The organism is Pseudomonas sp. BSw22131, from assembly GCF_026810445.1.
Lineage (GTDB): Bacteria > Pseudomonadota > Gammaproteobacteria > Pseudomonadales > Pseudomonadaceae > Aquipseudomonas > Aquipseudomonas huanghezhanensis.
This window is the reverse complement of the sequence record NZ_CP113949.1, coordinates 4016051-4072357: the sequence shown is the minus strand read 5'-3', so window position 1 is coordinate 4072357 and position 56307 is coordinate 4016051. Positions and strand designations below refer to the sequence as shown.

Annotated in this window: 51 protein-coding genes and 4 pseudogenes (2 of these 55 only partly in view); 31 read left to right on the top strand and 24 right to left on the bottom strand. The window is 58.9% G+C overall.

The window, feature by feature from the left end; all coding sequences use genetic code 11:
- The 13 genes from serC to fabF all read left to right on the top strand — a co-directional run.
- Positions 1-600, top strand: the 3' portion of a protein-coding gene (serC, locus tag OYW20_RS18255; protein ID WP_268797331.1) for a 3-phosphoserine/phosphohydroxythreonine transaminase. Its footprint begins 486 nt before the window's first position; the window shows 600 of its 1086 coding nt (coding positions 487-1086); the start codon falls outside the window, past its left edge; its stop codon occupies positions 598-600.
- Positions 600-1694 carry a prephenate dehydratase gene (pheA, locus tag OYW20_RS18250; protein WP_268797330.1) on the top strand — a complete coding sequence of 365 codons (1095 nt, stop codon included), beginning with the start codon at positions 600-602 and terminating at the stop codon, positions 1692-1694. The genes serC and pheA overlap by 1 nt, the downstream gene beginning before the upstream one ends.
- A gap of 15 nt (positions 1695-1709) precedes the next feature.
- Positions 1710-2819 (top strand): histidinol-phosphate transaminase, encoded by a 1110-nt coding sequence (gene hisC / locus OYW20_RS18245; RefSeq protein WP_268797329.1) that lies wholly within the window; start codon positions 1710-1712, stop codon positions 2817-2819.
- A gap of 20 nt (positions 2820-2839) precedes the next feature.
- Entirely contained in the window at positions 2840-4420 is a 1581-nt protein-coding gene (locus OYW20_RS18240) for a prephenate dehydrogenase/arogenate dehydrogenase family protein (RefSeq protein ID WP_268801176.1), read from the top strand.
- A complete protein-coding gene (gene cmk / locus OYW20_RS18235) occupies positions 4417-5106 on the top strand; it encodes a (d)CMP kinase (protein WP_268797328.1) in 690 nt (229 codons plus the stop codon). The genes OYW20_RS18240 and cmk overlap by 4 nt, the downstream gene beginning before the upstream one ends.
- Positions 5107-5227: 121 nt before the next feature.
- The gene (gene rpsA / locus OYW20_RS18230) at positions 5228-6919 is read left to right on the top strand and encodes a 30S ribosomal protein S1 (protein ID WP_074752926.1); all 1692 of its coding nucleotides are present in this window, start codon (positions 5228-5230) and stop codon (positions 6917-6919) included.
- Between the two features lie 281 nt (positions 6920-7200).
- On the top strand, positions 7201-7500 hold the full coding sequence (gene ihfB / locus OYW20_RS18225; RefSeq protein ID WP_268797327.1) for an integration host factor subunit beta: 300 nt from the start codon (positions 7201-7203) through the stop codon (positions 7498-7500).
- A gap of 19 nt (positions 7501-7519) precedes the next feature.
- Positions 7520-7759, top strand: a complete 240-nt coding sequence (locus OYW20_RS18220; RefSeq protein ID WP_268797326.1) for a lipopolysaccharide assembly protein LapA domain-containing protein — start codon at positions 7520-7522, stop codon at positions 7757-7759.
- Between the two features lie 310 nt (positions 7760-8069).
- Entirely contained in the window at positions 8070-9035 is a 966-nt protein-coding gene (locus OYW20_RS18215) for a UDP-glucose 4-epimerase family protein (protein WP_268797325.1), read from the top strand.
- The gene (locus OYW20_RS18210; RefSeq protein ID WP_268797324.1) at positions 9032-10048 is read left to right on the top strand and encodes an MraY family glycosyltransferase; all 1017 of its coding nucleotides are present in this window, start codon (positions 9032-9034) and stop codon (positions 10046-10048) included. Before OYW20_RS18215 ends, OYW20_RS18210 begins: the two co-directional genes overlap by 4 nt.
- Positions 10049-10161: 113 nt before the next feature.
- Positions 10162-12156 (top strand): polysaccharide biosynthesis protein, encoded by a 1995-nt coding sequence (locus OYW20_RS18205; RefSeq protein ID WP_268797323.1) that lies wholly within the window; start codon positions 10162-10164, stop codon positions 12154-12156.
- Positions 12157-12340: 184 nt separating this feature from the next.
- Complete coding sequence (locus OYW20_RS18200) at positions 12341-12667, top strand: ComEA family DNA-binding protein (protein ID WP_268797322.1); 327 nt, start codon at positions 12341-12343, stop codon at positions 12665-12667.
- A 207-nt stretch (positions 12668-12874) separates the two neighbouring features.
- Positions 12875-14149: a beta-ketoacyl-ACP synthase II gene (gene fabF, locus OYW20_RS18195; RefSeq protein WP_268797321.1), complete on the top strand. Its 1275-nt coding sequence runs from the start codon at positions 12875-12877 to the stop codon at positions 14147-14149.
- Between the two features lie 41 nt (positions 14150-14190).
- On the opposite strand, the gene OYW20_RS18190 is transcribed toward fabF, so the two are convergent.
- Positions 14191-14754, bottom strand: a complete 564-nt coding sequence (locus tag OYW20_RS18190) for a TetR/AcrR family transcriptional regulator (protein ID WP_268797320.1) — start codon at positions 14752-14754, stop codon at positions 14191-14193.
- 193 nt (positions 14755-14947) lie between these two features.
- On the opposite strand from OYW20_RS18190, the pseudogene OYW20_RS18185 reads away from it, so the two are divergent.
- Together OYW20_RS18185 and OYW20_RS18180 are read left to right on the top strand one after the other, a co-directional pair.
- Positions 14948-15355: pseudogene (locus tag OYW20_RS18185) on the top strand (response regulator); the annotation flags it as partial.
- Positions 15348-16064 (top strand): annotated as a pseudogene (locus OYW20_RS18180) (sensor histidine kinase); the annotation flags it as partial. The pseudogenes OYW20_RS18185 and OYW20_RS18180, both read left to right, overlap by 8 nt.
- A 14-nt stretch (positions 16065-16078) precedes the next feature.
- On the opposite strand, the gene OYW20_RS18175 reads toward OYW20_RS18180, so the two are convergent.
- The gene (locus tag OYW20_RS18175) at positions 16079-19198 is read right to left on the bottom strand and encodes a multidrug efflux RND transporter permease subunit (protein ID WP_268797319.1); all 3120 of its coding nucleotides are present in this window, start codon (positions 19196-19198) and stop codon (positions 16079-16081) included.
- 8 nt (positions 19199-19206) lie between these two features.
- Entirely contained in the window at positions 19207-20355 is a 1149-nt protein-coding gene (locus tag OYW20_RS18170) for an efflux RND transporter periplasmic adaptor subunit (RefSeq protein WP_268797318.1), read from the bottom strand.
- Between the two features lie 363 nt (positions 20356-20718).
- On the opposite strand from OYW20_RS18170, the gene OYW20_RS18165 reads away from it, so the two are divergent.
- The 3 genes and pseudogenes from OYW20_RS18165 (at position 20719) to OYW20_RS18155 (ending at position 23884) form a co-directional block, all read left to right on the top strand.
- Complete coding sequence (locus OYW20_RS18165) at positions 20719-21996, top strand: serine/threonine transporter (RefSeq protein ID WP_268797317.1); 1278 nt, start codon at positions 20719-20721, stop codon at positions 21994-21996.
- A gap of 165 nt (positions 21997-22161) precedes the next feature.
- Positions 22162-23052: pseudogene (locus tag OYW20_RS18160) on the top strand (diguanylate cyclase domain-containing protein).
- 163 nt (positions 23053-23215) lie between these two features.
- Positions 23216-23884 carry an ATPase gene (locus OYW20_RS18155; RefSeq protein WP_268797316.1) on the top strand — a complete coding sequence of 223 codons (669 nt, stop codon included), beginning with the start codon at positions 23216-23218 and terminating at the stop codon, positions 23882-23884.
- A 52-nt stretch (positions 23885-23936) separates the two neighbouring features.
- Here OYW20_RS18155 and OYW20_RS18150 read toward each other — a convergent pair whose 3' ends face one another.
- Positions 23937-24731, bottom strand: coding sequence for an SDR family NAD(P)-dependent oxidoreductase (locus tag OYW20_RS18150; RefSeq protein ID WP_268797315.1), 795 nt, complete (start codon positions 24729-24731; stop codon positions 23937-23939).
- A gap of 220 nt (positions 24732-24951) precedes the next feature.
- Between OYW20_RS18150 and OYW20_RS18145 the strand changes: the two genes are divergently transcribed.
- Both OYW20_RS18145 and OYW20_RS18140 read left to right on the top strand, forming a co-directional pair.
- A complete protein-coding gene (locus tag OYW20_RS18145) occupies positions 24952-25758 on the top strand; it encodes a DeoR/GlpR family DNA-binding transcription regulator (protein WP_268801175.1) in 807 nt (268 codons plus the stop codon).
- 115 nt (positions 25759-25873) lie between these two features.
- On the top strand, positions 25874-26800 hold the full coding sequence (locus OYW20_RS18140; RefSeq protein WP_268797314.1) for a Gfo/Idh/MocA family protein: 927 nt from the start codon (positions 25874-25876) through the stop codon (positions 26798-26800).
- Between the two features lie 37 nt (positions 26801-26837).
- Here OYW20_RS18140 and OYW20_RS18135 read toward each other — a convergent pair.
- Positions 26838-27599 (bottom strand): annotated as a pseudogene (locus OYW20_RS18135) (GGDEF domain-containing protein).
- 232 nt (positions 27600-27831) lie between these two features.
- Between OYW20_RS18135 and OYW20_RS18130 the strand changes: the two are divergent.
- Both OYW20_RS18130 and OYW20_RS18125 read left to right on the top strand, forming a co-directional pair.
- Positions 27832-28236 carry a YidH family protein gene (locus OYW20_RS18130; protein ID WP_268797313.1) on the top strand — a complete coding sequence of 135 codons (405 nt, stop codon included), beginning with the start codon at positions 27832-27834 and terminating at the stop codon, positions 28234-28236.
- Positions 28233-28583, top strand: a complete 351-nt coding sequence (locus OYW20_RS18125) for a DUF202 domain-containing protein (protein ID WP_268797312.1) — start codon at positions 28233-28235, stop codon at positions 28581-28583. The genes OYW20_RS18130 and OYW20_RS18125 overlap by 4 nt, the downstream gene beginning before the upstream one ends.
- Positions 28584-29378: 795 nt before the next feature.
- On the opposite strand, the gene OYW20_RS18120 is transcribed toward OYW20_RS18125, so the two are convergent.
- The 9 genes from OYW20_RS18120 to OYW20_RS18080 form a co-directional block, all read right to left on the bottom strand.
- Positions 29379-30974 (bottom strand): gamma-glutamyltransferase family protein, encoded by a 1596-nt coding sequence (locus OYW20_RS18120; protein WP_268797311.1) that lies wholly within the window; start codon positions 30972-30974, stop codon positions 29379-29381.
- A gap of 33 nt (positions 30975-31007) precedes the next feature.
- Entirely contained in the window at positions 31008-31892 is an 885-nt protein-coding gene (locus tag OYW20_RS18115) for an ABC transporter permease (protein WP_268797310.1), read from the bottom strand.
- Complete coding sequence (locus OYW20_RS18110) at positions 31892-32836, bottom strand: ABC transporter permease (RefSeq protein ID WP_268797309.1); 945 nt, start codon at positions 32834-32836, stop codon at positions 31892-31894. The genes OYW20_RS18115 and OYW20_RS18110 overlap by 1 nt, the downstream gene beginning before the upstream one ends.
- A gap of 43 nt (positions 32837-32879) precedes the next feature.
- Complete coding sequence (locus OYW20_RS18105) at positions 32880-34379, bottom strand: ABC transporter substrate-binding protein (protein WP_268797308.1); 1500 nt, start codon at positions 34377-34379, stop codon at positions 32880-32882.
- Entirely contained in the window at positions 34376-35497 is a 1122-nt protein-coding gene (locus OYW20_RS18100; protein ID WP_268797307.1) for an ABC transporter ATP-binding protein, read from the bottom strand. The genes OYW20_RS18105 and OYW20_RS18100 overlap by 4 nt, the downstream gene beginning before the upstream one ends.
- Positions 35494-36495 (bottom strand): ABC transporter ATP-binding protein, encoded by a 1002-nt coding sequence (locus OYW20_RS18095; RefSeq protein ID WP_268797306.1) that lies wholly within the window; start codon positions 36493-36495, stop codon positions 35494-35496. The genes OYW20_RS18100 and OYW20_RS18095 overlap by 4 nt, the downstream gene beginning before the upstream one ends.
- Positions 36492-37229, bottom strand: a complete 738-nt coding sequence (locus OYW20_RS18090) for a FadR/GntR family transcriptional regulator (protein ID WP_268797305.1) — start codon at positions 37227-37229, stop codon at positions 36492-36494. The genes OYW20_RS18095 and OYW20_RS18090 overlap by 4 nt, the downstream gene beginning before the upstream one ends.
- 348 nt (positions 37230-37577) lie before the next feature.
- Positions 37578-38381 carry a 2,5-didehydrogluconate reductase DkgB gene (gene dkgB, locus OYW20_RS18085; RefSeq protein ID WP_268797304.1) on the bottom strand — a complete coding sequence of 268 codons (804 nt, stop codon included), beginning with the start codon at positions 38379-38381 and terminating at the stop codon, positions 37578-37580.
- 159 nt (positions 38382-38540) lie between these two features.
- Complete coding sequence (locus OYW20_RS18080) at positions 38541-39113, bottom strand: DUF1003 domain-containing protein (RefSeq protein WP_268797303.1); 573 nt, start codon at positions 39111-39113, stop codon at positions 38541-38543.
- A 192-nt stretch (positions 39114-39305) separates the two neighbouring features.
- On the opposite strand from OYW20_RS18080, the gene OYW20_RS18075 reads away from it, so the two are divergent.
- On the top strand, positions 39306-40835 hold the full coding sequence (locus OYW20_RS18075; RefSeq protein ID WP_268797302.1) for a cryptochrome/photolyase family protein: 1530 nt from the start codon (positions 39306-39308) through the stop codon (positions 40833-40835).
- A 124-nt stretch (positions 40836-40959) separates the two neighbouring features.
- On the opposite strand, the gene OYW20_RS18070 is transcribed toward OYW20_RS18075, so the two are convergent.
- The 3 genes from OYW20_RS18070 to OYW20_RS18060 form a co-directional block, all read right to left on the bottom strand.
- A complete protein-coding gene (locus tag OYW20_RS18070) occupies positions 40960-41166 on the bottom strand; it encodes a hypothetical protein (RefSeq protein WP_268797301.1) in 207 nt (68 codons plus the stop codon).
- 122 nt (positions 41167-41288) lie between these two features.
- Positions 41289-41771: a GreA/GreB family elongation factor gene (locus tag OYW20_RS18065; RefSeq protein ID WP_268797300.1), complete on the bottom strand. Its 483-nt coding sequence runs from the start codon at positions 41769-41771 to the stop codon at positions 41289-41291.
- A gap of 27 nt (positions 41772-41798) precedes the next feature.
- Positions 41799-42206, bottom strand: a complete 408-nt coding sequence (locus OYW20_RS18060; protein WP_268797299.1) for a hypothetical protein — start codon at positions 42204-42206, stop codon at positions 41799-41801.
- A gap of 128 nt (positions 42207-42334) precedes the next feature.
- On the opposite strand from OYW20_RS18060, the gene earP reads away from it, so the two are divergent.
- Positions 42335-43468, top strand: coding sequence for an elongation factor P maturation arginine rhamnosyltransferase EarP (gene earP, locus OYW20_RS18055; protein ID WP_268797298.1), 1134 nt, complete (start codon positions 42335-42337; stop codon positions 43466-43468).
- A gap of 87 nt (positions 43469-43555) precedes the next feature.
- Entirely contained in the window at positions 43556-44125 is a 570-nt protein-coding gene (locus OYW20_RS18050) for an elongation factor P (RefSeq protein WP_032626910.1), read from the top strand.
- 191 nt (positions 44126-44316) lie between these two features.
- Here OYW20_RS18050 and OYW20_RS18045 read toward each other — a convergent pair whose 3' ends face one another.
- Positions 44317-44736, bottom strand: a complete 420-nt coding sequence (locus OYW20_RS18045) for an organic hydroperoxide resistance protein (protein WP_268797297.1) — start codon at positions 44734-44736, stop codon at positions 44317-44319.
- 205 nt (positions 44737-44941) lie between these two features.
- On the bottom strand, positions 44942-45415 hold the full coding sequence (locus OYW20_RS18040) for a MarR family winged helix-turn-helix transcriptional regulator (RefSeq protein ID WP_268797296.1): 474 nt from the start codon (positions 45413-45415) through the stop codon (positions 44942-44944).
- Between the two features lie 211 nt (positions 45416-45626).
- Between OYW20_RS18040 and OYW20_RS18035 the strand changes: the two genes are divergently transcribed.
- On the top strand, positions 45627-46373 hold the full coding sequence (locus OYW20_RS18035; RefSeq protein WP_268797295.1) for a sulfite exporter TauE/SafE family protein: 747 nt from the start codon (positions 45627-45629) through the stop codon (positions 46371-46373).
- 3 nt (positions 46374-46376) lie between these two features.
- Here the strand turns inward: OYW20_RS18035 and OYW20_RS18030 are convergent, their stop codons facing one another.
- Complete coding sequence (locus OYW20_RS18030) at positions 46377-47231, bottom strand: LysR substrate-binding domain-containing protein (protein WP_268797294.1); 855 nt, start codon at positions 47229-47231, stop codon at positions 46377-46379.
- Between the two features lie 97 nt (positions 47232-47328).
- Between OYW20_RS18030 and OYW20_RS18025 the strand changes: the two genes are divergently transcribed.
- Positions 47329-47562: a DUF1127 domain-containing protein gene (locus OYW20_RS18025; protein ID WP_268797293.1), complete on the top strand. Its 234-nt coding sequence runs from the start codon at positions 47329-47331 to the stop codon at positions 47560-47562.
- A gap of 50 nt (positions 47563-47612) precedes the next feature.
- Positions 47613-48860: a winged helix-turn-helix domain-containing protein gene (locus tag OYW20_RS18020; protein ID WP_268797292.1), complete on the top strand. Its 1248-nt coding sequence runs from the start codon at positions 47613-47615 to the stop codon at positions 48858-48860.
- 14 nt (positions 48861-48874) lie between these two features.
- Here OYW20_RS18020 and OYW20_RS18015 read toward each other — a convergent pair whose 3' ends face one another.
- Complete coding sequence (locus tag OYW20_RS18015; RefSeq protein WP_268797291.1) at positions 48875-50221, bottom strand: class II 3-deoxy-7-phosphoheptulonate synthase; 1347 nt, start codon at positions 50219-50221, stop codon at positions 48875-48877.
- Positions 50222-50388: 167 nt separating this feature from the next.
- Here OYW20_RS18015 and OYW20_RS18010 point away from each other — a divergent pair, with 167 nt between their 5' ends.
- Both OYW20_RS18010 and OYW20_RS18005 read left to right on the top strand, forming a co-directional pair.
- Complete coding sequence (locus OYW20_RS18010) at positions 50389-51144, top strand: spermidine synthase (protein ID WP_268797290.1); 756 nt, start codon at positions 50389-50391, stop codon at positions 51142-51144.
- 440 nt (positions 51145-51584) lie between these two features.
- Positions 51585-53273, top strand: a complete 1689-nt coding sequence (locus tag OYW20_RS18005) for a DEAD/DEAH box helicase (RefSeq protein ID WP_268797289.1) — start codon at positions 51585-51587, stop codon at positions 53271-53273.
- 131 nt (positions 53274-53404) lie between these two features.
- On the opposite strand, the gene OYW20_RS18000 is transcribed toward OYW20_RS18005, so the two are convergent.
- Complete coding sequence (locus OYW20_RS18000; RefSeq protein WP_268797288.1) at positions 53405-54172, bottom strand: DODA-type extradiol aromatic ring-opening family dioxygenase; 768 nt, start codon at positions 54170-54172, stop codon at positions 53405-53407.
- Positions 54173-54276: 104 nt separating this feature from the next.
- On the opposite strand from OYW20_RS18000, the gene OYW20_RS17995 reads away from it, so the two are divergent.
- Positions 54277-54933 carry a thiopurine S-methyltransferase gene (locus tag OYW20_RS17995; protein ID WP_268797287.1) on the top strand — a complete coding sequence of 219 codons (657 nt, stop codon included), beginning with the start codon at positions 54277-54279 and terminating at the stop codon, positions 54931-54933.
- A gap of 63 nt (positions 54934-54996) precedes the next feature.
- On the opposite strand, the gene htpX is transcribed toward OYW20_RS17995, so the two are convergent.
- Entirely contained in the window at positions 54997-55884 is an 888-nt protein-coding gene (gene htpX, locus OYW20_RS17990) for a protease HtpX (RefSeq protein ID WP_268797286.1), read from the bottom strand.
- A gap of 232 nt (positions 55885-56116) precedes the next feature.
- On the bottom strand, positions 56117-56307 hold the 3' end of the coding sequence (locus tag OYW20_RS17985; protein WP_268797285.1) for a pyridoxal phosphate-dependent aminotransferase. It continues 1021 nt past the right edge of the window; 191 of the gene's 1212 nt are visible here — the last part of the coding sequence; its start codon lies off the right edge, out of view; its stop codon occupies positions 56117-56119.

The following is a 56307-nucleotide window of genomic DNA, read 5'->3' as shown; positions in this document are numbered from 1 at the left end:
CCGGAGACGGGCGATGTACCTTTGGTGGCTGACATGTCTTCGGACATCTTGTCGCGGCCGGTGGATGTTTCGCGTTTTGGCATGATCTTCGCTGGCGCGCAGAAAAACATCGGTCCAAGCGGCATCGTGGTTGCGATAATCCGCGAAGACCTGTTGGGTCGTGCGCGTTCGTTGTGCCCGACGATGCTTAACTACAAAGTCGCTGCCGACAACAGCTCCATGTACAACACGCCGCCGACGCTGGCCTGGTATTTGTCCGGGTTGGTGTTCGAGTGGCTGAAAGAGCAGGGCGGCGTCGAAGAAGTCGCCAGGCGCAACGAAATCAAGCAGCGCACGCTGTATGACTTTATCGATGCCAGCGGCCTTTACAGCAACCCGATCAATCTTTCCGACCGCTCGTGGATGAACGTGCCGTTCCGTCTGGCGGACGACCGTCTGGACAAACCGTTCCTGGCGGGCGCTGATGAGCGCGGCCTGCTCAACCTCAAGGGTCACCGCTCTGTGGGCGGCATGCGCGCCTCTATTTACAACGCCATCGATCTGGTTGCGGTCAACGCGCTGGTTGCGTACATGGCAGAGTTCGAGAAGGAGCACGGTTAATGTCTGAACAAGAACTCAAGGCACTGCGCCTGCGTATCGACAGCCTCGACGAGAAAGTCCTGGAACTGATCAGCGAACGTGCGCGCTGCGCGCAGGAAGTGGCAAGGGTAAAGATGTCGACCCTTGCCGAAGGCGAAGTGCCGGTGTTCTATCGTCCAGAGCGTGAAGCGCAGGTGCTCAAGCGCGTGATGGAACGCAACCGCGGTCCATTGAGCAACGAAGACATGGCGCGTCTGTTTCGCGAAATCATGTCGTCGTGCCTGGCGCTTGAGCAGCCGCTGAAAGTGGCTTACCTCGGCCCTGAAGGTACGTTTACCCAGGCCGCAGCGATGAAGCATTTCGGTCACGCTGTGATCAGTTTGCCGATGGCCGCCATCGACGAGGTCTTCCGTGAAGTGGCCGCTGGTGCGGTCAACTTCGGCGTCGTCCCTGTGGAAAACTCAACCGAAGGTGCAGTCAACCATACCCTCGACAGTTTTCTTGAACACGATATGGTCATCTGTGGCGAAGTCGAGTTGCGTATTCACCACCATTTGCTGGTGGGTGAAAATACAAAGACTGACAGCATCAGCCGAATCTATTCCCACGCTCAGTCACTGGCGCAATGCCGCAAGTGGCTCGACGCACATTATCCGAACGTGGAGCGCGTCGCTGTTGCCAGCAATGCCGAAGCTGCCAAACGCGTCAAGGGTGAGTGGAACTCTGCCGCCATTGCCGGCGACATGGCTGCAGGTCTGTACGGCCTGACCCGCATTGCCGAGAAGATCGAGGACCGGCCGGACAACTCCACGCGCTTCCTGATAATTGGCAGCCAGGAAGTCCCGCCGACTGGCGACGATAAAACCTCGATCATCGTTTCGATGAGCAACAAGCCGGGCGCTCTGCATGAGTTGCTTGTGCCTTTCCATGAGAACGGAATCGACCTGACCCGTATCGAGACCCGGCCTTCGCGCAGCGGTAAATGGACCTACGTGTTCTTTATCGATTTCGTCGGCCACCACCGCGACCCATTGATCAAGGCGGTGCTGGAGCGGATCAGTCAGGAAGCAGTAGCACTCAAAGTGCTGGGCTCCTACCCGAAAGCTGTTCTCTGACGAGGTAAGCAAGTGATGAGTGGCGACTTCCTCGCGCTGGCCCGGCCCGGCGTGCAAAAACTATCGCCTTACGTTCCCGGAAAACCGGTGGACGAACTGGCGCGCGAGTTGGGCCTTGATCCAGCGCATATCATCAAACTGGCCAGCAATGAAAACCCGCTCGGCGCCAGTCCCAGGGCGTTGGCGGCAATCAGCGCAGCGTTGGCCGGGCTGACACGGTATCCCGATGGCAACGGCTTTGATTTGAAAATGCGTCTTGCCGAGCGTTGTGGTGTCGAGGTCAATCAGGTCACGCTGGGCAACGGGTCAAACGATATCCTGGAGATTGTCGCACGTGCCTATCTGGCCCCCGGCTTGAATGCGGTGTTCAGCGAACACGCGTTTGCGATCTACCCGATTGTCACGCAGGCATTAGGTGCCGATGCCCGCGTTGCGCCCGCCAGGGAATGGGGGCACGACTTGCCTGCCATGCTTGCGGGCATCGACCAAAATACCCGCGTGGTCTTCATCGCTAATCCGAACAATCCGACGGGCACCTGGTTTGGTCCTCAGGCGTTGGAGGATTTTCTGACCGATGTGCCCAAAGACGTGTTGGTGGTGCTGGACGAGGCTTACATCGAGTACGCCGAAGGTGCGGACTTGCCTGACGGCCTTAATTTTCTGGCTGAGTATCCCAATCTTCTGGTTTCCCGAACGTTTTCCAAAGCCTATGGCCTCGCCTCACTGCGTGTGGGTTACGGGTTATCGTCGCCGGTCGTTGCGGACGTGCTCAATCGCGTGCGTCAGCCGTTCAACGTCAACAGCTTCGCGTTGGCAGCGGCAACGGCCGCGCTCGATGACGTCGATTATGTCTCCGAAAGCCGCCACCTGAATGAAGCCGGTATGCAGCAATTGCAAGACGGTCTGCAGTCGTTGGGTTTGAGCTGGGTGCCTTCCAAAGCCAATTTCCTGGCGGTAGATCTCGGCCGTGAAGCTGCGTCCGTTTACGACGGGTTGCTTCGCGAAGGCGTCATCGTTCGGCCGATCGGTGGTTACGGTATGCCGAACCACCTGCGCGTGAGCATCGGCCTGCCTTCTGAAAACAGCCTTTTCCTTCAAGCACTGAGCAAGGTTCTGGGCGCGTGATTGATGTTAATTCTGCGCAAATGCGACCGCCTTTGGTGGGTCGCCTGGTGGTCGTTGGCCTGGGTTTGATTGGCGGCTCTTTCGCCAAGGGCCTGCGCGAAAGTGGCCTGTGCCGTGAGGTGGTGGGCGTCGATCTTGATCCTGAGTCGCGCAAGCTTGCAGTCGAGTTGGGCGTGGTCGATCGCTGTGAAGACACCCTCGCCGCAGCATGTGTCGGCGCCGATGTGATTCAACTGGCAGTGCCTATCCTCGCGATGGAAAAACTGTTGGCAGTGCTTGCCACGCTGGATCTGGGCGATGCGGTGCTGACTGATGTCGGTAGCGCCAAAGGCAATGTGGTGCGTGCCGCGCGTGAAGCCTTTGGGGCGATGCCGCCACGTTTCGTGCCGGGGCATCCGATTGCCGGTTCCGAGCAAAGCGGGGTGGAGGCTTCCAACGCGCAGTTGTTTCGTCGCCACAAGGTAATTCTTACGCCGCTTGCCGACACTGATCCAGCCGCGCTGGCCGTGGTTGACCGCCTCTGGACTGTGTTGGGCGCTGACGTCGAGCACATGCAAGTCGAACGCCACGACGAGGTGCTGGCCGCAACCAGCCACCTGCCGCACTTGCTGGCCTTCGGACTGGTGGACTCGTTGGCCAAACGTAATGAAAACCTGGAAATTTTCCGCTATGCGGCGGGCGGTTTTCGTGATTTCACCCGTATTGCAGGCAGCGATCCAGTGATGTGGCACGATATCTTTCTCGCCAATCGCGAGGCGGTATTGCGCACCCTGGACACTTTTCGCACTGACCTGGATGCACTGCGCGACGCTGTTGATGCAGGCGACGGCCAACAACTGATGGGGGTCTTTACTCGCGCACGTACAGCTCGCGAACATTTCGGTGAAATCCTCGCGCGTCGTGCCGGCACCTGGAAATCAACGGCTGATACCTCTGTGCTGCTGACGCGTGCCGGTGGTGAGGTCAACGGCCGGATTCATGTCAGTGACGACATCGCCTGCGTGGTGGCTTACCTGGTGGGTGCCTGCATCAGCGTCGGCTCGGTGTTGCGCCTGGAGCAGGTGTTGCTGGATGCTGCGCTGGTTGGTGTGATCGACTTCCTGCGTCTGATGGGTGCTGACATCACGCTCGAAAATCAGCGAGAAGTCGGTGAGCAGCCGGTAGCTGACTTGCGCGTAAGGTATGCGCCGTTGAGTGGTATCGAGATTCCCGAGGCGCTCGTGCCCCGTGCGATGGATGAATTTCCGGTGCTGTTCGTTGCAGCGGCCAGTGCTCAGGGACGTACGGTATTGCATGGCGCCCAAGCAGCGCAGGTCAGGCAGTCCTTGCGCATTCAGGCGATCTGCGATGCGCTTGCGGTACTGGGTGTGAAAATCGAGTCTACAGTGGACGGCGTCATTATTGAGGGCGGCACGCTCGGTGGCGGTGAAGTCCACGCGCATGGTGATCACCGCGTCGCCATGGCATTAAGCATTGCATCGTTGCGAGCAACGGCACCTATCCGTATCAGCGACTGTGCCGGTCTCGCAACTTCATTCCCCCATTTCCTGGCGCTTTGTGCTCAGGTGGGTATTCGTGTAGCGCAAGAGGGGCAATCGTGAAAGCTCAAGCTCCGGTCATTACGATCGACGGACCAAGCGGTTCAGGGAAGGGCACAGTGGCCGGTATGCTGGCCAAGCGTCTGGGGTGGTGTCTGCTTGATTCCGGTGCGCTCTATCGTTTACTGGCATTCGCGGCGCGCAACCATGGAGTTGATCTGACTAACGAAGAGGCGCTGAAACTGTTGGCCGCTCATCTGGACGTGCAGTTCGAAGCGGCTACCGACGATCACGGGCAGCGCATCATTCTAGAGGGCGAGGATGTCACGCTCGCCATCCGCAATGAGCAGGTCGGAAGCGGTGCTTCGCAGGTGGCGTCGTTGCCTGCGGTGCGCGAAGCATTGCTTCAGCGTCAGCGGGCTTTCCAAGAGTTTCCAGGCCTTATCGCCGATGGGCGCGACATGGGCACAGTGGTATTTCCTGCCGCGCCGCTGAAGGTGTTTCTGACCGCCAGCGCCGAGGAGCGAGCCCGACGTCGTTACTTGCAGTTGAAGGCCAAAGGTGATGATGTTAGTCTGTCGAGTCTGCTAAGTGAGATATGTGCACGTGACGAACGTGACACCCAGCGAGCGGTAGCCCCGCTCAAGCCAGCGCATGACGCTATACAGCTGGATTCCACTGAATTATCTATCGAGCAGGTGTTGGAACGCATCTTGAGTGAAGTCGCACTTCGCGACATCGCCGGATGACCAGAAAGCCATGCGGGAGACCAGTCATAGTCCCGCAGGCTTTTCTTCATATGAACGAAACCCACGTCGACTGGGATGTGGCAGATGGGCGTATTCTTCGCCCTTATCAACAGGAATTAAAATGAGCGAAAGCTTTGCTGAACTTTTCGAAGAAAGCCTAAAGACCCTTAACCTGCAGGCCGGTTCGATCATCACCGCTATCATCGTTGATATCGATTACCAGGCTGGTTGGGTAACGGTTCATGCCGGTCTGAAATCTGAAGGCCTCATCCCGCTGGAGCAGTTCCACAACGACGCTGGCGAGCTGACCATCAAGATCGGCGACGAAGTTCATGTTGCTCTTGACGCGGTCGAAGACGGCTTTGGCGAGACCAAACTGTCCCGCGAAAAAGCCAAGCGTGCTGAGTGCTGGATCGTTCTGGAAGCAGCTTTCGCTGCTGAAGAAGTGGTCAAGGGCGTTATCAACGGTAAGGTTAAAGGCGGCTTCACTGTCGACGTTAACGGCATCCGTGCGTTCCTGCCTGGTTCTTTGGTTGACGTGCGCCCTGTGCGTGACACGACTCACCTGGAAGGCAAAGAGCTCGAGTTCAAGGTCATCAAACTCGACCAGAAGCGCAACAACGTTGTCGTTTCCCGCCGTAGCGTCCTGGAAGCCGAGAACAGCGCTGAGCGCGAAGCTCTGCTGGAATCCTTGCAGGAAGGCCAACAGGTCAAAGGTATCGTCAAAAACCTCACCGATTACGGCGCATTCGTCGATCTGGGTGGCGTCGATGGCTTGCTGCACATCACCGACATGGCCTGGAAGCGGATCAAGCATCCATCGGAAATCGTCAATGTTGGCGATGAGATCGACGTTAAGGTTCTGAAATACGATCGCGAGCGCAATCGTGTTTCCCTGGGTCTGAAGCAACTGGGCGAAGACCCATGGGTTGCTATCAAGGCACGTTACCCAGAAGGCACTCGCGTAACTGCGCGTGTTACCAACCTGACCGACTACGGCTGCTTCGCAGAGCTGGAAGAAGGCGTGGAAGGTCTGGTGCACGTTTCCGAAATGGACTGGACCAACAAAAACATCCACCCTTCGAAAGTCGTTCAGGTTGGCGACGAAGTGGAAGTTATGGTTCTGGACATCGACGAAGAGCGTCGTCGTATCTCCCTCGGCATCAAGCAGTGCAAATCTAACCCATGGGAAGATTTCTCTGGTCAGTTCAACAAGGGCGATAAGATCTCCGGCACCATCAAGTCGATCACCGATTTCGGTATCTTCATTGGTCTGGACGGCGGAATCGACGGCCTGGTTCACTTGTCCGATATCTCCTGGAACGAAGTGGGCGAAGAAGCCGTACGTCGCTTCAAGAAGGGCGACGAGCTTGACACCGTCATCCTGTCGGTTGATCCAGAGCGTGAGCGCATCTCGCTGGGTATCAAGCAACTGGAAAGCGATCCGTTCTCCGAGTACGTCACTGTCAATGACAAAGGCGCAATCGTCCGCGGTATCGTTAAAGAAGTTGACGCCAAAGGCGCCATCATCACCCTGGCCGACGACATCGAAGCGACCCTCAAGGCCTCTGAAATCAGCCGTGACCGCGTAGAAGACGCGCGTAACGTTCTGAAAGAAGGCGAAGAGATCGAAGCTAAGATCATCAGCGTTGACCGCAAGAGCCGCGTAATCAGCTTGTCGATCAAGTCGAAAGACGTTGAAGACGAGAAAGAAGCAATTCAGAGCCTGCGTAGCAAGCCTGAAACTGCTGAAAACACTGGTCCTACCACTCTTGGTGACCTGTTGCGCGCACAAATGGAAAAGCAGAACTAAGTTCAGCTTAACCATGCAAAAAGGGCGACTTAGGTCGCCCTTTTTTGTGCCTGTCATCTCATGGGATATCGCAGCAACGGTCTTATGAGCACTTACCGAACGGCCATCTCCGCAATTTCTCGACTGCCAGGGTTGGGGTCCGCCAGTACCTGATCAGGGTAATGGCGCCAGGCCCGATGTCATCACGCATTTAACTCTGGAAACAGGCTGTTCAAATTCATCCAGCCATGCTAAAACCTTCGGACCGCTTTTCCTAGCTGCTTGAAAAAGAAGGGAAAAATATGACGAAGTCGGAGTTGATCGAACGAATTGTCACCCATCAGGGGCTGCTCTCATCCAAGGATGTCGAGTTGGCTATCAAGACGATGCTTGAGCAAATGTCTCAGTGTCTCGCAACTGGCGACCGGATTGAAATTCGGGGGTTTGGCAGCTTCTCTTTGCATTACCGCGCGCCACGCGTTGGTCGCAATCCTAAGACTGGACAATCCGTCAGCCTCGACGGCAAATTCGTACCTCACTTCAAGCCGGGAAAAGAATTACGTGATCGCGTGAACGAAGAGGAGGAGGAAGGCCTCCAATAGCCAGTTAGAGGAGTTGCAAATGCGAAACCTGAAACGCCTCATTTTTTTCGTAATCGTCTTGCTGATTGCATTGGTAACGGTAGTGTTCACGCTGGAAAATCAGCAGTCTGTTTCCTTGGTTTTTTTCGGCTGGGCTGCACCGCAAATTTCTGTAGCGGTACCGATGATACTGTCGTTGCTGGTCGGGATGATGATTGGGCCAATGCTGGCCTTTATCGGTCGTCTGCGTAAGAAGCCAAAGTCTGCTCGGGCTGCCTGATCAGCTGACCGCGCGCTCTGTGGAACCCGGTGCATGCCGGGCCGTCATCTGTGTTCAGCGCAAGTGCACTGATTTGCTGCTTTATTCCGAAATATTTCTGAATCGTTGTGGGTTGATCTGCCAGGATTGTGCAGCTAGTCTGCGCCGCGTTTTGTGCATCGCCTTCCAAGACACGTTAATCGATTCGCTTGAGCCAGCTCTCGATCTGTCAGTGCAGTTGCGCAACGAAACTGGCTGAGTCGATCCATTCAAAGATGCTCCCCGTTGTTTTTCCTTCCAGCCTTCCATTTACGTTCTCTGTGGTCATGTCATGCCAACAAAAATACTGATTACAGGTGCCTCGGGTTTTTTGGGGCGTGCGCTGGTGGGTACTTTGAGCGGCTCCAACGATTATCAGTTAACGGCCGCTGTACGCGCCAGACAGGTTGACTGTGCACCATCAGTTCCAACATTCGTGGTGGGTAATATTGATGCCCGGACTGACTGGGGTAATGCGCTCGACGTCGATGTAGTCATACACACGGCCGCACGAGTGCATGTGATGCACGAACACGTTGATGATCCTATGGCGCTGTTTCGGGAAGTGAACACAGCCGGTACCCTGAATCTGGCCACGCAGGCTGCGAAGGCTGGCGTCAGACGATTCATTTTCATCAGCTCCATTAAGGTCAACGGAGAATCCACTCTACCGGGCAGGCCGTTTTTAGCGGATGAGCCTTGCGCGCCTTGTGACCCCTACGGCCTTTCAAAGTACGAAGCGGAGCAGGGGCTGATGGAAATGGCCGCTTCAAGTCAAATGGAGGTCGTCATTATCCGGCCTGTTCTGGTTTACGGTCCTGGTGTCAGAGCGAACTTTCAACAACTGATGCGTATCTTGCGCAGAGGTCTTCCGGTGCCTCTGGGTGCTGTAAACAACGCCCGCAGTCTCGTGAGTCTGGATAATCTGGTAGACCTGATTCGGGTATGCGCAGACCATCGTGCGGCGGCAAATCAAATATTCCTGGTAAGCGACGACCAAGACGTATCAACCAAGGAGCTTGCGCGTCGACTCGTTCTATTACTGCGCTCGAAAACCTGGTTGGTGCCGTTTCCTGATCACTTGATTTTCAGATTCGCCAAGCTGGTGGGTCGTAACTCTTCGGCGAGGCGGGTGCTGGGGTCACTGCAGGTCGATATCAGCAAAACAAAACAACTGTTGAATTGGTTGCCGCCGGTTTCGCTCGACGAAGGGCTCAAGCGCACAGTCGACCATTTTATGAAGATGGAAAAGAAATGAACTACGCCGGTTTGATGTTCATGGGGGTGTTCGTTTCGTTCTCGCTGACCTATTGCCTGAGACGTTACGCGTTGCACAAAAGCCTCATGGATATCCCCAACGCCAGAAGTTCGCATTCGGTCCCCACGCCCCGTGGTGGCGGTGTTGCCATCGTGATCAGCCATCTATTGGCCATGGTGCTGATGCTCTGGGCAGGTGTTCTGGATACTTCGATGTTCATGGCAATGACCGGTGCAGGGTTGCTGATCGCCGGTATCGGTTTCATCGACGATCATAACCACATTGCCGCACGCTGGCGCTTGCTAGGCCACTTCACTGCCGCTGCCTGGGGTTTGTTCTGGATCGGGGGGCTTGCGCCGTTGAGCCTGGCGGGCTTCACGCTTGAAGCTGGGTTGGTGGGCAGCATCATTGCTGCTTTTTACCTTGTCTGGATGCTTAACCTGTACAACTTCATGGACGGGATTGATGGCATTGCCAGCGTTCAGGCTTTGTGTGCTTGCGGTGGGGCGGCACTGCTGTATGCGATCACTGGCCATACCGAGCTGATGTGGATGCCGCTCACACTGGCTGCCGCGGTGGCAGGGTTTCTCTTTTGGAATTTCCCGCCAGCGCGGATATTCATGGGCGATGCCGGGAGTGGCTTTCTTGGCGTCACCCTCGGATTGTTGTCGCTGCAAGCTGCCTGGACATCCTCATCGCTCTTTTATGCGTGGCTTATTTTACTGGGCGTTTTCGTGGTTGACGCTACAGTCACATTGATTCGCCGGGGGGTACGGGGCGATAAGGTCCATGAAGCCCACCGTAGTCACGCATATCAATTCGCTTCGCGTCTTTACAACAGCCACTTGCGCGTAACGGCTGCGGTGGGGGCGATCAACCTTTTTTGGCTGATGCCTATCGCGTTCAGTGTTGTCGTGTTCGGCTTCAACGCAATTATTGGTATATTCGTTGCCTACGCCCCTCTGGTGTTTCTGGCCCTGAGATTTCGGGCAGGCGAGCTGGAGTTAAAGTGATCAGCACACGTCACTCGTCGCGATGAATAAAAGCAGCATATTCACCTCCCCCACGGAGTAGGGTTGTATGGGGGTCTAGTCGATAGGAGTTTGAGCAGGTGGTTGACGGAATCATGAATAAATTACGCGCTTTCCTGGTGGCATTGCCACGCAGGCAGAAACGGGTAATTCAGGTCGCGACCGATGTCGTGCTTGTCTGGTTCGCGTTGTGGATGGCTTTCGTGGTGCGTCTCGGGATCGACGATCTCATCAATCCGCTTGAAATTCATACATGGCTTTTCGCAAGCGCTCCTGTGATTGCCATTCCGCTGTTTATTCGCTTTGGCATGTACCGCGCGGTCATGCGCTATTTTGGCAATGACGCACTGGTCGCTATTATCAAGGCGGTCAGTCTTTCGGCGCTGATCCTTGGCGTCGTCGTTTATCTCTACAGCAACCACCAGCACGTCGTTCCCCGGTCGGTGATGTTCAATTACTGGTGGTTGAGCCTGGTGATGATCGGCGGGCTCCGGCTGGCGATGCGCCAATATTTTCTGGGCGACTGGTTTTCCGCCGCGCAGCACATGCCTTTTACCAGCCGCGATGACGGTCTTCCCAAAGTCGCGATCTATGGCGCTGGTGCTGCGGGTAATCAATTGGTCGCGGCACTGCGAATGGGCCGGGCCATGCGCCCGGTTGCGTTCATTGACGATGACGACTCCATCTCCAATCGCGTCATTTCCGGACTGCTCGTCTACAAGCCCAAGCACATCCAGCAGATGATTGAGGCTACCGGCGCTCAGGAAATCCTGTTGGCGATTCCTTCCTCTGCGCGGACCAGACGTCGTGAGATTCTGGGGCTTCTGGAGGGCTTCCCGCTGCATGTGCGCAGTGTGCCGAACTTCACTGACCTGGCTGCCGGTCGGGTCAAGGTCGACGACTTGCAAGAGGTGGATATTGCCGACCTGCTCGGACGCGATTCCGTGCCAGCCCAAGAGGATTTGCTGGAGCATTGCATCAAGGATCAGTGCGTTCTTGTGACTGGCGCGGGGGGCTCAATCGGCTCGGAGCTGTGCAGGCAGATTCTTCTGCTAAAGCCAACCACCCTTCTGTTGCTGGATCACGGTGAGTTCAATCTCTATACGATCCTGTCCGAACTTGAAGAGCGTATCGAGCGTGAGTCGCTGAGCGTGCGGCTCTTGCCGATTCTCGGTTCAGTACGTAATCACTCCAAATTGCTGGACGTGATGAAGACATGGCGGGTCAATACCGTGTATCACGCAGCCGCCTACAAGCATGTCCCGATGGTCGAACACAACATTGCCGAAGGTGTGATGAACAACGTCATTGGCACCTTGAACACCGCCCAGGCCGCTTTGCAGGCGGGCGTTGCCAACTTCGTTCTGATCTCTACGGACAAAGCGGTCAGGCCGACCAACGTGATGGGCAGCACCAAGCGTCTTGCGGAACTGACCCTGCAAGCGTTGAGCAGGGAAGCGGCGCCGGTGATGTTCGGCGACCGGTCCAACGTGCATCAAGTGAACAAGACGCGGTTTATCATGGTGCGCTTCGGCAATGTGCTGGGCTCATCCGGCTCGGTCATTCCGTTGTTTCACAAGCAGATCAAATCGGGTGGGCCGCTGACGGTGACCCACCCCAAGATCACCCGTTACTTCATGACCATTCCCGAGGCGGCACAGCTGGTTATTCAGGCGGGCTCCATGGGGCAGGGCGGTGATGTGTTCGTGCTGGATATGGGCGAGCCAGTCAGGATCATTGAGCTTGCTGAGAAAATGGTGCATCTGTCGGGGCTGAGCATTCGATCCGCGAAGAATCCACAAGGCGACATCGCTATCGAGTTCACCGGTCTGCGTCCTGGAGAGAAGCTTTACGAGGAACTGCTGATTGGTGACAACGTTGCCGCCACCAGTCACCCGATGATAATGAGCGCGCATGAAGATTACCTGACGTGGGACGTCTTCAGGTCACGTCTTTCCGCACTTCTGCAGGCGGTCGAAGACGATGATTACACGCTGGTCCGGCAGATACTCCGGGAAACGGTCAGCGGTTATTCGCCCGATGGCGACATAGTCGACTGGATTTACCAGCAGCGCCGTCACGAACCGTAACGATTAACGCGTGCCGGGCATATGCCCCGCTTCACTGCCTGATTACAGGCTTGGATCCAGGCATCAGGCACCGGGAAATATTCAGTGACCACCCACGCCGTTGACGCTCCGAGACGTTGAGCTAGGGTGTTAAAGCAGCTCAGGAATGCTGCTTAAACCCAATCGATGTCATGGAGCGTTATCAATGCGTACTTCCCCTCTTTGCGCCCTCGCGTTCGCTTTTCTCACCAGCTTTTCGGTTTTGGCAACCGCTGCGCCAGCGGCTATGGTTCCTGCCAATCCTGAGGTTGTCATGCAGCCGGCCGAGCAAGGCGCCAAGGTTAACCTCAACACCGCAGACGCACAGACCCTGCAAAAAGAACTGTCCGGAATCGGCGCAGGCAAAGCCATTGCCATCGTCGCTTACCGTGATGAGAACGGGTCGTTCACGTCGGTGGATGAGCTGATCGAAGTGAAAGGGATTGGCAAGGCAATCCTCGACAAGAACCGCGACAAACTCGCCATCGAGTAAAACTGCCTCTCTCAAGGAGACCGATCATTTGATCGGTCTTTTTTTTGCCTGTTGTACTGAGCTGCCCGTCTAATCCCTGAATGGGCCTTGAGTGCTGTTAATATCGCGAATGTCAGTCGTCATATGAATTGCAAATTATACGCGTAAGATAACTTTCCACGTTGGCGCGGCCTGTTGCGTCCGATTAGCAGAGAAAAAGGAAATGGCATGAGCGAGCGTCGAATTGTGGTCACCGGCATGGGCCTTGTAACGCCCCTGGGAAGCGGCGTCGAGCCTGTCTGGCGGCGTTTGCTCGAGGGGCGGTCCGGCATCGTCCGGTTACCCGATGAGGTGGTGGCTGACTTGCCGGGCAAAGTGGGTGGCCCTGTGCCTTTACTGGTTGACGATCCCGAAGCGGGCTTCGATGCTGACGCCGCTGCGCCGCCAAAAGAGCAGAAGAAGATGGACCGTTTCATCTTGTTCGCACTGGCTGCTGCCAAGGAGGCCGTGGCGCAGTCTGGCTGGGTGGCTGACACTGATGAGAAGCGCGAGCGCACTGCGACCATTATCGGTTCCGGGGTTGGCGGATTTGTATCCATCGCTGATGCCGTTCGCACCACCGATACTCGCGGCCCGCGTCGCCTTTCACCGTTCACCATTCCCTCATTTCTGGTCAATCTCGCCGCAGGTCATGTGTCAATTCAACATGGTTTCAAAGGCCCGCTCGGTGCCCCGGTGACGGCCTGCGCAGCAGGGGTTCAGGCGATTGGGGATGCCGCTCGGATGATTCGATGCGGCGAAGCAGACATAGCCATCTGTGGCGGCGCCGAGGCGTCGATTGATCGTGTGGCGTTGGGAGGGTTTGCGGCGGCGCGTGCACTGTCCAGCGATTTCAACGACACGCCTGAGCGTGCTTCGCGTCCGTTCGATCAGGATCGTGATGGCTTTGTGATGGGCGAGGGCGCCGGCATCATGGTGATCGAAACCCTTGAGCATGCGCTCGCAAGGGGCGCGGTGCCGATTGTCGAGCTGGTCGGCTACGGCACAAGCGCCGATGCATACCATCTGACGGCAGGACCGGAAGACGGTAGCGGCGCACGCCGTGCCATGCAAATAGCCATTCGCCAGGCAGGGATCAAGGCCGCCGATGTCCAGCACGTCAACGCCCACGCCACGTCGACCCCAGTGGGTGACAAAGGCGAGATGGCGGCGATCAAGGCCGTATTTGGCGATCAGAATGGTGTGGCCGTGACGTCGACCAAATCCGCCACGGGTCACCTGTTGGGCGCGGCGGGCGGCATTGAGGCGATCTTTACCGCGCTGGCCATCCGCGACCAGATCGCGCCCAAAACCCTGAACTTCGAAACCCCGGACGAAGCGGCTAAAGGCATCGACATCGTGCATGGCAAAGCGCGCCCGATGGCTATCGAGTACGCCTTGTCCAACGGTTTCGGGTTTGGTGGGGTCAATGCAAGCGTGTTATTCCGACGCTGGCACGCCTGAGCCAATGATTGCGTTTCCTCATCGTCGATGAGGAAAACGCGTCAGGCTTTTTCGATATGTTCGTTGAGCTGCGTCCGTGTCGTGTCGAGAATGCGGTTAGCCAGCTTCGGGTCCTGCACACTGCGAGACAGTACCAAGGCCCCGACCATCGCCGACATAATCATCAGGCCTTTGTCGCGGTTGTACTCGTCGGGCAGTCCGGACTCGAGCCTGGCCAGCATTCGCTGGATCAGCTCATCCGTGGTGTCGCTGGGCTGTCCACGCTGGCCGAGCTCTGCCGCCATGGTCGGCAGTGGGCAGCCTTCAGCAGGGGCGTCACGGTGTGCGCTGGACAGGTAGAGATTAATGAAGGCGGTCGCAGAAGGTTCGTCGCTCAATTTCTGCGTGCTTGACTCCATCACCTGGTCCACCGCGCAGCGCAGCGCCTTTTCTACCAGATCGTCTTTGGATTTGAAGTGGGCATAAAAACCCCCGTGAGTCAGGCCCAGCGCCTTCATCAAAGGCTGCAAGCCAGTCGCCCCAATGCCGTCTTTTCTGAAGCGAGCAGCCGCTTCGTGAAGGATGCGCTGATGAGTTTGGGCTTTGTGATCTTCGGCGTAACGCATTAAAGGAGCCTCCCGACATGGCTCTTGGGATGGTGATCGACATTCTCAGATGGATGAGAAACGGATGCAGTATCCACTTTTCGGGCTAAATCGCCATCGGTCAGTTGCTTGGCCGCCTTTTTAGCAGGGGGGCGATGGCATAATCGCGCCTTAATCCGTCCACGTTTGAATAGCTATTTTTGTGAGCCCGACCATGCACGTATTGCTCTGCGAAGACGACGATCTGATTGCTAGCGGTATTGTTGCAGGCCTGGAAGCGCAAGGCCTGACACTGGATCGGGTCGCCACTGCCTCCGCTGCACGCGTTATGTTGTCGGCGGCGCACTTCGATGTGATGGTGCTGGACCTCGGTCTCCCGGACGAAGACGGCCTCAAGCTGCTCAGGCAATTGCGTCACCAAGGCACCGATCTGCCGGTATTGATTCTTACCGCTCGCGATACCGTGTCTGACCGGGTCGATGGCTTGCAGGCAGGCGCGGATGACTATCTGCTCAAACCTTTCGACCTGCGTGAACTCAGCGCGCGGTTGCACACGCTGATCCGGCGAATGGCCGGGCGTAGCGTCAACGTCATCACCCACGGTTGCCTGACCTACGACCCCCCAGCTGTTTCAGCGTATTGCTCAGACCATTGACCGCGAGCGTCGGTTGACCGGCGATGCCGCCCATGAGCTGCGCAGTCCGTTGACGGCGATCAAGACCCACCTGCAAGTGGCCCAGATGACTGACGGCGCTGCCCGAGACAAGGCGCTTGCCCAAGCAGAAGCGGGCGCTGACCGCCTCCACCGAACACTTGAACAGTTACTGCTGCTGGCCAGGGTCGAGGGCAGCTTGTCGTTCGACGACGGTGTTCAGTGCGATGCCCACCAGGTTGCCCGGCTGGCCATTCAGGACGCTGCTCATGGCGACGAAGCGCGCATCGTATTGAGCGTTTCGCCGTCAGTGTCTTCGGCCTCCCTGGAAATGCCTGCGGTGTTGGCCATCGCCGCGTTGCGCAATCTGCTGGACAACGCCTTGCGGCACGCCCCGGCCGACACCCGCGTGGAGCTCACCCTCCAGACTCAGGGCGGCCAGGCGCATTTTTGCGTGCGTGACCACGGCCCCGGTATTCCTGAGACCGATCTGGACAAACTCACTCAGCGCTTCTGGCGCAACGGCAAAAGCCCCGGCGCCGGGCTGGGGCTGGCCATCGTGCAGGCGATTGTCCAGCGTTGCGGGTGTTCGCTGCGTTTTGACAGCCGACCTGATGGCTTGCGGGTCGAGTTGCAGATGCCGCTTCGGGGCAGTGCTACAACCCCGCTCGGTGTCTGATTGCCGGGCTGCCGCTAGGCGCGGATGTCGGGTGATGGCTCGGCAAGCCGCTTGGGTCGGCGTAAACGCATGACCAGTCCGTAAAGCAGCGGTACGAAAAACAGCGTGAGGATGGTCGCACTCAGCATACCGCCGAACACGCTGGTACCGATGGCCCGCTGGCTGGCAGAGCCAGGGCCGGTCGCCAGCATCAACGGCAGTACCCCAAAGATGAAGGCCAGCGATGTCATGACGATAGGGCGCAGGCGCATGCGCGCGGCTTCAAGTGCTGCGTGCAACACTGACGCACCCTGCCGGTGCAGGGTTTCGGCAACCTCAATGATCAGAATCGCGTTTTTTGCCGACAGCCCGATCACTGTGATCAGCCCGACCTTGAAGTAAAGATCGTCCGGCATGCCGCGCAATGTGGTTGCCAGCAACGCGCCGATGGCGCCTAGCGGGATCGCAAGAATCACCGCCATCGGGATCGACCAGCTTTCGTACAGGGCGGCCAGACAGAAGAAGATCACCAGAATCGACACGCCAAACAGCATCGGCATCTGATTGCTCGACACTCGCTCCTGATACGACTGCCCCGACCATTCCAGACCGAACCCGCCTGGTAGTTCATCGACCAGACGCGTCAAGGCGTCCATCGCCTGTCTTGTGCTGTAACCCTTGGCCGGTGCACCGCCGATTTGCAGAGCCGCAAACCCGTTGAAGTGCTCGATTTCCAGCGCGTCGACGGTCCAGCGCATGCTCACGAAAGCGCTCAGCGGCACCATCCCTCCGGCTTTGTTACGGACCTGCGCTTGAAGCAGGCTCTCTGGCTGCTGGCGGTCCTTGCCTTCGGCCTGAACGATAATCCGCCGCACCTGATTGTTGTAGATGAAGTCCCCGAGGTAATCCGAGCCGTACAAGGTGGCCATGGTCTGATTGATCTCGCTTAACGACACACCCATGCTCTGGGCCTTCAGGCGATCAATCGATACCCGCAATTGCGGCGCGTCGTCCTGCCCCGAAAACGACATATTGACCAAGGCAGGGTCTTTGGCGGCCAGTGCGAGCAGTTGATTTTTGGCGTCGATCAACGCGTCATGCCCCAGTCCGCTTCGGTCCTGGAGGCGCAGGTCAATGCCCTCGATGCGCCCCATCGACGGCAGGGGCGGCGTATTGATTGCCTTGACCTGGGCTTTTGGATGACGCGAGGTGCCGTGTTCGAAATGCTCGTTGACCCGCGCCAGAATGGCGTCCAGCTGCTGGTCGGGCTGTTTTCGCAGGCCCCAGTCGATCAGGGTTGGCCAGATCATGCCCGCGTTCTGGCCATCACCGAAATAACTGAAACCCTGCATGGCGAACAGGCTGGCGATGTTCGAATCGGTTTTGAGGAAGGCTTGCACTTCATCCAGCACCTCCCGGGTATCGGCTTGGGTCGATCCGGTGGGCAGCATGATTACGGTGGCGAAACCGCCCTTGTCTTCACTGGGTAGAAAAGCACCGGGCAGCCGCGCCATGAGCAGCGCCATCGCTGCAAACAACGCAAGGTACAACAGCAGAAACCGAACCGGCCGACGTAAGAAACCGGTCAGGGTGTGGGCGTAAAAGCGCGCGAGGGCAGGGCTCAGGCGTGCGAGACGACCCACCGAGCGTTTATGTCCGACCGGTTTGAGCAACGTGGCGCAGAGCGCCGGGGTGAAGCTCAGGGCGAGAAATGCCGAAAGCACCATCGGCACCGCAAGGGCCACGGGAAATTGCCGATAGATTTGTTCCACAGCACCCTGAAACAGGGCCATGGGAATGAACACAGCGGTGAGCACAAGCGTAATGGCAATAATCGCACCGCTGATCTGGCCCATCGCTTTGAGAGTCGCCTGACGAGGTGGCAGCCCTTCTTCGCGCATGATGCGCTCGACGTTCTCCACTACCACGATTGCATCGTCCACCAGAATGCCGATGGCCAGGACCATGCCGAACATCGTCAGCACGTTCAGCGAAAATCCCAGCATCCACATCACGCCACAGGTGCCTGCCAGCGCAATTGGCACCACCAGCCCGGGAATCAGCGTGGCGCGCCAACTGCCGAGAAATAGCCACATCACCAGAAACACCAGCACCATGGCTTCGATCAGTGTGTAACCGACCTTGATGATCGAAAGCTTGACGAACACCGAGGTATCGAACGCGGTCTGGTAGTGCATGCCAGGCGGGAACTGAGCAGCCAGCGCCTCCATGGTTTTTTTCACTGCCTCGGTGGTGCTCAATGCGTTGGCGCCGGACGCCAGCTTGATTGAGATTGCACCTGCATAGCGGCCATTGACGAACGCCGGGTAGGCGTAATTGTTGCCACCGAGTTCGACTCGGGCTACATCGGCCACGCGCAACGCCGAGCCGTCGTTGTTGACGCGCAGGGCGATCGCGCCAAAAGCGCCGGGCGTGTCGAGCTCTTCCTGTACGGTCAGCGGCGCGGTAATCGCGGTGCCCGCAGGCGAGGGCGATGCCCCGATGGCGCCCAGCGTGATCCTCTGGTTTTGCAGGCTGATCGCAGAGATCAGTTCGGTGGTGGTGATGCCGGTAGCTGTCAGCCTGTGAACATCAGGCCAGATACGCATGGCGTATTCCGGACTGTAGACCTCCACCTGACCCACTCCATGCACCCGCAACAGTGCCGGACGCACGATGCTGGTGGCGTAATCGCCCAGCTGGATGTCGTCAACGCTGGGGTTGTCGGCGGTGAGCGTGACGAACAACAACTGGTTTTCCCCGCTCTGCTCAACGCCAATGCCCTGGCGACGCACGCTTTCCGGCAGCCGCTCCTCCACCCGTCGAATGCGGTTTTGCACCTCCACTGCCGCCAGTTTGGTGTTGGTGCCGGTTTCAAAATACAGGCTCAGCTCCACCAGCCCTTCAGAGCTGGTGGAGTTGAAATAGAGCAGCCCGGGAATACCGTTGAGTTCGCGCTCGATGACTGAAGTGACGGTTCTCTCGGCAACCTCCGGCGAAGCGCCGGGATAACTGGCGGAGATCGTGACCCTGGGCGGCGCCACGTTTGGGTATTGCTCGACCGATAACCGGGAAGCGGCAAAACCGCCACTGAGCACAATAAAGATCGCGATCACCCAGGCCATGACCGGGCGATCTATGAAGAAGGTGGACATGAATTTCCTTATTGGCGCTCTGCCACACTGCTGTTGCTCGTCAAAGACTTCGCTTGCACTGCTTGTCCGTCACTCAGGGCACCGCCATCCAGAATTACCCGCTCGCCGCCCGTGAGTCCGGAGGTGACGCGCCATTGCTTGCCTTCCAGGGTGTCGGCGGTCACCGCGACCTGCCGGGCGTGGCCATTGACCTCGAGCATGACGAAGGCGCCGGTGCGCGTGCGGGTCAGGCCGTGCTGCGGGATCAGAACAGCCGTTTGGGCTTCTGGCCGCTGAAACTCCACCTGCACGTACATGCCGGGCAGCAACAGATGATCGGGGTTGCTGAACAGCGCGCGCATGGCGACGGTGTCGGTTTGCGGGTCAACGGCGGTGTCGGAAAACAGCAGCTTGCCCGGCGTGCCGTACAGTGATCCGTCGCCCAGGCGCACATTGACCGGCATCGGTTCGCTGTTTTTTTCCTGCGTGACGGTGGCTTTGCGCAGCGCCAGAAACTCGGTCGCCGGCTGGGAAAAATTCACGTAGATCGGGTCGATCTGTTCGACGGTGGTGAGTTTGGTGCCTTCATCCTGGCCCACCATTGCGCCTTCGGTGATCATCGCGCGTCGAGCGCGCCCGGTAATGGGCGAGGTCACGCTCGCGTAATCGAGCTGCAACCGGGCGCTGCGCACTTTGGCAGCGGCCAGTTGCTCGGCGGCGCGAAGTTGTTTTTCCAGAAACAGATCTTTGCGGTACTGCTGAACACTGATCGAATCGTAATCGCGCAACTGTCTGGAGCGCTGGGCGACGTCGCTCGCGGCATCCGCCGTGGCGCCGGCCTGGGCGAGTTCTGCTTCGGCGGCGGCAAGGCTCGCCTTGAGGGGAGCAGGGTCGATCAGGAACAGCAGCGCACCGGCTTTGACCTCCGAGCCCTCGGTGTACGTGCGTTTCTCGACGATGCCAGCCACTCGCGCACGAATTTCCGCAGTGCGGTATGCCTCCAGACGCCCGGTCAAGACAGTAGTCGGCGCCTTACTGGAGCGCACCGCAGTCACCACATCGACTCGTATCGGTTGTTCGATAATGGCTGCAGGTTGCGGTTTTTCGCACCCACTCAGCACACTGAACAGGGCGAATACGGCGACGATGGCAATGCGTAAAAACCGGGAAGAAGGCATTCGCAAACCTGAAGAAACAAGAAATGATCCCAATCGTACACATCCATGCGCGTGTAGTTAGGCTATTTATTTATCAGCGACGCTGCTGGTGAGCAAATGTTGGGCCAGTACTTAGGTAGCGGGCCAACAGTGACCGCGCGCCAGAAAAGAATCTGCTTGCTACACGCGTGAGCACGCTCCCTGCATCGCTGTCGGATTGGTCTGTAAATGCTCATCTTGTCAGACAAGCCTTTGATTCTTTTCCCTAATCCCGGACAATCGCGCCCCTTTCCCTGTAGAGAACCGGTCAGGGGCGCCGACTGCCATGTTTTTCGACGCGCTTTTGACCATGTAGCTATCACCGGCAACGGAGACATCGACCGGATGAATGATCAGGCCAATAGCGTCGAAGAACGCTTCGACACCGCACCCGCGAGCGTCGATTCATGGAACCGCAACGACACGACCTGGATGCTCGGTCTGTTTGGCACCGCCATCGGTGCGGGTACCCTGTTCCTGCCGATCAATGCAGGCATCGGCGGCTTCTGGCCTTTGGTGATCCTGGCGTTGCTGGCATTCCCGATGACGTTTTACGCGCACCGCGGCCTGACCCGATTTGTGCTGTCGGGGCGCGACGGTGCCGACATCACCGAAGTCGTCGAGCAGCATTTCGGCAAGGGTGCCGGGGCGCTGATCACGCTGCTGTATTTCTTTGCCGTGTTCCCCATCCTGCTGATCTACAGCGTGGCGCTGACCAATACGGTTACCAGTTTCCTTGAGCATCAGATGCACGTTCAGCCTCCGCCGCGTGCATTGCTGGCATTTTTGCTGATTCTGGGATTGCTCGCCGTGGTGCGCTGCGGCGAGCGGATCATCGTCAAGGCCATGAGCCTGATGGTTTATCCGTTTATCGTCGCGTTGTTGTTTCTGGCGGTGTTTCTGGTGCCGCACTGGACGGGCGGAATTCTCTCCACCGCGACCACATTGCCTGAGCCTTCGGCGTTGCTGCACACCTTGTGGCTGGCGATCCCGGTGATGGTCTTCTCTTTCAACCACTCACCGATCATCTCGGCCTTTGCCGTCGATCAGAAGCGCCACTACGCAGAACACGCTGAGCAGCGTAGTTCGCAAATCCTCGCCCGCGCGCATGGGTTGATGGTGGTGATGGTGCTGTTCTTTGTGTTCAGTTGCGTGCTGACGCTGTCGCCTGAGCAACTGGCCGAAGCGAAATCGCAAAACCTGTCGATCCTGTCGTATCTGGCCAATCATTTCAGCAACCCCACCATCGCGTTTGCCGCGCCGCTGATTGCCTTCGTGGCAATCACCAAGTCCTTTCTGGGCCATTACATCGGTGCGAGCGAAGGCCTCAAGGGGCTGGTTGTAAAAACAGGCCGTCGGCCTTCGCCGCGAGTGCTGGATCGTCTGACTGCAGGGTTCATGCTGGTGGTTTGCTGGCTGGTGGCGACGCTCAACCCGAGCATTCTCGGCATGATCGAAACCCTGGGCGGCCCGGTGATTGCAGCGCTGTTGTTCCTCATGCCGATGTACGCCATCCACAAAGTCCCAGCCATGCGTCAGTACGCTGGCAAGCTGTCGAATGTGTTTGTGGTGGTGGTCGGTCTGGTGGCGATCTCGGCGCTGGTGTACCCGCTGATGCAATAAACGCCTATCCGCCGAGCGGGTAAAACCGCGTCTGTCCAGCGGCATTTGTCGCTTGCGTCAGGGCCTGTGCGGCAACATGCTGCTTCGCACTTTCCATCCTTGAACAGGGTCGATCATGAGCGAAGCATGCCTGCCGCCTGGCACTGACAGCGATGTCATAAAACCTTGTTTGAGTCCACCAAAGCGATTCCGTGTCGGATCGACTGGCAGACCCTGACCTTCAGCTATATCGGCCCGCAAATAGAGACGTTGCTGGGCTGGACACCGCATAGCTGGATTGGTATCGACGACTGGGTTTCGCGCATGCACCCCGACGATCAGGCGTACGTCGTCGATTTCTGCGTATCGCAGCCCAAGGCGGGTGTTGATCACGAGGCTGACTATCGACCGTTGACCAAAGACGGCGACTACGTGTGGATTCGGGACGTGGTGCATGTGGTGCGCTAGAACGGTGAAGTCGAGTCGCTGGTGGGTTTCATGTTCGACATCAGCGAACGCAAGAAGACCGAAGAACACCTCAGCCGCCTGCAAAAACAGCTTGAGGAATATTCTTTTCAGGATGGTCTAACCGGCATCGCCAACCGGCGCATCTTCGACACCGTACTCGAGCGCGAGTGGGCACACGCGCAAGGCACGCAACTGCCGCTTTCGCTGATCATCATCGACATCGACTTTTTCAAGCAGTACAACGACCAATACGGTCACATCAAAGGCGACGAAGCCCTGCACATTGTCGCCAAGACCTTGTCGCAAGCGGCCAACAAACCACGCGATTTCATTGCGCGGATCAGTGTCGAAGAGTTTGTCTGGCTGCTCCCGGAAACACCTCTCGACAAGGCTCGGCTGGTGGCGGAGAAGTGCATGCAACGGGTGCGTCAACAGCAAATCGTGCACGAAAAATCCGACGTCTCACCGCTTCTGACCCTTAGCCTGGGTGTGGGCACCACGGTTCCTGCGGAGGATGCCGGCGCGCTGTCTTTCGTCGAAAAAGTCGACCGCCTGCTGTATCAAGTCAAACGCAACGGTCGCATGCGGGCTGAATACGGAGAGTTTTGAGCGTTGGCGGGAATGAATTTCAGAACAGCGGACACCCTGGAAACAAAGCGTTCGTCACTATTCGTTTAGTTGATAGTCACCATCAAAAATCGCGAGTTTTGTTTTCCCGGCAAAAGAGGAGGATGGCCCAATACCGAACAGCGTTTACCCAAGGAGATACGCGATGAGAATTTCTGTGCTGCTGGCTCTTGTCGCCGTATTCACTGCAGCTGTCGCCACCACATCGGTCTACGCCGCAGACGCTCAAGCCTGTCATCTCATGCCTGTTGCCGACAGCGCCATGGGCCTGCAAGCCAACCAGTCAGTGGGTGTGATCTACAGCGAAAATACCGTCAGCAACATCGAGTATCTGGAACGCTATCACTCGGTTGCCCTCAAGGGCGTGAAAAACGACGCACTGGACTCCCGAATCCGTCAGGCATTCGTCAACAGCTCCGATCCGAAACTGGCCGTTGACTGGCTCAAGGGTTCTCTGGAGAAGCAGTTTGCGTCGGTTACGGTGTATGACAGTCTGGACGCAGTGATGCAGGCTCATCCTGACGTGGTGGTGATGCTCGACACTTACAACCGCCTCGTCACCCAGCGCAATACCGCGGTTGAAGCGCGTTTTGTGGCGAAGTTCTACGACACCAACCTGCAGTACATCGGCAAGGCCGAAGGCTACGGCGGCAAAGAGCTGTCGTCGGTGTGGGTACACGACAAAGCCGCGCCAGAAATCGCTGCACAGATCGACCAGCAGCGCGTACTGCAAGTGAATGCCCTGAAGCAGTTCGATGCATCGCTCAAGGCTCTGGTGACGTCGGGTGAAGTGGCGCAGATCGCCAAAAACTGAGGCGTGAACACGTGAGGCGCCTGACTACGGCGCCTCCGGGTTGAAGATTGTTTCACGCGATGGTGTCGACCACGCCGCCGTCCACCCGCAACGCTGCGCCTGTGGTGGCAGAGGCTTGCCGGGACGACACATACACCACCATGTTTGCAACCTCCTCAATACTCGCTGCACGCTGAATGATCGAGCTTGGCCGGTGCGCCATGACGAAATCGGCAGCGGCGTCTTCCAGCGATTTACCACTCTTCTTCACTTCTTCCTTGAGCATCTCAGCCACACCTTCCGAAAGCGTCGGGCCGGGCAGCACGGCATTGACCGTGACACCCGTGCCTGCCATCCGCTTGGCCAGACCGCGGGAAACAGAGAGGTTGGAGGTCTTGGTGAAGCCGTAGTGGATCATGTCGGCCGGGATGTTGAGCGCCGACTCCGACGAAATAAACACAATCCGCCCCCAGCCGCGCTTGGCCATGTCCTGCGCATAAGCGCGGGACAGGCGAATGCCGGACATCACGTTGACGTCGAAGAACTGCTGCCAGACCTCGTCCGGCGTGTCGAAAAAATCCTGTGGTCCGTAGATACCGACGTTGTTGATCAGGATATCGACCTGGGGGACTGCCGCTACCAACGCCTTGCATCCCGGGGCGCTGCCCACGTCGGTAGCAACGCCGCGTACTTTTGCGCCTGACACTTCTTTTTTAATCTTTGAAACCGCCGCATCGACAGCGTCCTGCTTGCGACCATTGACGATCACATCTGCGCCTGCTTCGGCCAGGCCTTTGGCGATGGCATAGCCAATGCCGAGGGTGGAGCCGGTGACCAATGCTGTTTTGCCGGTCAGATCAATGTTCATGTCGGAATGCTCCTTGATGGTGAGTGATCATGATGGGGAACGAGTGGGGTAGACCGCGCTGAAGCCAGGTTGTTGACATCAAGTCGTGCGATTCGCTGCAACAGCGTCCCAACCGCGCTCACCTGGACTTCGACATTCCGGATTTGACGATTCGACTCTTCATCGGCATATTGATGCTCGTTTGTGATCGTCAATGCTCGATTATGTAGGTTTCAATGCCATGACACCCTCCCACGAAGCGTTCCCTGGCGAACGCCAACAGTTGATCAGCGACCGCCTGGCCTTGCACGGCCGGGTGATCGCTGCAGATCTTGCCAGCGAGTTCGGCGTGTCCGAGCACTCCATCAGGCGTGACCTTGGCGCGCTGGCGACGGCAGGGCTGTGCAAGCGCGTGTATGGCGGCGCGATTGTTTTGCCCGCTGCCGAAGGGCCAATGGCCGTGCGTGTCAGGCAAGACACGGCGCGCAAGAACAGCCTGGGCCAAGCGGCAGCTTCGTTACTCAGTGCCGGCCAGCATCTGTTCATCGACGCCGGGTCCACCAATATGGCTATAGCGTGTGCGATCAATCCTGAACTGCAACTGACCATCACCACCAACTCACCGTTGATTGCCGTGGAGCTGATGAAACTGCCCTGTGCTGAAGTGATTGTTCTCGGCGGTCAGGTCAGCCCATTGGCTGGCGGTGTCATTGGCTTGTGCGCTGTGCAGCAATTGCAGCGTTTCAATTTTGATCTGTGTTTTCTCGGTGCGTGCGCCATTGACCCGGACCACGGCGTCACCGCCTTTGGCCTGGAGGACGCTGCATTCAAGCGAGCGGTGGTTGAGGCCAGCGGACAGGTGGTGGTGGCGGTGACCAACGAAAAACTGTCGAGCGTTGCGCACTATCAAGTGGCGTCGTGCGAGGAGGTTACAGCGCTGGTGGTTGAATCCGCTGCGCCACGTGAGCGGCTGGACCCTTTTCGCAGCAGGATCGCCAATGTCATAGGCGCTGCACCGGAGCCCAAACGTGAGCGCGAAGGCGCGTGAGCCCACATGCTGACGCAGGAAGTCGCGGCGCGCATCGCGCACAACGGCGTTGTCTGCCGCGCAAATTACGTCTAGTTTGCTGCCCCACGACAAGTACAAAAAACAGGAGTCATTGATGCAGCCAATTCGTCTCGGTCTGGTGGGTTACGGCAAAATCGCCCAAGACCAACACGTCCCCGCAATCCTCGCCAATCCCGCTTTTCAGTTGGTGTCTGTCGCCACTCAAGGGCAGCCTTGCGCCGGGGTGGAAAACTTTCGATCCCTGAGCGAGTTGCTCGAAAACGGCCCGGCGGTCGATGCAATCGCGTTTTGCACGCCGCCGCAAGGGCGCTTCGGCCTGGTCCGTGAAGCTTTGGCTGCGGGCAAGCATGTGTTGGTGGAAAAGCCGCCCTGTGCCACGTTGGGTGAAGCGATGGCGCTGGTTGATCAGGCGCATGAGCAAGGCGTCAGCGGTCTGTTTGCCTGGCACTCGCGCTACGCCCCCGGCATTGAAGCCGCCCGCGAATGGCTCTCCGGTCGCACCCTTGAGCGCGTGCAGATCGACTGGAAAGAAGACGTGCGCAAGTGGCACCCCGGCCAGGCGTGGATCTGGCAGCCCGGTGGCCTGGGCGTTTTCGATCCGGGCATCAATGCGCTGTCGATTGCGACCCATCTTTTGCCGCTCACGCTGTTTGTCGAGTCCGCTGCGTTACGCGTGCCGAGTAACTGTCAGTCGCCCATTGCAGCCTCCATCAAACTGTCTGACGCACGTCAGTTGAACATCCGTGCCGAGTTCGATTTTGACCATGGCCATGACGAGCTCTGGAGCATCGAGGTGCGCTGCACCGACGGCACGTTGCGTCTGGACAACGGTGGCGCGTTGCTGAGCATCGACGGTATACCGCAAAAGGTGTCGGAGGAGGGCGAGTACGCGGCGGTGTACCGGCATTTCCACCAACTGATCAGCGACAAGGCCAGCGACCTCGACCTGCAGCCATTGAGGCTGGTCGCCGACAGCTTTTTTGTCGGCAGTCGTGAGTCGGTCGAGCCGTTTTACGATTGAACATCGATGGCCTGATGTAATGAGGCGTGCGGCATCGTCAGGTCGATTGAAGTGGCTGCATCACCGTCTTGTTGCGGCCCTGATGTTTGGCGCTGTACACGGCGGTGTCAGCCTGTTCGACGACGGTCTCCATGCTCAGGCACTCGCCGGGCAGACAGGTGTACACGCCAAGGCTGATGGTGACGATGCCCATCGGGTTGCCCGCGTGTTCGATGTTCCTGGCGAGCACCGCTAGACGGATTTTCTCCGCCAGCGCAAAAGCGCCCGCTGAGTCGTTGCAGGGCACAAACGCCGCCATCTCCTCTCCGCCATAGCGCACGGCAAGGTCGCCCTTGCGGTTCAGGCAATTGCGCAAACAGTCCGCCACGGCAACGATGCAGTTGTCGCCCGCTACATGACCTTACTCATCGTTGAAGCTTTTGAACCAGTCGATGTCGATCATGATCAGGTTCAACGGGTGCAGGTTCGCATGGCCCTGGGGGAACTCAAGCGTGAGGATCTCCTGGAAATGCCGACGGTTCGCCAGTCCGGTCAGGCTGTCGGCCAGCGCGAGTTTTTCCAGTGAATGACTGGCAATGCGCAGTTGTGATTCGGCTTTGAGTCCAAAGCGTATTTGCTGGAACAACAGCAGCCCGAACAGCAGATTGGCAATCAGGGCGCTGGCGATAACCAGCAGCGAGCGCCAGGCGCTCTGGCGCCACTCAGCCAGGGCCTCGTACTCGGACAGCCCGGCCAGCACCACCAGTGGGTAGGTATCCAGCCGTTTGTAGCCATAGATGCGCTTGACTTGATCGAGCATCGAAATGAAGGTTGCCGTGCACTTCATAGTGCTCGGTAAGGTATTTGTTGAATAACTCGCCCTGTGCAATGGAGGTGCCGGTGGTAGTTGGCGTCGCGGGGCGGCCTGGCAACCGGTTACGCGACACTCATATAGCATCCGCCGACGGCTCTTTTTTAACACGGTAACCGGCGCGGGCCTTTCAGGGGCGTGGGCGGTATGATTTGCGCACTCTACCCGACCACGGTGCGACATGAATCCCCCGGACTCCTCCAAACCAGCAGCCCCTGAGCGCGACCGCGTCAGTGCTTCGTTGTTAGGCCCCGGCTGCGAACCCGACCCGCGATTTACCCTGGCCAATGAACGAACGTTTCTGGCGTGGATTCGCACCGCGTTGGCGTTTCTGGCAGGCGGTGTTGCGGTTGAGGCCTTCACGGGTGAAGTGTTCAGCCATGATTTACGCAGGGCGGTGGCTTTGACGCTGCTGGTGCTTGCGATGCTGGTGAGCGCCAGTGCCTGCGTTCGCTGGTTGAAGGTCGAGCGCGCCATGCGCCAGCGCAAACCGCTGCCATTACCGGTGCTGGTACCGATTCTGTCGTTGGGCGGGGCCTTGGTGGCAGCTGGGTTGATTGTGTTTCTGGCGGTCGGCGCGTCGTGATTCGTCGCGCAGGGGATCGCCACCTGGCCGTCATCGGCCACGACGATCCGGGCTTGCAGCCGGAGCGCACGCTGCTGGCATGGCGACGCACGCTGATGACATTGATCATCTGTTGCACGCTGTTTTTGCGCTGGATTCCGCACTTTGGTTTATGGGCGCTGATGCCGGTCATCGTCGCACTGGTGGCAAGCCTGCTGGTGCAGATCGGCCTGAACGCCCGCTACCGCAAAAGCTCGAAAGGCATGCGCCAGGAACGTATTCCCGCGCCATTGCGTGAAGTCGTGGTGCTCGGTATGACCGTGATCGTGCTGAGCCTGATCGGCGCGTATGCGTTGCTTTTCCCGTAATCACTCCGCCTGCCTGTACGCCACACGACCTTTGTAGAACCCGGCTTTGGGTTAAGCGATAGTTGGCGATGAATCAACCCCGACGCCTCGCGAATGAATTCGCTCCTACAGGTTTTGCGCCATGCCGAGCTTTTGAGTGATACGCAAAGGGTGTAAAGATTTGGTGTCATACCGAGCTTTTGAATACGACACAAAATGCGACTTTGGTAGGCCGAACGCAGGCGTTGTGGAGGGGACAGCGCGGCATGGATGCCGCGCTAGCCGCCCCCGGCCATGGATGGCCGATGGCGGCGTGTCCCCGTAGCAATGCCGGAGTGAGGGAACCCGACGAAGTCGGGCCGGACATCGGAGCAGGGCCTTTTTGGTTACTTTTTGGGCTCTTGCAAAAAGTGACTCGCTGTAAGAGCGAAACCAATACCGGCAGCCCCCCGAGATAACGGATATACACCCATTAACCAGCGAGTCAGAAAGGCCAAGCCGCACTGGCTAGCGCAACAAAAAAAGTGCCAGCCACACCGGCCTCTCGCGAATGAATTCGCTCCTACAGATTGTGCGGCCAGCATATGTTGAGTCGTAAGCATTGTGCCGCGCAGATGTTAAGTCGTACGCATGGTGCCAGCAGATATCGAGTCTTACAGATTTTTGCCCAGCAGCTATTGAGCCACACCCGTGTGAGCCCGGTAGGGATCGAGTGACACACTCCTTGTTCGAGTGAGCCTTGCGAGGAGGCCGAATCATCTTCGGCCCCTTGTTCGCTCTGCTATTCAGGGTAGTGAGCCAGCCTCGACGCGACGCTCAATACGCCGCGACCAGCCCATCCTTTCTCGGGTCCGTCCCGCCGACATAGCCATGCTCGGTGCGCTGGATGATCTGCGCGCCGCCGAAGGCGAACACGCCGCTGGGCTCTTCCACCTCAATGTCGTGGCCTTTGGCGCGCAGCTCTGCGACCACCAGTCGATCAAACGATCGCTCGACGGCCACTTTCAACCCGGCTTCCAGCCTCCAGCGCGGCGCGTCGGCTGCGGCTTGCGGGTTTTGCTTGTAGCGCAGGATGCGCATCATCATCTGCAAATGCCCTTGTGCCTGCATCGGGCCACCCATCAAGCCGAAAGACATCAGCGGCGTGCCGTCCGCGTTCATCACAAAACCCGGAATAATCGTGTGAAACGGCCGCTTGCCCGGCGCGACGGTGTTGACGTGATTTGGGTCCAGGGTGAAGCCCGCGCCTCGATTCTGCAGGCTTATTCCCGTGCCCGGCACCACAACGCCAGACCCGAAACCCATGTAGTTGGACTGAATGAACGAGACCATCATGCCGCTCTCGTCCGCCGCCGACAGGTACACCGTGCCGCCTGCCTTGGGCGAGCCGTGGCCAGGATTGGCCGCCATCTCAGTGGCCAGCGAGGCGCGCTCCATCAGATACGCCGGGTCCAGCAAGTGCGCCGATTGCAGGCGCATATGCTCGTGATCGGCGACGTGTTCATCGAGGTCGGCCAAGGCGAGTTTCATCGCCTCCAGCACCGGGTGAACCGTCTCGACGCTGTCCACCGGATGCTCGCCCACCCCCAGTGCTTCAAGCATCGTCAGGCCCGAAAGGGTGGCGATGCCCTGGCCGTTGGGTGGCAACTCGTGAACCACGGCGCCCGCATACGGCACGGACAACGTGTCGATCCAGTCAACGCTGTGGCTCGCCAGATCGTCCAGGCTCATGACGCTGCCGTTGACGTGAGCGTGCGCGATGATCGCTTGCGCCAGTTCACCCTTGTAGAACGACTCGCCTTTGGTCGCCGCGATGGATTCCAGGGTATTGGCGTGGTCCTTCAGACGAATCTTTTCACCGGCTTTCGGCGCCTTGCCGCCCGGGAGGAAACACTCGGCAAAACCGGGTTGATCCTTCAGCAGGTCAGCGCCACGGCGCCACAACTCGGCGATGATCGGTGTGACCTGATAGCCGTCGCGCGCATAACCAATAGCAGGCTCGGCCAGGGTCTCGAATGGCAACTTGCCGTAGCGCTCGGACAGCGCAACCCAGGCCGATACAGCGCCCGGCACCGTCACGGCGCCCCAGCCGCGCTGGGGCATTTCTTTCTGACCGGCAAAGTGTTCCGGCGTCCAGCCTTTAGGCGAGCGGCCCGAGGCGTTGAGGCCCTGCAACTTCTTGCCGTCCCATACGATGGCAAATGCGTCGCTGCCAATGCCGCAACCGGTCGGTTCTACCACGGTCAGCACCATGGCCGCAGCAATGGCTGCATCCACCGCGTTACCGCCTTTGCGCAGCATGTCCAGACCGGCCTGAGCGGCCAGCGGCTGTGAGCAGGCGACCATGTTGTTACCCATCACCGGCGAGCGGGCGGACGCATAAGGTTGGCTGTAATCCAGATCGTCAAACATCAATAGGCTCTCTTTGGCAGTAAACGAAGGGGGTCAGCTTTTTGGATCGAGGGCATCGCGCAAGCCGTCGCCCAAGAGGTTGAAACACAAGACCGTGATATAGATCGCCACTCCGGGGGCAATCGACATCCAGGGCGCCTGTTCCATGAAGTTTTTTGCGGTGTTGAGCATCGAGCCCCAGGACGGCGAGGGCGGTTGCTGCCCCAGCCCGAGGAAAGACAGGCTGGCTTCGGCGAGGATGGCCGAGGCGATGGTCAGCGTGGCTTGTACCACCAGCGGCGACATCACGTTGGGCAGCACGTAACGCAGGATAATCCAGCGGTCCGGCAGGCCAATGGCGCGGGCGCCTTCCAGATAATCCTCGTGACGGATTGCCAGGACCTGGCCCTGTGTCAGTCGGGAAAAGATCGGCATGGCCGACAGGCCGATGGCGATCATCGCGTTGGTCAGGCTGGGGCCGAGAAATGCGCCCAAGGCAATCGCCAGTACCAGAAACGGACACGACAACAACGCTTCCATGATGCGCGAAATGACCGCGTCCAGCTTGCCGCCGAAATACCCTGCGATCAGCCCCAGCGGTACGCCGATGACCATCGCAATCGCCACCGAGACGCCGCCTGCCAGCAATGAACTGCGCGCGCCCCACAGCAGACGGGAAAACAGATCGCGGCCCAGTTCGTCAGTGCCCAGCCAGTACATCATCGACGGCGCTTTGCGTACCGCCAGGAAGTTGGCCTTGAGCGGATCGTATGGCGCAATCCACGGCGCCAGCAGCGCGGCGAGGATGAACACCAGCAACACCACCGAACCGATCACAGCGCCTTTGTTGGCGAGAAATTTACGCACGAACGGCGAACGGGTGCGGGGCTTCAGGGCAATGTCTGTGGCGCGCGAAGCGAGCGGTGCTATGGAAGTCATCAGGCCGTCCTCAAGCGCGGGTTGATCATGCGGTACAACACATCCGCCAGAAGGTTGAGCAACAGAAAGCCGATGGCGACGCACAGCACCACGCCTTGCACCACGGCGTAATCGCGGTTGAACACCGCATCGACAATCATCTTGCCGAAGCCCGGGATGCTGAACACTTGCTCGGTCAGGACTGCACCCCCCAGCAATTCGCCAAACAGCAACGTGGTCAGGGTGACGATGGGCATCAGTGCGTTACGCAATGCGTGTTTGAGGATCACCGTTCGCGGGAACAATCCCTTGGCGCGAGCGGTACGCACATAGTCTGCGCGCAGCACTTCGAGCATCGCGCTACGGGTGTGGCGCATCAGTACGCCGGACAGTCCGGCGCCCAGCACAAACGCCGGCAGGATCAGGGTTTTGAGGTTCTGCCCGACGTCTTCACTCAGCGGCACGAAGCCTGAGGCGGGGAGCCATTGCAGCTTCACGGCGAAGATCATGATCAACAGAATCCCCAGCCAGAAGTGCGGAATCGAAATGCCCGACAGCGCAAAGATGTTAGCCCCGTAATCCACCGCAGTGCCTTTGCGCACCGCAGAAATAACGCCCGTTGGAATGCCGATCAACAGCGCAATGATCAACGCCAGGACCGCCAGCTCAATGGTCACCGGCAGCTTGGACGCCAGCAGCGTGGTGACTGGCTGCTCGGTGCGCAGCGAGGTACCGAAGTCACCTTGCAGCACGTTGCCGACCCAATGGATGTACTGCAGCGGCACCGGATCGTTGAGCCGGTATTTGTCGCGCAGATACTCCATCACCGCTGGATCGCGCTCTTCACCGGCCATGGCCAGCACCGGGTCGCCGGGCAACAGTTTTTGCAGGGTGAAGACAAACAGCGACACCAGAATCAGCGTCGGAATGGCGCTGAGCAAGCGTCTGAAAATGAACATCAGCATGCGCAATCCTCGAAGCCGAACCGGTTACCCGCAGGGCGGGAGATCATTTGAACGCCACATCCTTCAGGCGGATCAGCCCATCGGGACTCGGTACAAAACCGGTGATATTGCTGCGCATGGCAATGATGCGCGGGTCGAAGTACAGGTAAGTGCCCGGCACATCGACGGCGATCAGACGCAGGGCTTCGAAGTACAGCGCCTGACGTTGCGTCTCATCATTGATGGTGCGCGCCTTGTTCAGCAGCTCGTCCAGTTTCGGGTCGCAGAAATGGCCGTCGTTCTGGCCAGCCTTGCACGTCACGAACTGATGAATATTGCCGTCCGGGTCAGGACGGCCCGACCAGGCGCTCATGCCGATCTGGAAGTTGCCCGACTGTTGTTCGCTCAGCAGCGTGGCGTATTCGGTGGCGACCAGATTGACCTTGAAGCCGGCTTCCTCGGCCATCGCCTGGACGATCTGCCCGACCTGCTGGGCGATGGGGTTATTAGCGACTTTCAGCTCGACTTCGTAGGGCATTTTCACCCCGGCTTCGGTCAACAGCTTCTTGCTCCGTTCAACGTCGCGCGCAGGGATTGGCAGGCTCTTGTCGTAATACGGGCTGCTGGTGGGGAAGGGCTGGGCGCTCGGCGCGAACAGGCCTTCGAACACCACCTGATTGATCGCGTCGCGGTCGATGGCCAGCTCGAACGCCTGGCGTACGCGCTTGTCCTGACCGATCGGCGTCTTGGCGCGCTCGCCATTATTGGTGTTGTACATCATCTGCATGTAGCCCAGCCCCGGCGTGTTGAAGACCTGCAATTTGCTGTCAGCCTTGGCGGTCTTCACGTCGGTGGGTGCGACGCGTTCGATGATGTCCAGGTCGCCCGAACGCAGGTTCGCCAGACGCACCGAGGTGTCCGGAATCGGCAGGAAAATCACTTTATCGAAGTGGTACGCCTGCTTGTTCCAGTAGTTGTCGAAACGCTCCAGCACGATGCGATCCTGCTGAACGCGCTGCACGAATTTGTAAGGCCCTGAGCAAATCGGCTTCGAGCCCACTTCGGTTGCAGACGCCTTGGGTGCGAGCATCATGCCGGCGCGGTCCGACAGCTGAGAAATCAGCGTCGCGTCAGGCTGCTTCACCTTGATCGCGACGGTCTTGGCATCGATCACATCAACGCTTTCCACCGAAGACAACTCACTTTTGCGCAACGAGTCGGGCAGGGTGCGGGCGCGGTCCAGGTTGAACTTCACGGCAGCGGCGTCGAACACCTCGCCGTCGTGAAAGGTCACGCCGTCACGCAGTGTCATGGTCAGCGTCTTGCCGTCCTCGCTCCAGTTCCAGGCGGTGGCCAGCTGCGGCACGTATTTGAGCTGTGGGTTGATGTCCACCAGCTTGTCGCAGAGCGCGGTGTAGACCAGACGGCCGGAGTAGGTGCGCGAGCGGTGCGGGTCGAGCACGTCCGGATCGTCCTGGATGCCGATGCGCAGTGTGGATTCGGCAAAAGCAGCATTCGCAGCGAGCAGTAACAGCGTTCCCGTCATCAGTTGGGCGAACTTCATGGCTGACTCTCCAGAGATAGGGCTTGATGGCTTTTGAATAGATTCAGGCGTTGGGTGTAGGCGACCGAGGGCGTTGGTACTACCAGCGAGCCCGCCCCGGCGTTGGCGATTTCGCGCCAGTAGTGGCAGGCCACCTGACGCTCGGCTTCGACGGTTTCGAAGACCGGTTTCACGTCACGACACAAGGGTTTGACGTGCGGGCAGCGGGTGTGAAAACGGCAGCCCGACGGTGGCTTGCTCGGGCTTGGCATGTCGCCGCCCAGCACGGGGCGCGGGTGGCGCAGGTCGGGATGGCTCACCGGCACTGCCGCCATCAGCGCTTGGGTATAGGGATGAAACGGCGTCTCGAACAGCGCGTTGACCGGCGCCAGCTCGACGATTTCGCCCAGGTACATCACCGCTACCCGGTCGCTCATGTGACGAATCACCGCCAGGCCGTGGGCAACAATGACCAGCGTCAGCCCGAACTGATGCTTGAGGTCTTCCAGCAGGTTGACCACTTGCGCCTGCACCGAAACGTCCAGCGCTGACACGGGCTCATCCCCCAGGATCAGGCGTGGCTCCGACGCCAGTGCGCGTGCGATACCGATGCGCTGGCGCTGACCGCCGGAAAATTCATGGGGATAACGGCTGCTGTGCTCCGGCGCCAGCCCGACCGTGCGCAGCAGTTCGGCGACTTTGTCCTGACGGGCGTTGCGGCTGTCGTCGCGGTGCAGCCAGATGGGCTCGCCGACGATGGCTTCGACGCTCATGCGCGGGTTCAGCGAGGCGAACGGGTCTTGAAAGATGATCTGCAGATCACGACGCACTTGGCGCAGCTTCTCCGGCGTGAGATTGGCCAGATTGCGGCCTTCATAAATCACGTCACCGGCGGTGGGCTTGAGCAGGTTCAGCAGCACCCGGCCGAGGGTTGATTTGCCCGAACCGGATTCTCCCACCAGCGCCAGGGTTTCGCCTTTGCGCACCGCCAGTGACACTTCGTTGACAGCCTGTACTGGCGGCTTCTTTCGTTGAAACAGGCCCGCTTCACTGCTGAAGTGTTTGCTGACCGCGATGCTTTCCAGGATGGGCGTTTGCGTGTTCGGTGTTGCAGCGGTGTTGCGTTCGGGCAGGTTCATGCGCTGACTCCCAGATGCTGCTCCAGAGGGACGCGAATGCACGCGGCAAAATGTCCGGCCGACACCTCGATCAGCGTCGGTCGGGCGGCGCGGCAGGCGGCGATGACGAACGGACAGCGTCCGGCAAAGCGGCAACCCTCGGGCATTTCTGCCGGAGTCGGCACGCGGCCGTTGATGGTTGCCAGACGGCCCTCGCGCGGGCCAATGGACGGCATCGAACCCATCAGGCCGATGGTGTAGGGGTGTTGTGGGTCGTCGAACAGGGTTTTCACCGAACCGCTTTCAACCACTTGGCCGGCGTACATCACCATCACCTCGTCGGCCACTTCGGCGACCACGCCAAGGTCGTGGGTGATGAGGATCATCGACGTGCCGGTCTCGGCTTGCAGGTTGCCGATCAGCGACAGGATCTGCGCCTGAATCGTCACGTCCAGCGCCGTGGTCGGTTCGTCAGCAATGATCAACGCGGGGTCGTTGGCCAGTGCCATGGCGATCATCGCGCGCTGACGCATGCCACCGGAGAGTTCATGCGGGCAGGCATCAAGGCGTTGGGCGGCATCCGGCACGCGGACCTTTTCAAGCATCTGCAAGGCGCGCTGGCGAGCCTCTTTGCTGGAGGCGCCCTGATGACGCATCACGCTTTCAGCGATCTGCTCACCGATGGTGAACACCGGATTGAGCGAGGTCATGGGCTCCTGGAAAATCATCGCCATGCGGTTGCCGCGCACATTCAGCAGGCGTTCATCGGACATGCCCAGCAAGGTTTCATCCAGCAGGCTGGAGCCGCTGGCCTCAACCGTGGCGGTGTCCGGCAGCAAGCCCATCAGGGCCATGGAGGTCACGCTTTTGCCACAGCCGGACTCGCCGACGATGGCCAGGGTTTTGCCCGGCTGTACCGAAAACGACACGCCGTCGACCACGTTGGCCGGGGCGCCCTTGAAGCGCACGGTCAGGTTGCTGACGCTCAGGACCGGGCGTTGGGAAAGTTGCGGGTTCATAGGCTCGCCTCAAGGTCCTGATGAATGACGTTGTCCAGCGCCTGTTGCAGCGCCCGCAAATGCCCGCGCATGGCGGCTGCGGCCTTGATCGGATCGCGGCTTTCGATGGCGTTGACGATGTCGTCGTGGTCGTGGCTGTAAGTGCTCAGGCGGTCGGTGTTGCGTGCGCGCTGGCGCAGGTCGCGCCAGGCCGGATCAAGGCGGATGGCGTCGAGCATTTCAAAGATGTCCAGCATCAGACGGTTGCCTGCCGCTTCGGCGATGCCGCGATGCAGCGCGCTGTCCCATAGCTCGATACCCTCGGCGTCGATTTCAGTGGCGTGTTGCTGGCGAGTGGTGCGCTCGGCAAGACGCCTTAGGATTGCCATCTGCTCGCCGTTGGCCCTGACCGCTGCCAATGACGCCAGCGCAGGCTCCAGATGCAGCCGTGCTTCCATGACTTCACTGAAATTGGTTCGGCTCGATAACTTGGCGAAACTCATGGACGCGCTGGGCGGCGTAGGGCCGACGAAGGTGCCTTTGCCCTGACGACGCCAGATCTGCCCTTCGGCTTCCAGCACCGACAGCGCCCGACGAATCGCTCGCCGGCTCACGCCGAAATCCACTGCCAGTTCACGCTCGGTGGGCAGCGCTCGCTGGGGGAAAGCCGCTTGTTGGGCGACCATTTGGCGCAAAGCATCCAGGGCCAGTTTTGAGGTGTTGTCGCAAGTCGCGTCAGTCTCGAGCCTTTCCATCGTGGTTTCTCGTGACAGCTGAAAGGAATGTGCGAACGCAGCCGTTACGCCGCATTGCCGCACGAGGATGGGTGCAATAGCGATGCCAATTGGAATTGGTTCGGGTGGTTTAATCGAGTGTTGTGAAGCGGGGGCGGCGGTAGCGACGCGGGCATGGGCCAATCCCTGAATGGTTCAGCGGCTGGTTCACTGGGATCGGAGGATTGGTTCGAGAGGAAGTGAACCAATTTAAGCAGAGAGGGATATCGGTGAGCATTTAAGGCACGTGCGCATCGTTACTGTGCGCAGCAGTGCTCGAAAGGGAGGTGGCGCGGCGAGCGCTTCCACCTCCCGTTTCGGGTTAACCGATCAGTCCCACTGTGGCGCGAGGCTGCCGGGGCTGGTCAGGCGATGGCCACGCTCCAGCGCTGCGATCTGCGCCATCTCGGCGTCGCTGAGGGTAAGGTCCACGGCCTTGAGGTTGGCTTGCAGATTCTCACGCTTGGTCGAAGAGGGGATGACCGCATAACCGAGCTGCATCGCCCACGCCAGGGTCACTTGGGCGGCACTGACATTGTGCGTCTGCGCGATTTTTTGCAGCACCGGGTCTTTCAGCACTTCGCCATACGCCAGCGTCATGTACGAGGTGATCTGAATGCCGTGCTGCTGCGCGAATTCGGCCACTGTGCGGTTTTGCAGGTACGGGTGCAGCTCGATCTGATTGGTAGCGATGTTCTCGGCACCCACCACCGCAATGGCTTCTTTCATCAAGGCAACGGTGAAGTTCGACACCCCGATCTGGCGCGTCAGTCCTTGCTTCTTGGCTTCCAGCAGGGCGGTCATGAACTCCGCCACCGGCACCTTGCCTTCGGGCGACGGCCAATGGATCAGCGTCAGGTCAACGTGGTCGGTTTGCAGTTTGGCCAGGCTTTCCTTGAGGCTAGGGATGAGCTTGTCAGCGGAAAAGTTGTCGGTCCAGATTTTGGTGGTGATAAACAGCTCATCGCGCGGTATACCGCTTGCCGCGATGGCTTTGCCGACTTCTGCTTCGTTGCCGTATATCTGTGCGGTGTCGATAACGCGATAGCCGACTTCCAGGCCGTTGGTCACCGAGTCGATCACCACTTGGTCTTTCAAGCGGAACGTGCCGAGGCCGAATGCAGGGACAGTCATTGAATGCTCCATCAGGGGAATGTCTGAAATCAGAGGCCCAGTATCCCGTTTCGTTCGGTCGGGAAACACCGCGTGCCCGGCAAGAGACAGTTGACCTCAGCGCATGAATCAAAAAAATCCAGAGCGGGTTCATCAACAATGCGTGGGATCTATTGGCACTCAAAGCTGCGGGGCAGGACGGTTTTCCTTTTTCACAAAATGCTGATGCATGTCCGCTGTCAGGGTTTCAATGCGCTCGCTCAGTTCTTTGGTCAGTTGCGTCAGCCGGGTGTTCTGCTCAAGCAGTTCGAGCATCTGCGCGGTGTTCTGGGCGGCGTGGGCGAGGCGTTCGTCGTTGGCCACCGCCAGCGCCTCGCGGTGTTGCGCGTCGGCATCGGCGTTGGCCTTGTCGCGGGCTGCCTGACGGGTCTGGGCAAGTAATATCAGCGGCGCTGCATAAGCCGATTGCAGGCTGAAGGCCAGGTTCAGCAGAATGAACGGGTACACGTCGAACGCCACCAGCCCGGTCACGTTAGCCACCACCCACAGCACCACAATCAACGTCTGCGCCCCCAGAAATGTCGGCGTGCCGAAGAACCGCGCAAACGCCTCGGCCTTGAGCGCAAATGCGTCATTGCCGAAGGTCGGCGCCAGGTGCGCATGGCCCTTGTGAAAGCGCAGATGATCCACCAGCGGTTTGCGTTTTGGGGTGTTGCTCGCGGGAGCTGAAGAGTCAGGCGCTGCGTTAGGCATGATGAGTTCCTGCGGACAAAGACATGCGCCACTATAGGCTCGGCCTCCGTGGCTTTGTATGGCCTTGTTGCGCGACCCACTGAACCTGCGCTGAACGGCCTGGGTTTGCGCCCGCTCTAAGTTTTTCCAGCGCGTATGGCCAAGCGTTCGACCCCGTCGTAACCGCGCTTTTTTGAGAGACCGGATCAACCCATGACAACCCTGCGTCTGATACTCGGCGATCAACTCAACCCGTGTCACAGCTGGTTTCAAGAGCAGCGCACGGACGTGATTTACGTGATGATGGAAATCCGTCAGGAGACCGACTACGTGCTGCATCACGCGCAGAAAATCCTCGCGATCTTTGCCGGGATGCGCGATCTGGCGCGGGTGCTTAAAACGCAAGGCCACCGGGTGCGCTACCTGCGGATCGATGACGTCCATAACCGCCAGTCTTTGCCCGCCAACCTCGACGCGCTCATCGAGCATTACGAGGCCGCGTGTTTCGAGTATCAGGCGCCGGATGAGTATCGCCTGGATCAGCAACTGGCCACTTGGTGTGCGCAGCTTTCCATTGAGTCGCGCATGGTCGACAGCGAGCACTTCTACACCGCTCGCGACGCCGCTGCCCGGCAATTCAGCGGACGCAAGCAGTGGTTGATGGAGCATTTCTACCGGCATATGCGCACCACCCACGATGTGTTGATGGACGCGCATAAAAAGCCCTCGGGCGGGCAGTGGAACTTCGATCACGACAACCGCAAGCGCTGGCCCGGCACCCCGTTCGAGCCTGAAGACATGCGCCCGCGTCACGACCACTCGGCGCTGTGGCAAAGCATCGTCGAGGCCGGCGTCGGCAGTTTCGGCAAGCCCGATGCAGAGCAGCTCGCCTGGCCTTTGAACCGGCACGAGGCATTACAGCAACTTGAAGACTTCATCGAACTGGCCTTGCCGCACTTCGGGGATTTTCAGGACGCGATGAGCGCTCATGCCTGGCGGATGTTTCACTCGCAACTGTCGTTTGCGATGAACACCAAAATGCTCAGCCCGCGTGAGGTCGTGGACCGCGCGCAGGCAGCGTATCGCTCAAGCGCGGCGCCCTTGCCTGCCGTCGAGGGCTTCATCCGGCAGATTCTGGGCTGGCGCGAATACGTGCGCGGGGTCTACTGGGCGCAAATGCCGGGCTATGACTTGCTCAATGCGTTTGGTCACGATCTGCCGCTGCCATCGTGGTTCTGGGATGGCCAGACTCAGATGCGCTGCATGGCTCACGCGATTGGCAGTTCACTGGACAACGCCCACGCGCATCACATCCAGCGACTGATGGTGATCGGCAACTTCGCGCTGCTCGCAGGGCTGGACCCGGCTCAGGTGCATCAGTGGTATCTGGGTGTGTATATCGACGCATTTGAATGGGTGGAATTGCCGAACACGTTGGGCATGAGCCAGTTTGCCGACGGTGGCATGCTGGCAACCAAGCCTTACGTATCGAGCGCAGCCTATATCGACCGGATGAGCGATTACTGCAAAGGCTGCTACTACGACAAGAAGCTACGCATTGGCGAGCGGGCGTGCCCTTATAACGCGTTGTATTGGGATTTTTTTCTGCGCAACAAGCAGCAACTGGAAGCCAACCACCGGCTGGGGATGGTTTACCGCACGCTGGGCAGGATGGAGGAGGCGGACGTTGTCGCGTTACAGGAGCAGTCCGCCACGTGGCGTGGAAACCTGGATGCGCTGTGATACCCGCGCTTGCGCCGTGACACTTCTTCGGTAGGGGCCAACTTATTGGCGAGGCGGCCAGCGAGGTGTTTCAGATACGCCGCTTCGCGAACAAGTTGGCTCCCACAGAGTGCGGTCGACCTATTCAATCCACCGGATCAGGGTGCAGCGGTTTGGTCTGCTGCATGATGGTTGCGTAGTCGAACACATACTGGCGCCCTGCATGGCTGGTCAGGCGCAGTCTGTCGATCAAAAGTCGCTCTTTCTTGTTCAGGTATCTCAACCCTTGGTGGTCACTGGACTTGAGGTGATCACGTTCATGGGCGTCAGGGAAAGCGATGACGTTCGTCATGAAATATCTCCTTTTAATGGGTCCTGTCTCCCGGCTCCATCTTCCGGGTTCACCGATTGTGTGCGACTGCTCACCTTACCCATAAAAAGTCTGACGCTTCAACCCTGCAAATGATCAACGGATCACAGGATTTGCACGATCTCGAAAGATTGCCGGGCGCCATTGACGTTGATCTCGACCGCGTCGCCGTCGAGCTTGCCCAACAGGCTTTGGCCAAGCGGCGCCTTCGCGGTGATGACAGTGACCAAGGCGTCGCAGTGATGCAGTTTTAACCCGGCGGCATCAGGCCCCAGAAACAGCTGCTGGCGCTGGCCGCTGGCGGATTCCAGAGTGATCAGGTCACCCGGTTGAATGCCGCGCTGGTCATCGTGCGGCTCAAGCGTGAACGCCTGATAACGCACCAGCGACTGGCGAATCTCTTCCACTCGTCGCGCTTGACCCGCCGCCAGATACGAGGCTTCGAGTCCCAGCGTGTCGTATTTGTTTTCAGCGATATTTTCTTCATGGGTTGCCGTTTCGTAGGCCGTTTGCGCGGCCCGCGTGGCGACATCGAGGTCGACCTTCAGCGTCTCGATGATCTGTAGCAAAACCTGCTGCTTGCTCATGGGGCTCGATTCATTCATTCGTCTGTATCAACCGCAGAATTGATAAACACTGGCGCGGCTCTTTTCGCTGGGCGCGGTCTGGTTCTGCTGCATCCAGAACTGACACTTGGGGCCATTGAAGGACCGCTGCCGCTCGGCCTGTTCGCCGTCCTGGGCCTGGCGCTGCTCGCTGTCGCGCAGGATCTGCCGGTACTGATCAAACATCGGGTTATCGCTCGGGGCTGCTGCTTTGGGCGGGGCCGGCGACGGCGCTATGAGCTGGGCGGCTGCGTTGCTCAGCGCCTGAGTCTGTTCAGCCGGGAGCATCTTGAACACCAGCCATCCGGTCAGCGCAATCGCGATGAATCCCAGCCAGATGCCCAGCGCAATGCACAGCAGCAGTTTCAGCGGATTGAGGGTGATGGGTATTTCGCGGCGGCGTGCTGAGGAGGGCATGACAGACTCCAGAGTTGGCATGAGAGGGATGCGCATGGACAGGCGCCGATTGTCGCACGTTCGGGGCTGGTGATCGTGCGCGGTTATGAAGGACAATCCGCACTTTTCGACATCCACGAGGAGCTGGGATGAGAGCCTCTTGGGATATTTTCTGCGCGGTTGTGGATAACTTTGGCGACGTGGGCGTGACCTTTCGTCTGGCCCGGCAACTGGTGGCAGAGCACGGGTTCGACGTGCGTCTCTGGATTGATGACTTATCGGCGTTCGCGCGATTGCGACCTGGCGCAGATTCAAAAGCTGCACGGCAAGTTTGCGACGGCGTCACGGTGTGTCACTGGCCCGCCGAGTGGCCGCCGGTCACACCTGCGGACGTGGTCATCGAAGCCTTCGCCTGTCGCTTGCCTGCGGTCTATCTGGACGCGATGCTCGCCTGCGAAAAAAGGCCGTTGTGGTTCAATCTGGAATACCTGAGCGCCGAAGACTGGGTGCCCGGCTGCCACGGCTTGCCGTCGATACAATCGTCGGGGCTGCGCAAGTACTTCTTCTTTCCGGGGTTCACTGACAAGACGGGCGGGCTGCTGCGCGAGGCGGGATTGATCGCGCAGCGTCAGGCGTTTCAGGCAGACGCGCAGTTACAGCGGTCCTTCCTGTCGCAATTGGGTATCGCCCCCGAATCCGGCGCACGGCTGGTGTCGCTGTTTGCCTACGAGCATTCCGGGCTGGGCAGTTGGCTTGATTGCCTGGCCTTCGATGATCGCAACACCCATTTGCTGGTGCCTGAAGGTCGGATCATCGGTGACGTGCAGCGTTGGCTTGGCATTGATGAGCTCAAGGCCGGTGATCTGAATCAACGCAATGCGCTGACGGTTCAGGTGTTGCCGTTCGTGCGGCAGGAGGACTACGACCGTCTGCTCTGGTGCTGTGAATTCAACGTGGTGCGTGGCGAAGACTCCTTCATCCGAGCGCAATGGGCTGGTCGGCCGCTGATCTGGCACATCTATGAACAGGACGATGACGCGCATTGGGCCAAGCTGGATGCGTTTCTGGAGTTGTACCAGGTGGGTCTGTCGCGGGAAGCGGCCCAGGTGCTCGGTGAGTTCTGCCACCGCTGGAATGCGGGGCAGGACATGCGCGAAAGCTGGCTTGGCCTTATGAAAAACTGGCCTGAATTGAGCGCCCACGCCGAGCGCTGGTGTCTGGATCAGGCTTTGCATAACGATCTGACGACTGCGCTAGTAAGCTTTTATCGAAATTCGCTATGATACGCGGCCTTGTATTAAGCCCTGTACGAAAAGTGGCTTTTCGTACAGGGCTTAGAAAGTACTTCCATCCAAATTCGGATATTCGTAATGAAAACTGGTAAAGAACTCAAACCCGGTACCGTGATCAGGCTCGAGAACGACCCTTGGCTGGTTCAGAAAGCTGAATTCACCAAGTCGGGCCGTAACAGCGCGATCATGAAGACCAAGCTGAAGAACCTGCTGACCGGCTACAAGACTGAAATCGTCTACAGCGCCGATGACAAGCTGGACGACGTGATCCTCGACCGTAAAGAAGCGACCCTGTCCTTCATCAGCGGCGACACTTACACGTTCATGGACACCACTGACTACACCATGTACGAACTGAACGCTGAAGACATCGAAGCCGTTCTGCCATTCGTTGAAGAAGGCATGACTGATGTCTGCGAAGCGATCTTCTTTGAAGAGCGTCTGGTTTCGGTAGAACTGCCGACCACCATCGTACGTGTGGTTGATTACACCGAAGGCTCCGCACGCGGTGACACTTCCGGCAAAGTCATGAAGCCTGCCAAGCTGAGCAACGGTACTGAGTTGCAAGTGGCTGACTTCATCGAAATCGGTGACCGCATCGAGATCGATACCCGCGAAGGCGGTTCCTACAAAGGCCGTGCAAAGTAAGCACAGCGTTGTAGCAGCACTGAAATGCAAAAAGCCCCGGCTCGCGAGAGTCGGGGCTTTTTTTTGTCTGCGGTTTTGGCGGCGTGGCGGCTAATGCCTTCGCGGGCAGCGCGCTCCTACAGTGGATCGCCTATTTCTGCAGGAGCGCGCTTGCCCGCGATAGGGCCCGTCAGCGCGCTGAATACTTCGGCTCAGACGCTAACGTGCAGACGAACATCTACGTTGCCGCGAGTGGCGTTCGAGTACGGGCAAACTTCGTGAGCGGCGTCGACCAGCGATTGTGCGTCGGCTTGCTCCAGGCCTGGCAGGCTGATTTTCAGGTCGATGTCCAGACCGAAACCACCAGGGATTTGGCCAATGCCGACGTCGGCGGTCACCGAAACATCTGCGGGAAGGCTGCGCTTGTTCTGGCCGGCGACGAACTTCAATGCGCCGATAAAGCAAGCCGAGTAACCCGACGCGAACAGTTGCTCGGGGTTGGTGCCGTCACCGCCTGCGCCTCCGAGTTCTTTCGGGGTGCTCAGCTTGACGTCCAACGCGTTGTCGCTGGAAACAGCACGGCCATCACGGCCACCGGTAGCGGTTGCAACTGCGGTGTAGATAACTTCCATGGTGTATTCCTCGTTTGTCGATTCATGGATTTGGTGTGTCTGCGTGGTGCAAGATGTTTGTGCGCTAAGCAGTTGAGATAAATGTAGTGCTGTGTTGTTTTGCGCGCAAGATAAATTTTGAAATTTTTTTGAGTCTGTTCCGCTTCGCCAAGATGTTACGAAGCGGGTGTGACGTTTTAAAGCACGGGGGCTTGGGTCAAAGACGTCAAAGACTGTCGTTCAGGTTGGCGCGAAGATCGATAAGTTTCTGCTGCAGGTCACGCAACAGTTCAACGCTGATCCCGCTGGCTGCCAGGATGCAATGCGGGACCGTGAGCGCTTCCTGTTGCAGCGCCTTGCCTCGCTCGGTCAGGTACAACTGCACCACGCGCTCGTCTTCTTTGCTGCGCACGCGATCAAGCAAGCCGTCGGCCTCAAGACGTTTTAATAACGGCGTCAGCGAACCCGGGTCGGTGAGCAGACGGGCGCTGATCTCTCCGACCGTGATCGCGTCCCGCTCCCACAACACCAGCATTGCCAGGTATTGCGGGTAGGTCAGACCAAGCGCTTGCAGCAACGGCTTGTAAACCTTGGTCATCATCAATGAAGTGGAATACAGCGCGAAGCACAACTGGTTGTCGAGCAGCAACGCGTCGCAGTTGCCAGCGGCGGAGGTCTTGACGTCATTGTCGGCAGTCATCGAGGGTTCCTCGTGGTGGTCTTTGGCGCCTAATTTAGTGCCGCATTCTTTAATGCACCAGATAAATCCTACAGCAGGTTGCGAGGCTGGATGCGCGGTGATGTATCGAAGTGCCGGCGCGCGCGAGCGTTGTACTACTTGCAGTCTGCCGATTTCCCTACGCTGACGGACTGGTTAGCATGCGCTCAGCATTTGAAACGAGGAGTGATGCGTGATCGAGATGTTGATGCACCTGTTGCTCGGCGCCGCGATGGGCACGCTGGGTGGCTTGTTCGGGATTGGCGGCGGGCTGGTGGCGATTCCGGCACTGGGCGTGTTGTTCGGCCTTGATCAGCAATTGGCCCAAGGCACTGCGCTGTTGATGGTATTGCCCAACGTCTTGCTGGCGTTGTGGCGCTACAACCAGCGCAACCGGATTTCGGTCCGCAACGCCATGATGTTGATCGTGCCTAGCTTCATCGCGTCCTGGCTGACCTCGTTGTGGGCGGTCAGGGTCGATCCGCAAAGCATGCGTATCGGTTTTGTCGGGTTTTTAGTGGTGTTGACGTTGTTCAACCTGATCCAGATGTTCTGGCGCAAAGGTGGCGCCGGTCCCGAGCTGCGCCATGGCAGGTGGCTGTGTTTGCTGGGATTGGGTTCCGGTGTCACGGCCGGGCTGTTCGGGGTGGGCGGCGGGGTCATCGCCACGCCTATCCTGACCGGCGTTTTCGGTGCTACGCAGGTCGCTGCGCAAGGATTGGCTCTGGCACTGGCAGCCCCCAGTACCGCCATTACCCTGACGACTTACGCGGTGCATGATCACGTCAACTGGGCCATGGGCATACCGCTTGCGATTGGCGGTCTGGCGAGTATCAGTTGGGGCGTGGCGCTGGCCCACAGTCTGCCGGAGCGCATGTTGCGCTCGCTGTTCTGTGTTTTTCTGGTGTTGTGCGCGGTGCTGCTGCTGTTTCGCCTCTGACGTCTACAGCTTGAAGCCCTCCGCAATGTGGTCGGCGAGACACTCGGTGATCGGTGAAGGATTGTTCGGATTGCGCAGCAGGACGATGCTCGCGGAGGGCAGTTGCGGCAGGTTTTCCTGATCGCCGAGAATCCGCAGGTCAGGCGTGATCAGGCTTTGCAATTGCGCCGTCACCGCCAGGCCGGCGCTGACCACTGCCATGATCGCCGACAGGCTGGCGCTGGTGTAGGCGATGCGGTATTCACGCTGCATCGCCTCCAGCGCGTTGACCGCCCATGAACGACAAAAACAGTCCGAATTGAACATTGCCAGCGGCATTGGCGTTTGTTCGTGTGGGCAAAAGCCGACCGCTTCAGCCCAAACGAATCGCTCCTGACGCAGGATCTGTCCGATTTCCTTGCCGGGCTCCCGGGTGACGATGCTCAGATCAAGGTCTTGCCGCAACAGCAACTGGCTGGACGACTCGCAGTGCACCTCCACTTGCACCAGCGGGTAAGTCTGCGCGAAACGCGACAGAATCCCTGGCAAAAAGCGCATGACGTAGTCATCGGGAGTGCCGATTTTGACCGTGCCGATCATGTGCGGCTCACGTAGCGTATTGAATACTTCGCTGTGCAGTTTGAGGATGCGCCGCGCATAGCCGAGCAGCACCTGGCCTTCTGCGGTGAGGTTGAGCGTGCGCCCGTCTTTCTGAAAAAGCGGTCGCTGCACCACGTCTTCTTCAAGGCGTTTCATCTGCATGCTGACCGCCGACTGTGTGCGATTGACGGCCTCGCCTGCGCGGGTAAAGCCGCCCTGGTCGGCAATCGCGACGAAGGTGCGCAGCAGTTCGCTGTCGATACTTGGGTAGGTCGCCATACATCAATTCCCTAGATGCAATACATTACAAACATTCGTTGGATTGATCATAGCCCCAGCGCAACACTCTGCCCATCCCCAACTGGAGGGCAAGAAGATGAAAAGTCAAAAAGGTTACGTGCTGGTACTCAAAACACTGTCTCGCGATTCGTTCGTCGAGCGCGCCTTCTCCTCGCTCGTCGGCCACATGCGGCGCTGGCTTCAGTTGCACCGCGAGCGTCGGCAACTGGCGAGCATGAGTGACGACGCGCTGAAGGACATCGGCTTGAGTCGGGCTGATGTCCTTCAGGAAGTCGAACGCCCATTCTGGGACGATCCGATGAAACACTGACAGCTGCGGTGGTGATCGGTTAGGTTTGTGTATCGATCAGGAGAACCTGAATGGCTGTGCAACCGACCTCTCATCAAGCGCTGTCGCTCAAACAGGCGCGTCGTGTGGCGCTGGCCGCCCAAGGCTTCAACGGGCGTCAGCCGCCAGCGCAGATCAAGGCCAGCCATGTTCGGCAATTGATCGAACGCCTCGGGGTATTGCAGATCGATTCGGTGAACGCGCTGGTTCGCTCGCATTACCTGCCGCTGTTTTCGCGCTTGGGAACCTACTCGCAATCGTTGCTGGATGAAGCCGCCTGGAGCCAGGGCCGGCATCGCACTCTTTTTGAATACTGGGGCCATGAAGCCTCTCTGCTGCCCGTCTCGTTTTACCCGTTGATGCGCTGGCGCATGCAGCGTGCGTTGCAGGGCGAAGGCATTTATCAGCAAATGGCCAAATTCGGACGTGAGCAACAGGCGACAATTGGCCGGGTATTGCAGACCGTCCGGGATCAGGGTGCGCTGGGCGCCGGCAGTATCAGCACGCGTCAGGAGCGCGCCGGGCCCTGGTGGGACTGGAGCGCAGAAAAGCACGCGCTGGAGTGGCTGTTTGCCGCCGGGGAAGTGACGGTTGCCGGGCGTCGCGGTTTCGAGCGGCTGTACGATTTGCCCGAACGGGTGCTGCCATCGGCCGTGCTCAATCATGCTGAGATGTCTGAGGGCGAGGCTCAGCGTGGGTTGTTGTTGCACGCCGTCAAGGCGTTGGGCGTTGGCACTGAAAAGGATATCCGCGACTACTTTCGGCAGGACTCCGCGCCTGCCAAAGCCGGGTTGGCAGAACTGGTAGAAGCGGGCCTGATTGAAGCCGTGCGCGTCGAAGGCTGGAAGCAACCGGCGTATGCGCTGACCGGCCTGAAAGTACCGCGCAAAATCGAGGCAAGCGCGTTGCTGTCACCGTTCGATTCGTTGGTCTGGGAGCGTGCGCGAACCGAGCGACTGTTTGACTTTCGCTATCGGCTGGAAATCTACACGCCGCAGATCAAGCGCGTGTACGGCTATTACGTCCTGCCTTTTTTGTACAACGAACACATCGCCGCCCGCATCGATTTGCGTGCAGCGCGCGCGGGCGGTCGCCTTGCGGTGCACGCCGTTCATGAAGAATCGTCGGGGCTGGACGAGCAGGGCATGCAGGCCTTGGCCCGCAACCTGCGGCAACTTGCAGACTGGCTGGGTCTGCCGCAGATTCAGATCAGTTGCCAGCGCGCGAGTGCCGCGCGCTTGCGACTGGCGTTTATCGCGTCTTCGCACGATTTTCTCTAGCGTTATCCGGCGTGTTACCGCCGTACCTCTTTCAACGTCTCGGCAATCAGGAACGCCAACTCGAGCGACTGGTCGGCGTTCATCCTCGGATCACAATGAGTGTGGTAACGGTCTGACAAGCCGTCCTCGGTAATCGGGCGCGCCCCTCCGATGCATTCGGTGACATTCTGCCCGGTCATCTCGATATGAATGCCGCCCGCGTAAGTGCCCTCAGCCTGATGCACCTGGAAGAATTGCTTCACTTCGCCAAGGATCTGCGCGAAGTCGCGGGTCTTGTAACCACTGCTCGCCTTGATCGTGTTGCCGTGCATAGGGTCAGAACTCCACAGCACCTTTTTGCCCTCACGCTCGACCGCACGGATCAATCCAGGCAAGTGGTCGCCGACCTTGTCGGCGCCCATGCGCGCAATCAGATTGAGTCGCCCGGGATCGTTCTCCGGGTTGAGGATGTCGATCAGCCTGATCAGATCGTCGGTTTTCATGCTCGGCCCGACCTTGACGCCAATCGGGTTGTTGACGCCGCGCAGAAACTCGACGTGAGCGCCATCGAGTTGTCGGGTGCGGTCGCCGATCCAGAGCATGTGCGCCGAGCAATCGTAGAAATCATTGGTCAGGCTGTCGCGCCGCACGAACGCTTCTTCGTAATTAAGCAGCAACGCTTCGTGGGCGGTGAAAAAGCTGGTCTCGCGCAACTGGGGCGATGTATCCATGCCACAGGCGCGCATGAAGGCCAGCGTTTCGTCGATGCGGTCGGCCAACTGGCTGTATTTATTCGACAGCGCCGAGTTGGCGATGAAATCCAGGTTCCATTTGTGGACTTGATGCAGGTCTGCAAAGCCACCTTGGGCAAATGCCCGCAGCAGGTTCAGCGTTGCCGTGGACTGGTGATAGGCCTGCAACAGGCGGTCCGGGTCCGGCACGCGGCTTTTTTCGTCAAAGCCGATACCGTTGACGATGTCGCCGCGGTAGGCCGGGAGCGTCACTCCATCGATCGTTTCATCGTTGGAGGAGCGCGGCTTGGCGAACTGGCCAGCCATTCGCCCGACCTTGACCACCGGACAGCCCGCGGCGAAGGTCATGACGATTGCCATCTGCAGCAACACCTTGAAGGTGTCGCGAATCTTCGCCGCCGAGAATTCGAAAAAACTTTCTGCGCAATCCCCGCCCTGCAGCAGAAAGGCGCGGCCCTCGGTCACCTCGGCAAACTGTCGACGCAGCTCGCGGGCTTCGCCTGCGAACACCAGAGGCGGGTAGCTCGCCAGGGTTTGTTCGACGCGCAACACGTGCGCTGCGTCGGGGTACTGAGGTTGCTGCTGAATGGGCAAGGCCCGCCAGCTGTCGGGGGTCCAGGGTTGGCTCATCATGAACTCGAGGTCAGTGCGATCGGACGGGCATGTTAGCAGTCCGGGTCGGGACAGCGCGAAATCTGTCGGATCGCCGGGTCGCGCTTGCCTGCGACCGGGCGCAGAGACGACAATCCGCGCTTTCGCGCTCGGGTTCGGGCGCGCGCCACGCTGTAGGAGCGGCAATGACTGAGGAGCGCGTAGAGCGCGTATTGGCTGAGGTGCATGACGCCTTCGGCATGATTCGCGTGCTGGAAGTGGACGAGTATCGCTTCCTCGAATTTGGCGACGCCATCGAGCAGAGCTGCACCTTTACCGCGGATCCGGCATGGCTGGAATACGATTACACGCGTGCCATGCTGATCGGTGCGTTATGCCACCCTTTGCCTGAAAGTGCTCTGTTCATGGGCCTCGGTGCAGGCACGTTGACCCAGGCTTGCCTGAAGTTTCTGCCGCTGGACGACGTCGAAGCCATTGAGCTGCGTCCGGATGTGCCGCGCCTGGCCATGGAGTACATGGGGCTGGCGGACGATCCGAGGTTATACATCCGCATCGGCGATGCGCTGGAATTGCTGCCCAGCGCCGAATCGGCTGATCTGATCTTCGTCGACCTATATACCGACACCGGTCCCGGGGTTGGGCATCTGGCGTGGAATTTCCTGGAAAGCTGTCAGCAGCGGCTCAACCCGGGCGGCTGGCTGGTTATTAATCAGTGGGCGTCCGACGACGGCAAACCGCTGGGCGCGGCGTTGCTGCGCGGGCTCTATCACCGCCACTATTGGGAGTTGCCCGTCAAGGAGGGCAACGTGATTTTGATCGTGCCGGCTGACCTCGATCAGACCCTCGACCTCGATGCGCTCAATCAACGTGCCGACACGCTGGCGCCAGAACTGGGTTATTCGCTCTCGACGCTGATCAAGGCCGTGCGTCCTGCCAGCTGATTGTCTGCGCAGCACCTTGGCTCATGGCTGGATTTTTGCGATTGGGGAGGATCGAAGCAGGGCGCCAGGGCTGCACGAGGTTAAACGATTAAGCTTTAGCCGCAGCCTTATCGGGCTTTGTAGACGAATACACGGTCAAGAGTTTGCGCAAAGCCTGTGACAGTTGGACGCAGGGCCCGATGTGTGTCAAAAAAAACCCTCACATTTTTGCGCAATTCCGGTATAGTGCGCGCCGGCCTTTAACAGGGCCCTCGCCACGGTATTGGTCTTCGAAGCCATCTTCGAACACTCGTTCGCTCGCGAACTATCCTTGACGATCCATTCATCAATACGTTTTCGCAAATCCCCGCCGACAAAGCAGCCAGGGCGACTCTAGGGTCTTACACGGCACGCGCAGCTTTGGAGCATGGGTCTTTGCGGATGCACTCAGAGGCAGACCCATGACCCAGGAAACCGGCGGCTTCGCCGCTCTTGAACTTCACCCGAACATTGTTGCAGCCGTTGTTGCTACCGGCTACGAAGAGCCATCGGCTATTCAGCAGCAATCGATCCCTATCATTCTTGCCGGTCACGACATGATCGGTCAGGCGCAGACCGGTACCGGTAAAACCGCTGCCTTCGCACTGCCGATCCTGCACCGCATCGATCCGACCAAGCGTGAGCCGCAAGCGCTGATCCTCGCGCCGACTCGCGAACTGGCCCTGCAAGTAGCTACCGCTTTCGAAACCTACGCCAAGCAAATGCCGGGCGTGACGGTCGTGGCTGTCTACGGCGGTGCGCCGATGGGCCCACAGCTGAAAGCCATCCGCAACGGCGCGCAAATCGTCGTCGCCACCCCGGGTCGTCTGTGTGACCACCTGCGTCGTGACGAAAAAGTCCTGGCTACCGTGAACCACCTGGTTCTCGATGAAGCGGACGAAATGCTCAAACTCGGTTTCATGGACGACCTCGAAGTCATCTTCAAGGCCATGCCTGAAACCCGCCAGACCGTACTGTTCTCGGCCACGCTGCCGCAGTCGATCCGCGCAATCGCCGAGCGTCACCTGCGTGATCCAAAGCACGTCAAGATCCAGAGCAAGACCCAGACCGTTACCGCGATCGAACAGGCTCACCTGTTGGTTCACGCTGACCAGAAGACCTCTGCCGTTCTGAGCCTGCTGGAAGTCGAAGATTTCGATGCGCTGATCATGTTCGTGCGTACCAAGCAAGCCACTCTTGATCTGGCAAGCGCCCTTGAAGCCAAAGGCTACAAGGCTGCTGCACTGAACGGCGACATCGCCCAGAACCAGCGTGAGCGCGTTATCGACTCGCTCAAGGATGGCCGTCTGGACATCGTTGTAGCGACCGACGTTGCTGCCCGTGGTCTCGACGTTCCGCGTATCACCCACGTATTCAACGTGGACATGCCTTACGATCCGGAAGCCTACGTTCACCGTATCGGCCGTACCGGTCGTGCAGGTCGCGAAGGTCGCGCATTGCTGCTGGTAACGCCGCGTGAGCGTCGCATGCTGCAAGTGATCGAGCGCATGACCGGTCAGAAAATCGCTGAAGTACGCCTGCCAGATGGCCAGGCAGTGCTCGATGCGCGCATCAAGAAGTTGACTAACAGCCTGTCGCCGCTGGTTGCCGATGCTGAGTCGACTCACGGCGAACTGCTTGATCGTCTGACTGCAGACATCGGTTGCAGCCCTCGCGCTCTGGCCGCTGCTCTGCTGCGCAAGGCTACCAACGGTCAGGCTCTGACCCTGGGCGCCATTGAGAAAGAACGTCCATTGGTGCCTAACAGTGCGCCGCGTGAGCGTTCGGACCGTTCCGGCTCGGACCGTCCTTCGGGCGACCGTCCAGACCGTGGCGATCGTGAGCGTCGTGCTCCAGTGCCATTGGCTGAAGGCCGCGCGCGTTGCCGTACTGCGCTGGGCGCACGTGATGGCATCGCTGCCAAAAACCTGTTGGGTGCAATCCTTAACGAAGGTGGTCTGGCTCGCGAAGCAATCGGTCGCATCCAGGTGCGTGACAGCTTCAGCCTCGTCGAGCTGCCTGAAGACGGTCTCGAGCGTCTGCTTGCCAAGCTGAAAGACACCCGCGTTGCCGGAAAGCAGTTGAAGCTGCGCCGTTATCGCGAAGACTGATCAGTGTTGAGCTGACAGTCTGAAATAAAAAATCCCCGACTGGTTCGGGGGTTTTTTTTACCTGTGGATTTGTGCGGTAAGCGAGGTCCATGCACGTTGCGAACACGCTGTTAAAGCGTGGCGTGCTGGCCTTATCCGAACCGGTAGATGTCCATCCCAAGGGCGCCCATGGTGAATCCCTGGTGAGCAATGCTGAAATCCCCGCCCGCGCCGCGCGCAAAGTACAGCGGGAGCAAATGTTCGTCGGTGGGGTGGTTGCGTGCCGCATGAGGCGCTTGCCGTCGATAGTCGTGCAGCGCTCGCTCGTCGTTGGCTGCGAGCTTATCGATCATCCAGTCCCGGAAGTCCTTCGCCCATTGCTCAACGCTTTCAGGGCCGGCGTGCCAGTCCAGTTCTCGCAGATTGTGGGTGATGCTGCCGGAACCGATGATCAGCACCTGTTCTTCTCGTAATTGTGCCAGTGCCTTGCCCGCGCGGGTTTGCAGAGCAGGCCCCATGCGTGAGGGCAGGGACACCTGAACCACCGGAATATCCGCCAAGGGGTACATCAGCGACAGCGGCACCCATACGCCATGATCGAAGGGGCGCGTGTTGTGTACCCGTGCTGCAAGATCACTGTCCGCCAGCAAATCCACCACCTGCCGCGTCATCTCGGGCAGACCTTTGGCCGGGTATTGCACTGCGAACAACGCAGCTGGAAACCCGCCAAAGTCATGCCATGTCTCAGGCTCAGCGTTAGCGTTGACCAGCAGTTCGTCGCTTTCCCAGTGCGCGGAGACGATCACGATGGCGCGCGGTCTGGGCAGTTCTGCGGCGAGACGTGTTAGTGCAGGGCCACTTGCGCCGGGCTCCAGCGCAAGCATGGGCGAACCATGAGAGATGAAGAGGCTGGGAAACATATCGGCCATCCTGAGGGGGTAAGATGCGCCATGATCAGGCAGATCATTGATCTAAATCTAATATAAGTTTTGGTGCGTTTTGATCGAGTTATCAGGAGTCTTTTATGCAGCCCGACTTTTGGCAGCAGCGTTGGGCCAGTGACCAAATTGGTTTCAATCAGCCTCAGGTTAACCCCTACTTGCAGCGGTTCTGGTCGCAGTTGAGTGTCAAAAAAGCTGAGCGTGTGTTTGTGCCGTTGTGTGGCAAGAGTGTGGACATGATCTGGCTGCTTCAGCAGGGCCTTTCTGTTGTCGGTGTCGAACTCGCCGAGAAAGCCGTCGAGGATTATTTTGCGGAGCGTGAGGTGGTGCCCCGCAAGGAGCAACGTGGCGCGTTTAAGGTGTTCAGCCATGAAGCCTGCCAGATCTGGTGCGGCGACTTCTTCCAGCTCAAAGCCCGCGATATCGGAAGTTGTTCAGTGCTTTACGATCGTGCGGCCTTGATTGCGCTGCCGCCGGAGATGCGCTTGCGCTATGTGGAGCACCTCAACAAAATTCTTCCGGCAGATTGCCGTGGCCTGCTGATCACGCTGGATTACGAGCAGTCGCAGATAGCTGGCCCACCCTTCGCCGTCCCTGAAGACGAGGTCGTTCAGCTGCTGTCACCGGAGTGGCGGCTGAAGCTGATCGCCGAGAAAAACGTGCTGCAAGACAGTCGCAAGTTTCTGCAGGCAGGTGCTACCCGGCTCAGCGAGCAGGTTTACAGTCTGTTCAGGCGTTAAGCGCAAAAGCCAGACAAAAAGAAAGGGCGACATCAGTCGCCCTTTCTCGATTATTGCGGTGACTCAACCGCGGCGACGCAAAGCCTCGATGCGGTCTTCCAGCGCCGGGTGGCTCATGAACAAGCCCGCCAGGCCTTGCTTCAAACCGCCGTTTATACCGAACGCTGTCAGGCTGTCCGGCATCTGTACCGGTACGCCTTGCTCCGAGCGCAAGCGCTGCAAGGCACTGATCATCGCGCCGGTGCCAGCCAGTCGTGCACCGGCATCGTCTGCGCGGTATTCACGCTTGCGCGAGAACCACATGACGATGGCGCTGGCCAGAAAGCCCAGAACGATTTCGGCGAAGATGGTCGCGATGTAATACGCGATGCCTTGCCCTTGTTCGTTCTTGAAGATCACTTTGTCGACGAAGTTGCCGATGATCCGTGCGAAGAACATGACGAAGGTGTTCACCACGCCCTGTACCAGCGCCAGCGTCACCATGTCGCCGTTGGCAACGTGGCCTATCTCGTGCGCCAGGACCGCTTTGACTTCGTCTGGCGAAAAGCGCTCCAGCAAGCCCTGGCTGACGGCAACCAGCGCGTCGTTCTTGTTCCAGCCGGTTGCAAACGCGTTTGCCTCGTAGGCCGGAAAAATACCCACTTCAGGCATTTTGATACCGGCGTCGCGGGACAGTTGCTCAACGGTTTGGACCAGCCATTGTTCGTGGCGTGTGCGAGGTTGAGTGATGATTTGGGTGCCCGTGCTCATCTTTGCCATCCACTTGGAGATGAACAGCGAGAACAGCGAACCTGCGAAACCGAATACAGCGCAGAAGATCAGCAGCTGATTGAGGTTCAGATCAACCCCGTTGGCCGCCATGAACCCATTGAAGCCAAAAAGGCTGAGGGTAATGCTGGCAATCAGCACGACCGCAAGGTTAGTGGCCAAGAACAGCAAAATGCGCATCATGGTTGAGACGTTCTCCTCGTGAAGAATATGTAACGTGTTGCGGGGTATATAAGGTGATGTCTGCGGCTATTCAACCTGACGACTATTTCAAACTGTGTCGCCCTGCATCGCCAGACGATTACGGATCGACACTTGCAGGCGCGCGCTTACCCGCGAAAGCACTCAGTCAGTCCCCCAAGTAGCGACCGAAGAGAAAGCTATCGCGGGCAAGCGCGCTCCTACCCACCCCGTATTACTGGCGGTAAGACTTCAGGAAATTACCGATCCGGCCAATCGCCTGTTCCAGATCGTCCACCCGGGGCAGGGTCACGACGCGGAAGTGATCAGGCCACGGCCAGTTGAACGCGGTGCCCTGAACGATCAGCAGCTTTTCGGAGAGCAGCAAGTCGAGGGCGAACTTCTCGTCGTTGTGGATCGGACAAA

Excerpts from the sequence above, each read along its gene's own strand:
- pheA (WP_268797330.1), top strand. The coding sequence starts at position 600 with ATGTCTGAACAAGAACTCAAGGCACTGCGCCTGCGTATCGACAGCCTC.
- hisC (WP_268797329.1), top strand. The coding sequence starts at position 1,710 with ATGAGTGGCGACTTCCTCGCGCTGGCCCGGCCCGGCGTGCAAAAACTA.
- OYW20_RS18240 (WP_268801176.1), top strand. The coding sequence starts at position 2,840 with ATGCGACCGCCTTTGGTGGGTCGCCTGGTGGTCGTTGGCCTGGGTTTG.
- rpsA (WP_074752926.1), top strand. The coding sequence starts at position 5,228 with ATGAGCGAAAGCTTTGCTGAACTTTTCGAAGAAAGCCTAAAGACCCTT.
- ihfB (WP_268797327.1), top strand. The coding sequence starts at position 7,201 with ATGACGAAGTCGGAGTTGATCGAACGAATTGTCACCCATCAGGGGCTG.
- OYW20_RS18220 (WP_268797326.1), top strand. The coding sequence starts at position 7,520 with ATGCGAAACCTGAAACGCCTCATTTTTTTCGTAATCGTCTTGCTGATT.
- OYW20_RS18215 (WP_268797325.1), top strand. The coding sequence starts at position 8,070 with ATGCCAACAAAAATACTGATTACAGGTGCCTCGGGTTTTTTGGGGCGT.
- OYW20_RS18210 (WP_268797324.1), top strand. The coding sequence starts at position 9,032 with ATGAACTACGCCGGTTTGATGTTCATGGGGGTGTTCGTTTCGTTCTCG.
- OYW20_RS18205 (WP_268797323.1), top strand. The coding sequence starts at position 10,162 with ATGAATAAATTACGCGCTTTCCTGGTGGCATTGCCACGCAGGCAGAAA.
- OYW20_RS18200 (WP_268797322.1), top strand. The coding sequence starts at position 12,341 with ATGCGTACTTCCCCTCTTTGCGCCCTCGCGTTCGCTTTTCTCACCAGC.
- fabF (WP_268797321.1), top strand. The coding sequence starts at position 12,875 with ATGAGCGAGCGTCGAATTGTGGTCACCGGCATGGGCCTTGTAACGCCC.
- OYW20_RS18190 (WP_268797320.1), bottom strand. The coding sequence starts at position 14,754 with ATGCGTTACGCCGAAGATCACAAAGCCCAAACTCATCAGCGCATCCTT.
- OYW20_RS18175 (WP_268797319.1), bottom strand. The coding sequence starts at position 19,198 with ATGTCCACCTTCTTCATAGATCGCCCGGTCATGGCCTGGGTGATCGCG.
- OYW20_RS18170 (WP_268797318.1), bottom strand. The coding sequence starts at position 20,355 with ATGCCTTCTTCCCGGTTTTTACGCATTGCCATCGTCGCCGTATTCGCC.
- OYW20_RS18165 (WP_268797317.1), top strand. The coding sequence starts at position 20,719 with ATGAATGATCAGGCCAATAGCGTCGAAGAACGCTTCGACACCGCACCC.
- OYW20_RS18155 (WP_268797316.1), top strand. The coding sequence starts at position 23,216 with ATGAGAATTTCTGTGCTGCTGGCTCTTGTCGCCGTATTCACTGCAGCT.
- OYW20_RS18150 (WP_268797315.1), bottom strand. The coding sequence starts at position 24,731 with ATGAACATTGATCTGACCGGCAAAACAGCATTGGTCACCGGCTCCACC.
- OYW20_RS18145 (WP_268801175.1), top strand. The coding sequence starts at position 24,952 with ATGACACCCTCCCACGAAGCGTTCCCTGGCGAACGCCAACAGTTGATC.
- OYW20_RS18140 (WP_268797314.1), top strand. The coding sequence starts at position 25,874 with ATGCAGCCAATTCGTCTCGGTCTGGTGGGTTACGGCAAAATCGCCCAA.
- OYW20_RS18130 (WP_268797313.1), top strand. The coding sequence starts at position 27,832 with ATGAATCCCCCGGACTCCTCCAAACCAGCAGCCCCTGAGCGCGACCGC.
- OYW20_RS18120 (WP_268797311.1), bottom strand. The coding sequence starts at position 30,974 with ATGTTTGACGATCTGGATTACAGCCAACCTTATGCGTCCGCCCGCTCG.
- OYW20_RS18115 (WP_268797310.1), bottom strand. The coding sequence starts at position 31,892 with ATGACTTCCATAGCACCGCTCGCTTCGCGCGCCACAGACATTGCCCTG.
- OYW20_RS18110 (WP_268797309.1), bottom strand. The coding sequence starts at position 32,836 with ATGCTGATGTTCATTTTCAGACGCTTGCTCAGCGCCATTCCGACGCTG.
- OYW20_RS18105 (WP_268797308.1), bottom strand. The coding sequence starts at position 34,379 with ATGAAGTTCGCCCAACTGATGACGGGAACGCTGTTACTGCTCGCTGCG.
- OYW20_RS18100 (WP_268797307.1), bottom strand. The coding sequence starts at position 35,497 with ATGAACCTGCCCGAACGCAACACCGCTGCAACACCGAACACGCAAACG.
- OYW20_RS18095 (WP_268797306.1), bottom strand. The coding sequence starts at position 36,495 with ATGAACCCGCAACTTTCCCAACGCCCGGTCCTGAGCGTCAGCAACCTG.
- OYW20_RS18090 (WP_268797305.1), bottom strand. The coding sequence starts at position 37,229 with ATGGAAAGGCTCGAGACTGACGCGACTTGCGACAACACCTCAAAACTG.
- dkgB (WP_268797304.1), bottom strand. The coding sequence starts at position 38,381 with ATGACTGTCCCTGCATTCGGCCTCGGCACGTTCCGCTTGAAAGACCAA.
- OYW20_RS18080 (WP_268797303.1), bottom strand. The coding sequence starts at position 39,113 with ATGCCTAACGCAGCGCCTGACTCTTCAGCTCCCGCGAGCAACACCCCA.
- OYW20_RS18075 (WP_268797302.1), top strand. The coding sequence starts at position 39,306 with ATGACAACCCTGCGTCTGATACTCGGCGATCAACTCAACCCGTGTCAC.
- OYW20_RS18070 (WP_268797301.1), bottom strand. The coding sequence starts at position 41,166 with ATGACGAACGTCATCGCTTTCCCTGACGCCCATGAACGTGATCACCTC.
- OYW20_RS18065 (WP_268797300.1), bottom strand. The coding sequence starts at position 41,771 with ATGAGCAAGCAGCAGGTTTTGCTACAGATCATCGAGACGCTGAAGGTC.
- OYW20_RS18060 (WP_268797299.1), bottom strand. The coding sequence starts at position 42,206 with ATGCCCTCCTCAGCACGCCGCCGCGAAATACCCATCACCCTCAATCCG.
- earP (WP_268797298.1), top strand. The coding sequence starts at position 42,335 with ATGAGAGCCTCTTGGGATATTTTCTGCGCGGTTGTGGATAACTTTGGC.
- OYW20_RS18050 (WP_032626910.1), top strand. The coding sequence starts at position 43,556 with ATGAAAACTGGTAAAGAACTCAAACCCGGTACCGTGATCAGGCTCGAG.
- OYW20_RS18045 (WP_268797297.1), bottom strand. The coding sequence starts at position 44,736 with ATGGAAGTTATCTACACCGCAGTTGCAACCGCTACCGGTGGCCGTGAT.
- OYW20_RS18040 (WP_268797296.1), bottom strand. The coding sequence starts at position 45,415 with ATGACTGCCGACAATGACGTCAAGACCTCCGCCGCTGGCAACTGCGAC.
- OYW20_RS18030 (WP_268797294.1), bottom strand. The coding sequence starts at position 47,231 with ATGGCGACCTACCCAAGTATCGACAGCGAACTGCTGCGCACCTTCGTC.
- OYW20_RS18025 (WP_268797293.1), top strand. The coding sequence starts at position 47,329 with ATGAAAAGTCAAAAAGGTTACGTGCTGGTACTCAAAACACTGTCTCGC.
- OYW20_RS18020 (WP_268797292.1), top strand. The coding sequence starts at position 47,613 with ATGGCTGTGCAACCGACCTCTCATCAAGCGCTGTCGCTCAAACAGGCG.
- OYW20_RS18015 (WP_268797291.1), bottom strand. The coding sequence starts at position 50,221 with ATGAGCCAACCCTGGACCCCCGACAGCTGGCGGGCCTTGCCCATTCAG.
- OYW20_RS18010 (WP_268797290.1), top strand. The coding sequence starts at position 50,389 with ATGACTGAGGAGCGCGTAGAGCGCGTATTGGCTGAGGTGCATGACGCC.
- OYW20_RS18005 (WP_268797289.1), top strand. The coding sequence starts at position 51,585 with ATGACCCAGGAAACCGGCGGCTTCGCCGCTCTTGAACTTCACCCGAAC.
- OYW20_RS18000 (WP_268797288.1), bottom strand. The coding sequence starts at position 54,172 with ATGTTTCCCAGCCTCTTCATCTCTCATGGTTCGCCCATGCTTGCGCTG.
- OYW20_RS17995 (WP_268797287.1), top strand. The coding sequence starts at position 54,277 with ATGCAGCCCGACTTTTGGCAGCAGCGTTGGGCCAGTGACCAAATTGGT.
- htpX (WP_268797286.1), bottom strand. The coding sequence starts at position 55,884 with ATGATGCGCATTTTGCTGTTCTTGGCCACTAACCTTGCGGTCGTGCTG.